Raw genomic sequence first — 52,001 nt, 5'->3', positions numbered from 1 at the left:
CCCCCGAACAGTTAAGAAGAGACCACAGCGATACAGCAGAAAGAAAAATGCCGCTCACCTTAAGTGAACGGCATTAGTCCACTAGGCGCTCTTTTTTTGTTCATAAAACTGTAACATGCACCACGGCGAGTCACTAAAATATTTCAAAGCTGAAACATTTACGCATTGTGACAAATCAACTTTCCCTGTACCAAAGTTCAGCAGAGTTAATCAATAAGTAAGTTTATTTTAAACGTCTAAGTTTCTGATTTTTAAAGTTTGTGACGTTTATATTATTATTTTTATTAAGTGCTTGCTGTATATACGTATGTATAAGAATTTATACCTTCCTTATACAAAAAAGCGGAAAGCAAAATGATTCATGAGGGTAACACACAAAAGTATAAGCTGAGGAAATCAGCTAAGGTAGTCAACGCGTTGTTGGCGGGCGCATTGTCGTTAGGCGTTGTTTCTATTAATGCCTCTGCAGATACAGTATGGCAAGAGGACTTCGAAGCAAATGAACTGCAAGGCAAGGGCGCAACTGGCTCAGACCCAGCGGGAGCAATTGTTGATCTTGAAGGTGTTGATCGTTGGTCAGTAGACGTGTCAGCGAGTGAGCTAAGTGCCACTTCAGACTGGTTCCGTGTTAAAAGCGGCGCAATGCAAGCACGTGATACTGACGGTGAAGTAGTCTGGTTGAGCGAGTCTATCGATATATCTGGTGCCGGTGATATCACCATAAATGCCGTGCTTTCTCAAAGTGGAAATTTTGAGTCGACAGACTACATCGATGTATTTTACTCATTAGATGGTGGCGCATTCGAGCTTATTACGCTTTCAGAAGGGGCAACGAATACGGTACAGGAAGACTTTGGTTCTGCAACACTGACCGAAACGATAGGTAGCGGAAGCACTTTAGAACTGAAAGTAGCCATGGCTAACAACTCGGGTACCGAATATCTCAATTTAGACAGTATTTCAGTAAGTGGAAATGGAACTACCGATGGTGGGGATACTGGCGGTAACCCTGACGACGGCGGTGAACCTTCAAATGAACTTCTTTTCTTAAGTGGTACTTGTTTTAACTGCCCTGATTTGGAAGCAGTTAACCTAGCCAGCGACTTTGTTGCATCTGACTATTACGCAGCTCTCGACACAGCTATTGCAAACGGTGAAAGTGCGCAAACGTTAAAAGACACGGCGCATAACATCATTGAAAATGGTCATCGTACGCTTTCTTACTCAGAAGTGTGGACAGCACTCACTTACACTGATGAAGATCCTGCTAACACCGATAACGTTATCTTGTTCTACAAAGGCATATCACAAGGCAAGTTTACCAACGGTAGCGGTAGTCAAAGCACCAACCCAGACAATTGGAATCGCGAACATGTTTGGGCTAAGAGCCATGGTTTTCCTAGCTCAAGCCTAACGGCATACAGCGATATTCTGCACCTGCGTCCCACCGATATTTCTGTAAATAGCTCGCGCGGCAACTTAGATTTTGATTTTAGTGATAGCGCGCTTTCTGAAGCTCCGTTAAACCGAGTTGATGGTGACTCTTTTGAGCCTCGTGACGCAGTAAAAGGTGATGTAGCACGCTCAATGCTATACATGGACGTGCGTTACGATGGCAATACAGCTGGTGATACCGAAGACGACTTAGTGTTAGTAAATCGCCTTACCTCTACTAGCGAAGCCGCGTTTGGTAAGCTTTGCGTATTGCTTCAATGGCATGAAAGTGATCCAGTGGATGATTTCGAACGTCGTCGTAACGAGCGCGTTTATGAATTCCAAGGAAACCGAAATCCGTTTATTGACAAACCTGAACTTGCTTCACTTATCTTCAACGAGAGTTGTGATGGTACAGGTGGTGATACTGGCGGTGACACGGGTGGCGATACTGGCGGTGACACGGGTGGTGATACCGGCGGCGACACAGGTGGTGATACCGGCGGCGACACAACACCTTCTACCAGCAGTATTTACATTTCAGAATACATCGAAGGTGGCGGTTTCAATAAAGGTATAGAGCTTTTCAATAGCTCGACACAACCGGTAAGTCTAGCGGGTTATGAGTTAGTTTTACTCTCCAATGGTGAGACCGCAGATGCTGACCGTAAAGTGTTAGCACTTGAAGGCACAATCCCAGCAGGTGGCGTAGCAACATTCGCTCACGGAAGTGCAGATGCACTGTTAACTGCCGGCTCAACGATTAGCAGCTTCGTGATTAATTTCAATGGCGATGACTACATTGAGCTCGTCGCTAACGGTCAGGTTGTTGATGCTCTAGGTACGTACGGCGTTAAAACTAACTGGGGTAAAGACGTTACTTTGGTACGCAAGAGTTCAGTAACAGCAGGCAATCCTAACCGCAACCCAGCGTTTACCCTTGAAGAATGGGATAGCCTACCAAAAGATACGCTTAACAATTTTGGTTCGCACAATGGATCTGTTAGCGAGCCTACGGATCCCACTGACCCGACCGACCCAACTGATCCTACAGACCCAGTTGGTGAAGTAGTCTTAATTAGCGCTATTCAAGGTAAAGGCGATACCTCGCCACTTACAGGCAATGACGTTGTTATTGAGGCAGTAGTGACTAAAGTTGTGCCGGAAATGAACGGATTCTTTATTCAAGAAGAAGCCGCCGACTCTGATGGCAATGCTGCGACGTCTGAAGGTGTATTTGCCTACTCGACAACCTTCACTGAATACCCATCTGTTGGTGATGCTGTGCGTGTTAGCGGTGCAGTGGCTGAATACAATGGCATTACAGAAATTGTACTAAGCGCCAATGCTGAAACGCTAGGTGCAGGTGGTGATATACTAACGACAAGCATTGAAATGCCATTTGACGAGAGCGTTAACCTAGAGTCACTTGAAGGTATGCAGGTTCAATTCCAGCAAACTTTGAACGTGACAGACGTTTACAATCTTGGTCGATATGGGCAATTCAACGTGTCATCAGGCCGCCTGATGATTCCTACAAACCAATATGCCGCGGGTTCAAGTGAAGCTATTGCCTTGGCTGAAGCGAATGCACGCAACACATTGTTGGTTGATGATGGCTCAAGCGCACAAAATGCTGACGATATTCCTTTCCCAGTTGGAGGTTTATCTCATGCGAATCCTCTGCGTTTAGGCGACAGTGTAGAAGGCCTGGAAGGTGTAATGCACTACGCATTTGGTGCTTATAACTTAATTCCAGTTGGCGCTCTTCAAACTGTACGCACAAACCCAAGAACAGATGTGCCCCAGTTAGACGTACAAGGCGATGTCAAAGTGGCTAGCTTTAACGTGCTTAACTACTTTAATGGTCCGAACTTCCCTACCTCTCGTGGTGCAGACTCAGAAGATGAATTTGCCCGCCAGCAAGCGAAGACAGTAGCAGCCATCGTTGCGATGGACGCAGATGTACTTGGCTTAGTAGAAATCGAAAACGATGGATACGGGAGTGATTCTGCCATTGCTTCTCTTGTAAATAGCGTAAATGCTGAACTTGGTAGTGACGTGTATAGCTATGTAGCACTTGAATCATTACTTGGTGGTGATGAAATTGCGGTAGGTATTATTTATAAGCCTGCAACGGTTACACCACAAGGCGCAGCGGTTACTTCCTCTGAAGCTCCTTTTGACTACGGTAACCGCCAGCCGCTGTTACAAACCTTTAGCGTAAATAGTAACAGCGAAGCGTTTACGCTCGCGGTAAATCATTTCAAATCAAAAGGAAGCTGTGGCAGTGCAACAGGTAATGATGCTGATTTGGGTGATGGACAAGGCTGCTGGAACGAGCTACGTACCCAAGCTGCGTTAGGGCTGACAGCGCTTGTGCAAAACAGTGAAGGTTTGTCTGACCGAGTTATCGTAATGGGTGACCTAAATGCTTATGCGAAAGAAGATCCAATTCTTGCTCTCGAAGACGCCGGTTACAGCAACTTGGTGAACCTCTTCCACGGCGAAAGTGCTTATTCTTATAGCTTCGGCGGCGAAATAGGTTACTTAGATCACGCGCTATCAAGCTCAACTTTGACTGAGTATGTGGCAGACGCAACGGTTTGGCATATCAATGCTGATGAGCCTCGTGTCTTCGACTACAACGTTGAATATAAGTCAGAAACACAGCTTTCTAGCTATTACGGGGCTGATGCTTATCGTTCATCAGATCACGATCCAGTAATTGTTGTGCTGGATTTCCCTGAAACGAGTGAGCCGGAGCCAGTAATTGGTGATTTTGATGGCGATAGTGACATAGACAACACCGATATTGTGGCGTTCTACACCTTGCTTCTGCAACGTCAAGCGACGGTTGAAGAGCACGACTTTAACAATGACGGCAGATTAAATATCTACGATTTATACGCGTTAATGTCTATGTGTACACGTACCGCATGTGCAGTTCAGTAGTTGGAAAGAAAATGAAAAAAATTATTTTAATGGTATTGGCAATTGCTACTTTTAATGCAAATGCCGCAATGATTGAAATCTCTACGGATAAATCAATTTATCAAGTAGGAGAAACTATCACGGCGACGGTAAGCTTTTCTAACGAAGATGCTTTCCTTGACAGAACGTTAATTGTTCAAACATTTGACGTCTACAATACGGTAATTGGTTTTGACGCAACAGTTATAAATTTTGTAGATGCCTCAACATTAAACCCTTTTGGTGCGATTAATACCTTAGGAGATCCCATTTCCGAGTTATTCCTTCCACTGACATATTTTGGGGGCGTGCTAGAAATAGGATCTTCAATCGTAGATCATTTTGGAGGAATCGACTTTATTTATCAGTCGACAACTCCTGTAATAGACTTGTTTAGCTTAAAGTTTGTTGCACAGGCTGCGGGAACTTCAGCGTTGAATGGCTTAGAAGGTAGCATCAATTTTGGAGGGGTCTTTTTAGGCGGTGATAATAAAGAAATTGAAATTAACAGCGCAAACTTCACCATTGCAGAAGTACCTGCACCAGGTACCTTCGCGCTATCGCTTCTGGCTTTAGGTGGTATGTTTTTCGCTCGCAAACGTGTGAAGTCATAAACCTTAATGGCTAAAAGTTTAAGCCCAGCCACGTGCTGGGCTTTTTTATTTCTATTGCTATTTACATACGGCTTTAAATAAACCACACTGAATAAAAATACAATAAGTGCGCACCATGTTAGAAACCATTTCTTTTTCTCAACGCCAACGACTGGCGTATATCGACTTCTGCCTTTTGTTTAAAGGGGCTATTCATCGCCAAGACTTAATAAATCGCTTTGAAGTGGGACTATCGGCTGGTTCTCGTGACTTTACACTATACAAAGAGCTCGCCCCTGATAACTTAGTCTACGATCCAAGGGAAAAACGTTACTTTCAAACAGAAAGCTTTATTCCGGTTTTTGAACACGATGCAAAGCGAACCCTTGTGAAGCTTGCCAACGACATATCAGATGGATTTGATGCGATCGGTGACATACATTTCCCTGTTGAAAGTGCATCTTCACTTAATGTTCCTGATATTTTTGTGGTGGCGAAAGTGGTACAAGCCATCGTGAACAAAAAGGCGATGAGTGTAATCTATACGTCGCTTTCAAGCGGCAGTGGTGCAAGAGAGTTAGTGCCTCATAGTATTGTTGATAATGGTCAACGCTGGCATGTTCGCGCATTCGACAGAAAATCACAAAGTTTCAGAGATTTTGTGCTAACTCGAATTAGTAAGGTAACGGTTAAAGCAGAACCTGAAACCCATGAATGCATAGATTGCGATGAGGAGTGGGGACGATTTATCTCACTTGAAATTGTGCCGCATCCTAAGAATATTAAATATGCTACCGCAATAGAGCTTGATTACGCCATGGAAGAAGGCGTGCTTACATTGGAAGTGCGGGCTGCCATGGCGGGATATCTGCTTAGACGTTGGAATGTTGATTGTACAAAACATGCAAGCTTACGTACCGGAGAGTATCAACTTTGGCTTAGGAATCAGCAGAGCCTTGCGAATACCGACAATTTAGCCATCGCGCCAGGGTACATTGCAGAGCAAGAACCCTATACCGTATAAAATGTGAAAGTGGCCTGCCAAACAGCACCTTGTTAAGTGTTAGTACATGCAGCTAACCGATATATTTCTTGATACAAACCAGCAGCGTGTCTTTGTCTAAAGGCTTGGCTAAAAAGTCAGTCATGCCGGCAGCCAAGCACTCTTCTTTGTCTTCTGCGAAGGCGTTTGCAGTGAGCGCAACAATTGGTGTATCAACCTCCAATGCCTTGCGTAATATTGTTGATGCCTCAATTCCTCCCATGACGGGCATATTGCAGTCCATCAAAATAAGGTCGAATTGATGTCGCTTGCCCACGTCTACCGCATCTTTTCCGTTCTTAACATGCAGGAACTTATAGCCTTCTGACTGCAATATAGTCTTCACGATTTCGGCATTGATTTCGTTGTCTTCAGCTAGCAGTATGCGTTTCTTCTTATTGCCTTCTTTAACATCATTATGAGATACGGGTTTTGTCTCAATTAACCTTCCTAAATCATGCTCAAGTTCTCGACGATTAATGGGCTTAGCATGCGTACGCCAGATAAGTTCAGAAACATCATTTTCATCTTCTAGTCGTTCCAGTTCAGCAGAGATAAGAATGATTTTAGGAAATTTATCTGGGTTCATCGCCTTCAACTGTTCTAGCAAATCGACCCCACTCATCTCTGGCATAGACAAATCAAGAATAATAACGTCGAAAGCCAGTGGGCTGTCTGATAGGTAGGCTTTTGCACTATCATAACTTTGGGGCACAATCGACATGGAGGTAACAACATGCTCAAAATATTCGCGGCTGGTTTGTAAGTCATCAACTATCGCACAGCGCAAATTAGCACTGGGTTCAACGTTAATGTCGGGCAGCTGAGATTCTTCCGCTGCCATGGTAAAACTGAAGGTGCTTCCTTGGCCTACAAATGAGGTTACATTGATGTCGCCGAGCATGAGTTTCGCCAACTGCTTCGCAATACTTAATCCTAGCCCTGTGCCCCCGTACTCGCGGGTGGTGGATTGGTCGGCTTGCTCAAATTTCTTAAAGATATTATCAAGCTTAGATGACTCGATACCAATGCCGGTATCAATAACATCGAAGCTTAAATAATTGCCGTTCGGGCGTTTGGTATAGGTGACCTTTAACGTGACAGAACCTTGTTCAGTAAACTTAATTGCATTACTTAACAAGTTGTGCAGAATTTGCGAAATACGAGTGATATCGCCTTTAATTACGTGAGGTAGGTCAGGGTCTTTTAAGTAATGAAATTCAAGACCTTTTCTGTGGCAGTAAACCCGCTGTAACGACACCACATCGTCCAAGACTTGTAATAGGTCGACTGGCGCCTGTTCAATTTTGATTTTGCCTGCTTCAATTTTTGATATATCGAGAATATCGTTGATTAACACAAGGAGTTGCCTACCAGCAGTTTCGGCTTTTCTAAGGTAGATGTTGCTTTTGTCAGGGTTGTCTATGGCCAACTCGATCATGCCAAACAGGCCGTTCATTGGTGTGCGAAGTTCGTGACTCATGCTTGAAAGAAACTCTGATTTTGCTTTGCTTGCTCTACGAGCCTCATCAGCCGAACTTTCCGCTTGCTCTTTCAAGCTCGTTAGTTTGGCAAATGACCGTTTAACGGTGCGCTCCATAGGAGAAAAGATGAATGCTGCCTCGATACATAATAGAGCGAGTGTGGCTAGCCATAAGTAAACTTCAATCGAAAGAACCAAGCAGTGGCGTCTTGCTCGAACCGCGCGACGACATAATCAAGCTGTTGTAATAGCGATGTCAGCGCTTGAATATCTAAAAGCGTAGTGGGCTGACACTGTGCTGCATCTAAAATTTGATCGGCGCTTTTTATATATTGGCTTACTTTGTTGTCGAGCTGGCCTTCGTTAAAGTAAGTATTAGAGATAGAGGAGGGAAGGTTATCGAGTGACACAAGCTGTTGATGATTTTGTTTGAAACGTGCTAACGATTGCGCCAAATACCTTTGATCTTCACTGTCTTCGCAAATGTTTGGTGTAGAGGTGAGCAACGCAATACGCTGTGAAAGCATGCGTTGCTGACCCGCGATATTGACAATTTCAGCATCTTTCTTCTGATCACTGATTAATTCGTACAGAACAATAAAAGAAAGAGTGACGAGTGTAGCGGTTAGCAATAACGCAACGATATAACGAACACGTATAGACATAAGGGTAGTAGTGGCACAGTGATAACTAAAAGATAATAGATACCAAGTGGTTACGCAATGTGCCGAGAAAATTACTTACGCTTATGTTGCTCTATTTAATATCGTTCGGGATGTTATTAGGCACCCAGCCTCGCAATACCGCCTCTTTAGTGTAAAAAGCCGCGTTTTTATCATTCAGAAAATGAGAGTTTATTGCTGGTGAGGAGACTGCTTTAGGTGCACCTTCTCCATGAGGTTGGTACTCGGAAAATCTTGCTTCTGTGTGGGGATTAAATGGTCTCTTTGTACCTGATGGCGTAGTTCCACCCATAGTAGTCCAGCGCTTTTGGATGATATGACCTGCCATATAGGTGTTGATAAACGTGGTTTTACCTACAGCGTAAGGGTTTGCATATCGGCCATCTGAAAAGGTGGTTGTAGGATGCCAAGGCCTTCCCAGTGCCACGCTTTCATCTGGAACGCCGTGTTCTCTTTCAAGCCTACAGTTATTGAACGTTAACCCATAAGGACGCTGTAAATGAGTGCTTGGGGCGGTGATGTAGCCTGTTAGTCCTTCGCTATCACCGCCAGAATAACGTGTACGGGAAACAATAGAAACGCTTTCAAAAAACGCGGTGCCCTCACCGAAAATAAAGTCAATATGTCCTGCTATTGTTCCGCCTTCAATCAGAGCGCGGTCACCTTTTAAATAGAGGGTATCTTGGTAACCCCAGAGTGCGACATTTTTAAGGTAAGTGCGATCTGAGTTCACATCGGTTTTAAGCGCTACTGCCTGCGTACCTGATAATCGAGTAGGGTCGTCTTTTGCTTTGACCTCGTTACCGGGATAATCAAAATCATTGGTGATAGTGATATTTTCCAGAGTGATATTATCACCTAAAATCTCCACAGTGGCAGTGCGACGAGTTCCCCATTTTTCTTGAGAATTCTCTGCGACTTGTTGACCTGCATATCGATTGAAAACGATAGTCGTTGTTTCTTGCGACTGGCCCACAAAGTGAACATTATCAACGTTTATGACGACACGCTCTCGATAAACGCCTTCGTTAATAAAGACGGTCCATACTTTATCTTTTTGTGGCTTGTGAGACGCGATATAAGTAACAGCTTGGGACACAGAGTTAAAATGAGGTAAAGCGTCCTTACTTACGTCACTGTCATGTGATTTAGCTACCACTACATCCGTCGTTGCTGGCATTGCCGCGCTTAATCCACTGAAAAGTATACCTGCCAGCAACACAAAGGCTAAACTAAGACTAACACGTGCTTTATTAAATTCCATAGTATTTATTCTTCTACAGCCCGTGCTTGTTAAATGGTTGGCTATTAATAAACACATTGTTTATTGAAAGATGCGCTACGTTTTCGATAACGGCATCTTTAAGCGCACGTTTTATCGTTATGTTATTCAACGTCAACCCAGAAATAGGCGTATGGTCATACCCGCGAAGCACAAAGGCCCGGTTAGCTGACGCAACGTTCAAGTTCTCTATAGTGATATCTTCCAGTAGTGGAGGGAAGTTACCGGCATCACCTTCTTCGTAGAAGAAATTCACGACAACAGCGTCTTTCACCGTCCCAATAACGATATTGCGATAGTTTAGATTTTTTAGGTGGCCACCCCGAATACTGTTGGTTTTAATTCTAATGCCGCGGTCTAAATCAGGGCTACTCATGGTGCAATGCTGAGCATAGAGATTCTCTACACCGCCGGATATTTCACTGCCGATTACAACACCGCCATGGCCAGCCTTCATCTCGCAATGTTCTATGACGATATTACTGCAGGGAACATTGACCCTTCTGCCGTCTGCATTGCGTCCAGATTTAATGGCAATGCAATCGTCCCCTGTATCAAATGTACAGTTAGAGATAAGAACGTTCGTGCAGCTTTCAGGGTCGCACCCGTCCGAATTTGGGCCGAAACTTTTACAGTACACGTCGTTAACGGTGACGTTCTTGCAAAGCACAGGGTTAACTAACCAAAATGGAGAGCGCAGGATGGTAACACCCTCGATAAGTACATTTTCACAGCGGTAAGGTTGTATAAACGGAGGGCGCAGGTAATTATTTTCAAAAACGCGGTCACTAACGGGTGTCCCGTTTTCTACCATTTCTTGCAGCGTGTCTCTGGTATATTTTTGGTTCTCAACCGGATCGTCACCCCATGTTGAAGCCTTCCACTTACCTTTCCATGGCCACCAGTTGTCTTTCGCAGCGCTACCGTCAAGCGTACCTTTGCCGGTGATTGCGATATTACTTTGCTCAAAAGCATAAATAAGAGGGGAGTAACCCATTAACTCCATACCTTCCCAGCGAGTAAAAACATATGGTTTGTAATCATCAGGATTGGTAGCAAATCGAATTGTTGCGCCTGCCTCAATATGCAAGTTTATATTCGACTGTAAGTGAATTGGGCCGCTGCATAGCCAGTCGCCTTTTGGCACAACCACTTTGCCACCACCTTGGCGTGCGACTTGGTCGATAGCTGCATGTAACGCTTGCTTAAAGTCACTGCCATTTTCATTTAAAAAGTCGGTAACATTAGCTTCGCGCTTTGCAAAGGTGGGGCGCTTTATCATCCCTTTAATAAGGTTTGCTTCGGCGTCCCACTGGCGTTGAGTCCTTCCCGTTTCGGTCACATTTGCACATCCGGATAGGAATGTAGGAACACCTACAGCCATCCCAGAAGCTGCAACAGTGGTGGCGAGACCAGACTTTAAGAAGTGACGTCTGGCATTCGGTGAGTTAGGTCGGACCATCATATACCCCTTTTATTTACAATTTAGCGCTTTTTACTTATTCAAATAATGTGCAGCCAGAATGAATGGGCCTACACCTTTCGCGTCGTTTGCTCTGATTGGCTCACTCATGTAGTAGTCGAATGAACCATCTCTATATGGATTTCCACCAAGACCAGCAACAGCGCAAACTTGCTCAAGGCTGATAACGTTAGTATCTGGATTAACCGAAATCATTTGATCAAGGAGTCCAGCAAACCCTTTTTCTGCGTGAGCTTTGTATTCATCAGGAAGAAACTTAAGGCTTGCACCTTTAGCCATAGCGTAGGTCAACATTGCTGTACCTGATGCTTCAAGGTAGTTTCCTTCACGGCTTCCCAAGTCAGTAACCTGATACCAGGTGCCTGAATTATGTTGATAGGTAAGCGTAGCGTCGATAAACGCTTTAAAGCGCGCTTTTAGCCACGGTGTTTTTGGATGTTCGGCAGGAACAACTTCTAGCACATCCACCATTGCCATAGCATACCAACCTAGCGAACGTGACCAGTGATGTTGAGAAAGACCTGTTTCTTTATCAGCCCACTTTTGCTTTTTAGATGCGTCCCAGCCATGTAAGGGGAGGCCTGTTTTTTCGTCGTAAAGGTGCTCTTCAATGAGTTCAAATTGCAAAAATACGTCGTCTAGCTCTTTCATATCGCCGTACTTAACAATGTATTCAGCGTAGAAGGGGGCCCCCATGTATAGGCCATCAAGCCACATTTGGTCTGGATAGCGTTTCTTATGCCAAAAGCCACCTTGCTCGGTACGTGGGTGAGTAGTAAGCTGCGTTCTAAGTAGGTCAGCGGCTTTTTTGTATTTAGGGTTGCCGGTTTCTTCATAGAGGAAAAACAGCACTTTACCAGGGTTAACCATATCAATATTAAACTTATTGATATCATAGGTTTTGATACTTCCGTCTTGTTGAACCAACATGTCGTAGTAACCTTTTACATAAGACAGGAGACGGGGATCTTTAATCTCTTGATAGACTTCTGTTATGGCAAGGAGGTTGAGACCGTGAACGTAATCCCATTGTGGCTTCTCATCCCAATCGATTTGCCAAGCTTCTGGGAAACGCACCATCTCAGACTCTATCATTCTCATAGACCATGATTGTGTGTTGTCGAGAGGCATTTGTACCCAATCATTTGCATTAGCAGCGGAAGAAACAAACGCCGTGCAAGCTACAACGGAAGCTGCGCGTAGAATACCTTTTAGCATAACAAACCCTTATTTTTATAACATTGTAAATACATTCTGTGCTACCGGTAGCATAATGGTTTTTATTTGCTCATATGTCAACGGAATTATTTACATTTTTTAACTTTTATTTTACGCATTTAAAAAGTGTTCAATGTGACATAAATAACTGTATTTAAATGTTTTAATTAAAGCGCTCACCCTGCTTTGGTAAGTTTCTATAGTCTCTTCTTTTTTCATCATTGCATATCAAATTTCTACTTATTGTAAATTTTTTCAACAAAATTGTTGCCACCGGTAGCATAACTGTTTAGGATGTAAATCAAATGTAAAGCTTGAGTGTTGTTTTCGAGGTTTACATTATTGCCGAAGAGAAGTTTTGCGTTAATTAGAAAACATAGCTGTACCCTGCAACTCTTCTCATTCAAGGTTTTGGTGGTTTACGAGACCACTATAGAGAATGAATTAGAATTGACGCGTTTTCGCTTCCTTAACAGCCAAGACGTGCTATCGGATAAATGTAAAGCATTGACGGTATTAATCACCAAAATGTTATCCGGTGGCATAAAGGGAAGTGAAATGGTTAAATACGATAAATGTTGAATTTGTGTAAATTTGAATAGTTCACACACGTTTCAAAAGCATCTTCACCTTTTGTCAGTATGCGCGTCTCTTATAAATATAAAAACCGGAGAAACAACAATGTTACCAAAGAAAAAGCAACTCGCTGTTCTTGTTACGCTAGCGTTGTCAGGCGCACATATTCATGCGCAAGAAGCCACAGACGAACAAGCCAGTGAAACCGAAGCGCAAAATATGGAAGTCATTGAAGTATCAGGCTTTCGTGGATCACTTAATAAATCACTGATGGAAAAGCGAACATCAGTTAACAGTAAAGAATCAATTGTTGCGCAAGACATTGGTAAATTCCCGGACTTAAATATTGCTGAGTCAATTCAACGTGTACCCGGCGTAGCCATTTCTCGTGAAGGTGGAGAAGGGCGCCAAATTACTTTGCGTGGTTTGAGCCCTTCATTTACCCGCACAACACTTAATGGCATGGAAGTGCCAGCAAGTACAGATGGCACTGACTCAGGTGGCGGTGTAAACGGTGGACGTGGCTTTGACTTTAACATTTTCGCTTCTGAATTGTTCAACCGCGTAGATATTCAAAAATCTCCTACCGCCTCTATGGAAGAAGGCGGCATTGCAGGTACGGTTGATCTGTACTCGGCAAAGCCGTTTGATTACGACGGTTTTAAATTCGTTTCATCTCTTCAAGGCGGCTATAACAGCATTACAGAAGAGACCGATCCTCGCGCCGCTTTCATGATCAGCAACCGTTTCGCTGACGACAAAGTCGGTGTGCTTTTCTCGGCAGCGTTCTCAGAGCGTACAGTAAGACAGGAAGGTTTTGGTACAGTTCGTTGGACTACTCCAGTTCGTGATGGTGGTGGCATCTTTGGCGATACATCAAACACGGTTGTTAACGGCACACCTGACGTAGATGATTGCCAGTATGAAGGTGAGTCGGTAGACCCGATTAATTGTTTATGGACTCCTCGTTTACCTAGACCTGACTACTTTGGTAATGATCAAGAGCGTGTAGGCTTCACCGGTTCAATTCAGTGGGCTGCAACAGATAATTTCACACTTACGTTAGACGGTTTAGTGTCCAAGCTTGATAACACCCGTACCATGTATAACTTCTTCCACATGTTCAGAAGTACATTCGAAGAAATTACACCTACCTCCATTACTGTCCATCCTAATGGTCAACAGATGCTGGCTGGTACGTACGACGGTATCAAATCGCGTATTGAAAGCCGTTTACAAGAATCAACCACTGACTTTAGCCAATTTGTAATTTCTGGCGAGTGGTTTATTGGTGAAAACCTTAAACTTGATATGATGGCCGGAACAGCAGAGTCTGACGCTCGTTCAGAGCAATATCGTTACAATATGACGTTGCTGGAAGAAACCAGCTACGGCTTTGACTTTAGCAATAACAGCAACGCGCCAGAAGTGACTTACGGTTACGATGTTAACGATGCAAGCAACTATAACCTAAGCGATGGCCGATTACGTGCTACTGATGTATTGCGTGAAAACGACACGGTCAAATTTGATGCGACATACTTAGGTGATGAAGTCACTATTAAGGCTGGCTTTGCCTACAATGACCGTGTTGTAACCTACAGTGAAGAGCAAATAAATGGCTTCCCAGATCAAGACTCGGCAGTAGGTTTTGCTGAAATTATGCCGGTAGACGATTTCGGAAGTGGTTTTGACGGCCCTCTTGACCCGTTCCTTGTAGCCGACTTTGACGCTATTAATAGCCAATTGTTAGATGTTGTTTGGACACCGCGTTCTGCACAAAGCTGGCAAGTAGGCGAAGAAACATCAGCTATGTACCTTGAGCTTGATACGAGCTATGAGATTGCCGACATGTTACTTCGCGCTAATTACGGTGTGCGTTATGTGAAAACAACCACAACCTCTGAAGGCTTTATTCAAGGCGAAACGGTACAAATCGAAAACGAGTACAATAACTTTTTACCAGCAGTTAACTTAGCACTTGAAGCAACTGATGACGTAGTTGTTCGCCTTGGCTTAACACAGTCTATGACTCGCCCAAGCCTGAACTCATTAAACCCTGGTAACCCAAGCTTTGATTATATTAACGGCTCGGTGAGCGTGGGGAACCCATTCCTTGATCCGTTTACGTCGAACAACGTTGACTTTGGTGTTGAATGGTACTTCGATGACGAAGCGCTACTAGCAGCAACAGTGTTCTACAAAGACATTGATAACTGGATTGTTCGCGCATCAGAAGAGCGTTTAGTCGACAGTGCTTACTACGACTTTATCGACAACGATGCACAGTTTGACCCTGTAATTGCGCTAGACCCACGCACTATTCCATACGAGCATAGCAGTCCAATTAACGCTGAAGACAGAAGTGTAAGCGGTTATGAGTTAATTTATCAGCAGCCGCTAAGTTTCTTACCAGGACTGTTCGAAAACATGGGTATCGTGTCGAACTATACGCACGTTAATGCTGACGACATCGAAGGTATGAGTGAAACATCGTACAACTTTACGGTGTATTACGAAACAGACCAATACGGTGCGCGTGTGTCAGTTAACAAACGCGACGATTACCTGACAGACTTTACTGGCAGCAATGGTAACGTTGCGCACGGTACGACAGGACCTACGCAGGTAGATTTCTCGTCATTTTACAACGTAAACGACGAGCTAACGTTGACCTTTGAAGTCATTAACCTTACCGATGAGTACGAGCGCTTGTTTACCACGGGTGATGGCTCTTTGAACTTGGTACGTGAGTACAACCACACGGGCCGTCAGTTCTTCCTTGGCGCTCGTTATACTATGTAAAAAAACAGGCCGGCCAATTATGTTGGCCGGCCTGAGATAATAATTAAATGTTGTGTTCCGTGAAGACGGGTGTGTTTGGCCATCGTAATGATGGCCTTTTTTATGTGCAAAAAGTGTAGGCCGGGAGGAGTTCAGCACGCCTCTACCTCACTTTTTGAGCAATTTGCATCGCAACAATAGAAATATTGAGAAGGAGAAAAGGTGTGAAAAATTCAAGTAAACCCACCACAGGGAAAATATTCACCGCGCTTCGCTTCAGTCTTGCAAGCGTTTTGGCTGTATCTAGTACTTCTGCAGTGGCAGACCAGCAAGGCACGAGTACACTTCACATTAGTTACGCGGCGCAATCTAGCGCTTATGCACTTACCAGTTCGGGTTCCCAAAGTGCTTCAATCCAAAGCGCTACTTATAAAGGCAGTGAAGAGGCTGTAAAAGCTCCACCCTACAAAAAGCCAGTTACCCTACATCTGGTCGGCGATTCAACCATGTCAGACAAGCCTATGTTGTCATATCCAGAACGTGGGTGGGGGCAATTGCTTCCTGAATTCATGCTGCCTAATCTTAATATTAAAAACCACGCGGCTAACGGCAGAAGCACAAAGCGATTTGTAGATGAGGGACGCTGGCAGCTTCTGTTATCCGATCTGTCTGAAGGTGATTTTGTGGCTATTCAGTTTGGTCATAACGATCAAAAACAGTCGGATCCTGCTCGCTATGCCGACCCGGAAAATGCTTATCCAGCTTACTTGAATCAGTTTGTTCAGGATGTTGAAGCAAAAGGGGCATCAGTGATTATCGCAAGTAGTATTTGCAGGCGACATTTCACTGAGGAAGGTGTATTAAAACGGACGTTGCTGGCGTATGCCGATGCAGCGAAGAAAGTGGCAGCACAAAATAACGTGCCATTTATTCCTATGAACGCTTTAACTTGCGATTTTCTTGCACAGGTAGGGGAGCCTAACAGCAACCATTACTTCATTAAGGTGCCCGCCGACCTTTATGCGCGCTACCCTGAAGGCAAAACGGACGACACTCACTTGAACGTTGTGGGCGCGGCGAAAATGTCGCAAATATTCGTGCGACAGCTAAAAGCGACAGCGCACCCACTGTCAAAATACGTATATCGAGACACGTTGTAAGCTCACATAAAAATGAAGTGGCGCGTTATTGCGGGCGTGCCGCGTTTTTTTATTGGGGGATCGCCTTTATTTTAATTAGCGTGCTTGCTTATGGTTACAATGGCAGGAAATAGAAGAGAAAAGAAAGAGGAATGTCACATACCGACTATAGCGACGGTATGTGATTAGTGAAGGCATCGCCTGATATAATGGCACCGGGGTAGGTAATCACTGTCGCTGCCACTTTTGCCCCATAGCTCGCGCTCTCAACAGGCTTTCTACCTGCAAGTCGAGCGGCCATATAACCGCCATTAAATGCATCGCCAGCAGCCGTTGTATCAACCACCTGTTCAACACGCTCAACAGGCACAATACACTGTTCTTGTTGACGGAGTATATGAACGCCAACCGCCCCGTTTTTCATCACGATTTCTTCAATCTGTTTGTCGGCTAAATAGCTAAATATTTCATCAGCATTAGTGTGGCCAAACAGCATTAAATGGTCGTCTGCACCTGGGAACGCCAAGTCTGCTTCAGCATATGCCTTACCCGTCCAGTATTTGGCATCTTCTTGAGATGACCAAAGGCGAGCTCGATAATTAGGATCAAAGGCAATCTTACTGCCTTTGGCCTTGAGGGACGAAATTAGTTCGAAAAGTGTAGCGCGCTGTTCGTCGTCTAAAATGGCAATAGAGATACCGCTCAAATAAAACCAATCACAAGCAAATTCAGCGCCGTTCATAATGTTGAGCGTCTGTGTTGCCGCAGACTGGTTACGCCAATATGCAAAGGTTCTTTCACCTTCGTTGTCGTTGCGGATCATATACAGGCCAAGGTTACGCGACGACGAGCGAAACACTAAATCAGTGTTAATTTCGTGCTCACCCATTTTAAACAGCAGCTCATCGCTTAAAAAGTCTGCGCCGATCGCCGTTAAGTAACTAATGGAAGATGAAGGCAAGCAGCGTTTTAAATAAACCGCAGTGTTGAACGTGTCGCCAGCAAAGCTTTTCGCCATCAGATTATTATCTGTGTTTTCATCGCGCGTACTAACTGATGACTCACGCTGAGTGCTTCGAAGCTCTACCATGCACTCGCCAAAAATAACCATTCTTTGGTTGGTATCAACTATGCTCATGCCGCAGCCTCATCAAACAATGTTAGGCTTTGTTGACATGCCAAAGTTATAGCTTGCCAATTTTTTGCTTCAATGGCTGCCTTCGGCATCATCCATGTACCGCCTACTGCTCTTACATTTCCAAGCGAGAGATACTCATTCGCGTTGTCGCCATTAATGCCGCCGGTAGGGCAGAAGGAAACATCGCTAAATACGCTTGAAATAGCTTTAAGAAAAGGTGTTCCGCCGCTAAGACTTGCAGGAAAGAACTTCATTTCGCGAATGCCTTTTTGGTGCGCCAAAAGAATATCGGCAGGCGTAGCGACACCTGGCAAAAAGGGTGCATTAGACGCAATCAGTGTATCGAGCAATGTCTCTGAGCTTGTGGGCGTTATCAAAAATTGCGCGCCTGCATCCAACGCTTCAAATACGTGGTTGCGATTTAACAATGTGCCCATACCCACAACGAGTTCAGGAAACTGTTTTCTAATCGCTGACAGGGCTTCAAATGCTGCGTCGCTGCGTTTCACTACTTCTATGTTGCACAGGCCGCTATTTGCAATTGCTTCTGCTAGGTGAAGCCCCTCGTCAACAGATTTAGGCTGAATAATAGGGAGTAATGGGGCGCCTTTAAGCATGGAAAAGGTACTTTTCATCACGCGGTTCCTTTTAGTGAATCTAGCGAACTTTCTGTTAACGTAGTGGGAGCAGAACCTTGCTGACCTTCGTTGCTGTTTTCGTGCGATAAAATGCTAAGCAGCTGATTAACTTTTTCGAGCACTTTTTCTTTGAACGTAGTGTTTACCGACAGTTCAGCGAACATGGTTTCAAGAGATAGCAATTTTTTAGCAAGTTCTATTGCCTGAAAGTCTACCGATTTTGCTGTAGCCCTTAACATACTATCTAGCGGGTCGGTGATAGTTTCGTTTAAGCGCGCCTTGTTGTTTACAAATAGGCACCATGCCGCAACGGCACTGCAGAGCAAATCAATATTTCGTTTTGCTTTTAGGTTATCGCGTACTGTGTCGAGAATTCGAAATGGGATTTTCTGTGACCCATCCCAAGCAATTTGCGACAACAGGTGGCGAATATGCTTGTTCTCGTAGCGCTTAACAATGTCTTGTGCGTAAGCGTTCAGATCGAAGTCTTGTGTTCCGCTATCGGCATTCTCGTTATCACTGGATAGAGACGGAACAATTTCTTCTTTCAACATGGTTTGAATCAGCTGCTTTATGGCTGGGGTACGCATTGCGTCGAATACGGTTTCCTTGCCAAGCAATAACCCTATGTAGGCCAGTGTTGAATGTGTGCCGTTTAGAATGCGAAGCTTAGCTTTTTCAAAGAAGCTCACATCATGAGTAAAAGTAACGCCAACTTTATCCCAAGCAGGTCGTGGGCCAGAAAAATTATCTTCAACCACCCATTGAGTAAATGCCTCTCGCTGAATAGGCCAGTTATCAGTTAAACCCAGCTCAGCGGCAACGTTGGCTTTAAAGCTGTCTTCAGTTGCTGGCGTAATACTGTCAACCATAGTGCAGGGGAAGGCGATGTTCTCGCTGATCCATTGACCGAGTGATTCGTCCGTTTTATTGGCGAACTCGGTCACCGCTTTTTGCAGCTTTTTACCGTTGTCTGACACGTTGTCACAGCTGATAATGGTAATATCTGCATAGCCTGCCTGCTTACGTTGTGCCAGCGCTTGCACAATTAGGCCAACTGCACTTACCGGTGTTTCTGGCGTGACTAAATCAGCTTTAATATCCGGATGATCAGTATCTAAGTGACCTTGCGCATTAAGGCAATAGCCCTTTTCTGTCACGGTAAGCGTCACAATTTTAGTTTGCTTGTTTACCAGTGCAGCAACAATGTCTTCACGATCATGTGCTAATGTAGAAAGGGTTTTAATTGCGCCGATAATGTGGGTTTCAGGCTCGTTATCAACAATACACAACGCATAGAGATTGTCTTGTGTACTCAACGCTTCTTTAAGAGATGCGCTGCGCATTGACACACCGTGAATGCGCCAGTCACCGCCATAAGCCAGCGCCTGTTCGGTATAATACGCTTGGTGCGCACGGTGAAAGGCACCTGGACCAATATGCACAATGCCACAACCGGTTGCTTCCAGATCGTAATTTGGTTTACTTACGCTGTCACTTAAAAGAGGTAGCGTTGAAATTGATAACGGCTTTGTCATGATTACCCCAGTTTGTACGCTTGTTTAGCAAAATCATAAGTGAGTTTTCTTGCAATGCTGGCCGCTTCTGTTTCACTGATGCGGTGCTCCACAACTAGCTGTGCAAGGAAGCGACAATCAATGCGTCTGGCAACATCGTGACGTGCAGGAATAGACAAGAACGCGCGCGTATCGTCATTAAAACCAACAGTATTGAAGAAACCTGCGGTTTCTGTCACTTGATGTCTAAAGCGCAACATGCCTTCAGGGCTATCGTGGAACCACCAAGAAGGACCAAGTTTCAGGCAAGGGTAGTGGCCTGCAAGTGGTGCTAATTCACGGCTGTACGTGGTTTCATCTAATGTAAATAGAATAATGTCGAGGTTAGGCTCGTTACCGTATTTACCGAGTAACGGGCGAAGCGCTTTAACAAAATCTGTTTGCATTGGAATGTCGTGGCCTTTATCGCGACCAAACTGTGTAAAGAGCTGACTGTTGTGGTTTCTAAACGAACCAGGGTGAATTTGCATCACCATGCCGTCTTCTACACTCATTCCCGCTAATTCGGTAAGCATTTGGGCTCTAAATAGCTCTTGCTCTTCAGCGTTACTGTTTCCGCTTCTTACTTTATCGAATAAAGCAATACACTCAGCTTCACTTAAATCAGCTGTGTTCGCCGTTGGGTGTCCGTGATCTGTTGCTGTCGCACCGTGCTCTCTAAAGACGGCACGTCGTGCACGAATTGCGTTCAGGTAGCCCTGCCAGGTTGCAGTGTCTTCACCGGTGAGTTCACCAAGTTTCTCAATGTTTGAAACAATATCTTCGCGTGAAGCATCGACTACATCATCAGGTCTAAAGGTGGTGATAACCCGCTTTGCCCACGGTGTATCTTTAATCGCTGCGTGATGGGGAAGGGCATCAAGCGCGCCTTCGGTGGTAGCAATCACTTCAATATTGAAGCGGTCCATCAGCGCACGGGGTTTAAAGTCATCCCCTTGAAGCTGCGCAGTGATGTGGTCGTAATAATGCGTTGCGTTGTCGCTACACAACATCTCGCGCAAACCAAATACATCGTGAAATACAGTGTCTAACCACAAACGCGATGGTGTGGCAGCAAATAGATGATAGTTATCTGCCAGAAGTTTCCAGATTTTACGTGGATCCTTTTCCGTTTCGCCGCCGTCCCAACGTGGCACACCAATATCGGTTAATTTAATACCTTGGCTATACAGCATTCTGAACACATAGTGATCAGGGGTGATAAACAACTCGGTTGCATTGGTGAAATTATTGTTTTGTGCAAACCAACGTGGGTCAGTATGGCCATGTGGACTTATGATAGGGAGATCTCGAATTTCCTTATACAGCGCCTTTGCAACACTTCGGGTTGCTTCATCGGCAGGAAAAAGTCTATCTTCATGTAATAATATCGATTCCATAACGCTCTCTTTTAGAGGGTGACGCCACGTTTCCAAATAGCAATCTCATGGCTGCCATTCTTCTCGTTGCAGGTTTGTTGACCAGATGCCACTGCCAAACAATGTTGGAGTAGCGCTTCGGCACACTTATCGATAGAGACGCCTTCCAGAACTTGTCCAGCGTTAAAATCTATCCAATGTGGCTTCTTATTAGCGATATCTGAATTTGACGATATCTTGACTGTGGGTACAGGAAAACCAAGGGGCGTGCCTCGGCCTGTGGTGAATAAAACGATATGTGCCCCCGATGCTGCCAACGCCGTTGAACTAACGGCATCGTTACCAGGTGCTTGTAATAAACTTAAGCCTTTGTCTTGCTTTGGCTCGCCATACTGCAAGATAGACTGAATAATAGAGGTTCCACCTTTTTGAACCGCGCCGAGTGACTTTTCTTCTAGCGTGGTTAATCCGCCAGCTTTATTGCCTGGAGACGGGTTTTCGTAAATAGGTTGGTTGTGGGCGATAAAGTAGTTCTTAAACTCATCAATCAGCGAGTTAAACGCCTCAAATACGTCTTTGTTTTTAGCGCGATTCATTAAGAGCTGTTCGGCACCAAACATTTCTGGCGTTTCGGTTAAAATGACCGAGCCACCTAGATTACACATTAAATCGGTAACACGCCCTACTGTTGGATTGGCAGTAATACCGCTAAAAGCGTCGCTACCACCACACTTCATGCCTAAGGTTAATTCGCTAGCGTCGATCGGCTCACGTTTGTCATTAGCCATTACTTTTAACAAGTCATAAACCGCATTGACGCCTTCTTCTAACTCATCTACCACTTCTTGTGCGTTGTAGAAGCGAACCCGATTTGCCGGTTTATCAACGTGAGGCAGTAAACTCTTAAGCTGATTGTTTTCGCAACCCAAGCCTACAATTAACACCGCACCAGCGTTCGGGTGAGATGCGAGAGAGGCTAAGATAGTGCGCGTGTCATCTAAATCATCGCCCAGCTGAGAACAGCCAAAAGGGTGGGTGAATGCGCGGAACCCGTCGCACTCGCTAGAGAAACGACGATTACATTCGTTGGCAATACGGTCTGCTGTTCGATTTACGCAGCCTACGGTATTGATGATCCATACTTCATTGCGAATACCCACTTTTCCATTTTCTCTTCTGTAGCCCATGAACTGTAACCCAGAAGTAAGATGGTTTTGTTTTGAAGCGGTATTTGACGGCGCGTAAACGTATTGTTCAGTGCCTTTTAACTTAGTCTTTGCGTTATGGCTGTGAACATGTTCACCAGCATTAATTTGGCTTGTTGCAGCACCAATGCTGAAACCATATTTTACGATGTCGCCACCGTCTGACAGGGTAACTAAGGCAACTTTATGGCCAGCAGGAATGTCTTGGCTAACTGTAATGTCATATTCAGCGATGTAAGTGCCAGCCACGATAGGGCAGGTTGCAACCGCAACGTTATCGTTATTATGCACTTTAACTAGTTGTGTTTTAACGTCCATTACAAGTCCTGCTTTATCTTTACGGCTTATTTAACCGCTAAGCGTTGTTAAATAAGCACTGTGTATTTAAAAAGAGCGATAGATTAGAAAACGTTGCTTTTTACGCTCTGTTTACAAATTGTTTATTTTTAACATTCTTTTTTATTGTAGTGCCACCGGTGGCATAATAGGTCGAAAAAGAAGTGTTAGCAACACTTCATTGTAAAAAATCACACTTTTTTAATTGAATCGCGAATAATTAGGTGAGGTTTGACCAGATACGTTTCGGTTTCACTAACTTCACTGCCTTCGATGTGCGCGATGATTTTACGCGCTGCGATAGCTGCCATATCGCCAACGGGACGTTGAACAGTAGTAAGGGCAGGGATTACACGGGCAGCAAGTAGGTTGTCATCGAACCCCGCGACGGATAGTTCGTCAGGTACGGTTATTCCCATTTCATGAGCCACTTTCAATACGCCTGCTGCCATTTCATCGTTGTTTGCAAAAATAGCTTTAACTCGTGGTGACTGAATAAGCAATTGACGCGCGCATTCTATACCGCTTTCAAAGCTGTTTTTACCCTCAATTACCCTGTTTTTAGGTACATCGACACCCAGGCCGTTAAGCGTTTCAACAAAGCCTTCCAAACGCTCTTTTGAGGAATAATACTGTTGCGGACCGCTGATGATGCCAATGTCTTTATGACCTAGTGAAACCATATAGCGCGCTAAATCACTTAAAGCAGCTCTGTCGTCACTCACTACGATATTTTGATGGTCATCTAAATCTACTGACGCCATTCGCACATAGTTAATGCTCTTTTGTTGCAGCGCGTCGGCTAATAACTTCGATTCGGATACCGGTGGCAATATGATGACACCGTCTATGTTTGAACGACGTACAAAGTTAATACAGTCTTCTACAAAACCTTCGGCATTATAACTACAAGGGTGTACAACTAACTCATAACCCTTTTGAGAACATATGCTTAACACGCCTCTTTGCACTTGGTCGATATACAAGGCATCGGGGTTGTCGTAAATTAGGCCTATCAAGTATGAGCGGCTAGTACTTAAACCACGCGCTTGCTTGTCAGGGGCAAACCCCGTTTCTTGAATGACCGCTTCAATGCGCTCACGTGTTGCTTTTCCCACATTGGTCGCACCGTTAATGACGCGTGACACGGTACGCTTTGAAACACCTGCTAGGGCTGCAACATCATTGATAGTCGGGCGCTTGTTCATAATTCTCTGTTTTTCCGCGCTATTATGTCGTTACTTCCGATATTACCACACAAATACGGGCAATATGTTTTTGTTACTCAAAAGTGAAAGTTCGTGTGATCAAACTCCGCCTGACCACACCTTTCAGTTTTGATGATTCTACCTTACTAAAATCCTAGTGCACGTGGTAGCGCTTCGCTGAACCATGCGACATACGTAACTAGCATAAGAACGACAAACATAGCCACATATAAAGGTATTAGCGGTCGAATGATGTTCTCAAGTTTGGTTTTGGCAATGGCACAGGTAATGAAAAGTACGGCGCCGACGGGCGGTGAGCACAATCCGATAGACAGGTTGAGCACGAGCATGATGCCGAATTGCAGTTCGCTCATTCCAAGTTCTAAGGCCACCGGCAAAAATATGGGCGTAAAAATAAGTACGGCAGGTGTCATATCCAAGAATGCACCAACTACGATAAGCAATAGGTTGATTAAGAGAAGAATAAGTAATGGGTTATCGCTTATCGACAACAATGCGTTACTTAAAGTTTGCGGAATGTTCTCGAACGACAATAGCCAAGACATCGCTGTTGAGGCCGCGATAAGCAGCATTACAATTGCCGTCGTTTCTGCCGCCTTCAAGAAAATATCAGGTAGGGCTTTCGCATCCACTTCTTTATAAAACACCACAGCTAACAGCAATGAGTAAACCACCGCAATGGCACCTGCTTCAGTAGCGGTAAAAACGCCGCCCACAATGCCGCCAATCACTAAGAATATGAGGAATAGGGAAGGGAGTGCTGCGATAGTTTTTTCGACAACTACTTTAATAGGAAGTCGCGGCGATAGCGGGTATCCCTTCATTTTTGCGTAGATAAAGCACACCAGCATGAGCGCTAGACCCACCATAATGCCTGGAATATAGCCAGCCATAAAGAGGGCGGCGATGGATACACCACCGCTAGCGATTGCGTATACAATTAAGATATTACTTGGCGGAATTAACATTCCCGTAGTTGATGCAGCGGCAGTGACCGCTGCGCTAAAATTCGGCTCGTAGCCAGCTTTCTTCATTTCGGGCAACATGAAGCTGCCAATAGCAGACGTAGTCGCTACTGCAGACCCTGAAATTGCACCAAACAGCATGCAGGAAACAACATTTACTAAGGCTAAACCACCGGGAAGGGCACCAATAAGCGCCATTGCACATTCAATTAATCGCTTGGCTATCCCGCCGCGTCCCATGATAAGGCCAGATAAAACAAAAAATGGGATTGCCAAGAGCGCAAAGCTATTAAGACCACCTGCCATACGCTGGGCAATAGTAATGGTTGCCGGAGCAATGTCCATGCTCATTACCATAGCAAGCAGCGTGGCTACACCAATGCTGATTGAAATAGGAACATTTAAAAGAAGGAGTACAAAAAAGGCGACGACTAAGATAATACCGGTCAGTTCCATTACGCTGACTCCTTATTGTTGTTTCGCCAAAGTGCAGTAATGTTAACCAGTGCATAGGCAATGATAAGGCCTCCAGATAAGGGAAGCACGCTATAGATAAAGCCCATTTTTACACCTAGCGCCGCTGAGATTTGCTCTAGCTCTAATGTAAGAGACACTAGTTCAGCGCCGCCGTAAACCATCACCAAAACACAGAAGATAATGACAATGACTTCAACGCAGGTAAGTAGAAGGCGTTTCACTTTACGAGACTGACGCTCAACAATTAAGTTGAACCCCAAATGCGCGTTTTGGCGATAGGCGTAGGCCGCACCTAAGATGCCAATCCAAATAAGTATGAACCTAGACAGCTCTTCGGTGACCGAAGCAGGGTCTTTAAGTACGTAACGTGAGACCACTTGCCAAATTACGGTAAGTAAAATACTTACCATGGCAATAATAAGGGTGCCGGCTAAGGCTTTATCGATGAGGCGTATTATTGTCATTGTTACATCGCTTTTATTTGCGTAATTAAGTCGCCAATTGGCGTGTTTTCAAAGCTCTTATGAAAAGGCTTTACCGCTTCAACGAAAGGCGCTTTATCAGGCGTAATAACTGTGACGCCTTCGGCTTTTACCTTTTCTAAAGAGGCTTGCGTAGATGTTTTCCAAAGTTCGCGTTGGTATTCAACAGAGTCTTCCATTGCTTTGGTTAGCCACGTTCGCTGCTGTTCATTCAAACTTTCCCATACCGGCAGCGATGCCAGCATGACGTCTGGAACACTGGTATGCTCGTCAAGGCTGTAGTAACGGGCAATTTCATAATGACGTGAAAGGTAGTAGCTGGGCGGGTTATTCTCTGCGCCGTCTACAACGCCTTGCTGAAGCGCAGTGTACAGTTCTCCCCAGGCAACGGGGGTTGCAGCTCCTCCAAGTGCGCGAACTGTTGCTACTGCAGTGGGGCTGTTCAACACGCGAATTTTGAGTCCGTTCAGATCGCTTGGTGTTTCTATTGGTTTGTCGTTGGTGTAAAAACTGCGGCTTCCCGCATCGTAATAGCCGAGACCTTTAAGTCGAAAGTCTTCAACACCAGATAGCAACTCATCGCCTAAATCGCTGTTTAATACACGCCAGAAGTGTTCGTTATCGCGGAAAATGTAGGGAATGCTAAAAATCTTCATTTCGGGAGCAAACCCTTCCAAAGGACTTGCCGACACCTTAGTCATGGCGAGTGAGCCAATCTGCAGCAGTTCTACCATCTCCCTCTCGGTTCCCAGCTGGCTGCTCGGGTAAATAACCACACTCATTGTACCGTCAGAATAGTAATCTAGGCGCTCTCCAAGATATTCCATTGCTTTATGTACTGAGTGTTGAGTGTCCAGCGTATGCCCCAAGCGCAATACGGTGACCTCGCCTTGCAGTTCATTTTGCGAACACGCCGAGGCTAGCAACAGGGCCGTGGCTGACAGTGTGAGTTTTATATACCGCAACATAATCATTACACCTATTTAGAGCAGGGCTGCTTAACGCAACTGTGAAGGCGGAAACTTATCCATATCATCGTAATCCAGGTTTTCACCTGCCATTCCCCAGATAAATGCATAGCTTCCAGTACCTACACCACAATGAATGGACCAAGGTGGCGATACCACGGCTTCTTCATTCGCTACAAAAATATGGCGAGTTTCGTGAGGTTCGCCCATGAAGTGACATACGCGGCTTTCGCTATCCATATCAAAGTAAAAGTACACTTCATTGCGTCGGTCATGTTGATGAGCTGGCATGGTGTTCCAGACAGAGCCTGTATGCAGACGCGTTAGGCCCATTTGAAGCTGACAAGTATCGACAACAGTATTGATAAGTAACTGTTTGATATCACGCTTGTTGGAGGTTTCCTGGCTGCCTAAGTGAAGGATGTTTGCATCTGTGCTGCCTATTTTCTTGCAGGGATAGGCGTGGTGAGCCGACGCCGAGTTTAAGTAATATTTGGCAGGATTGGACGCATTGTCCGACTCAAAAATGACTTCTTCATTGCCTTGTCCGATGTACAAGGCCTCTTCATTATCTAGGTGATAAGTGGTGCCTGAAACAGTAATGGTTCCGGGCCCGCCGATATTAATTACACCGACTTCGCGACGGGCGGTAAAGAACGGCATCTTTAACTGATCTTCAATGGTTTCTAGCGTTAGCGCTGACGTTGTCGGTACGGCACTTCCAAGCATAAAGCGTTCGTAGTGGGTGTATATCCATACGACTTCACCTTGTGTCATTAGGGTGTCGACTAAAAACGCGTCACGCAATTCTTGCGTGTTGTAAGCATTGGCCTCTTTACGACCGATAGCATATCGGGTGTCTATTTTCTTGCTCATGTCTTTTCTATCGCTCATGGCTGTATCCCCCATTCGTGAATTAACGTGCTAGAAAGCCGCCGTCGACAGCAAGGATATGGCCGTTTACGTAATTGCTTGCTGCGCTCGCAAGAAATACCGCCGCACCTGCTAAATCATCACTTTCCCCCCAGCGATTAGCTGGAATGCGGGCACAAATTTCAGCACTGCGCGTTTCATCATCTTGCAGTGCTTGGGTGTTATCGGTTTTGATGTAACCTGGCGCAATTGCGTTCACCTGCACATTGTATTGGCCCCATTCGTTTGCTAGCGCTTTCGTAAGGCCCGCAATGGCGTGCTTACTCGCGGTGTAGGCAGGAACGGTGATGCCACCTGTATAACTTAACATTGATGCAATATTGATGATTTTGCCTTGTCCCCGTTCTACCATCGTCTTGCCAATAGTTTGGCTAAGTAGGAAAGCTGAATCGATGTTGACAGCAAGCACGTTTTTCCACTCGTCAAAAGGAAAGTCGGTTGCTGGTGCTCTGAAAATAGTGCCGCCGTTATTCAGCAGGATGTCGATGTGTCCTTTAATGCTTAAGGCATCTTCAGCAAGTTTAACTACCGCGTCGGCATCAGCGAGGTCGGCATCTAATGCCATGGCTTGACCACCTTCACTTTGAATTTTACGTAGTGTCTCGTCACATCCACCTGGTCGAGAGCTGGCGCAGATGACGAAGGCGCCAGAAGTGGCGAGTGCTAAAGCAAGCGCTTGGCCTATACCTCGACTTGCTCCGGTCACTAATGCGGTTTTACCTTCTAGGCTAAAGTTGACCATGTAATTTACCTTTCACTAAATGGTTCATGGGTATGACGAATTTTATCGACATACTAAATTGAAAAATCTCGTTAACAAAATTTAAAATAATTGCCACCGGTGGCATTTGTCAATATATTGTTTATAAATATCGTTAATTAGTTAAATGCGTTAACAACCGATGGAGAGCATAAAAGTGATGAAATTTAGTAAGATAGGTCTAATTTTGGTGCCATTATTGGCAAGTTGCTCACAAGGGGATATAAATTCGGCTTTGTCTGTTAAGGTGAAAAATTCGGCAGACGGTGGTAGCGGCGATCAAATTTTTGAAGTATCTCTGCCCCCGCAATATTCGGGGTGGAAGTTAAAGCAATATCCGTCAGAATGGATTGAGAATAGCGAAGGGCAAGCGGTGTTACTAGGTGCAGCATCCATTGCGCCAGGAAGTAGTGCGTCATTGGAACTTATGCCACCTGAGCAAGCTACGAATGTTAACCTTAAAGACCGGGCGCACGCTGAACTTTCCGTAAGAACAGGAGGAGAGTGGCAAGACGCAGTATATAGCGCTGAGGGTTTTTCTTTTGAAGAAGTTACCTCATTCACATCGCCTCCGCAATTGACCGATCATTCTTACTTTTTGCGTTACGAAGGACCAGGCTGGGAGTCTGATCAAATGGGCTATCGCCTTTATCTTGATTGGCGTAACGCTATTGATGTCTTTGTTAAAGCGAACGACAGTGTAGTATTACCTGAGGTGGGGCAAGACGGCTACGATAGCTATCATAATTTATCTTCGTGGGGTGGAGACGCGCTTAAAGTTGGTAAATCGTTGGGCGTGGGTGCGCTAGGTCGATTAACAGAACAAGAAACCCAAGACTCCTCAACGCAGACAGTTATGCACTTTCAGCATGTAGAGAATACGCAATACCAATTAGTCTCGAACTCTCAGTTGCGGGCTGAGTTCGAGGTTGGCTACGAAGGGTGGTCATCGTCTGATGCGAAAGCGGACAGCATCGACGTTACCACGCACTATCGAATTGATGCGTTTGACCCCACCACCCACATCAGCGTTTCTGTATCAGAGCCATCGGATAATATTGTCGCAGGTCTAGTGGCGCATGATGGAATGCAGGTGATTAAAGCCGAGCGTGGAGAGTGGGGCGTTGTAGCGACTTGGGGAACGCAAAGTATCTTGGCAGATAATGACAACTTAGGGTTGGCCGTTGTTTATCGGTTAGATCAGGTCGAAAACGTATTCGAGGGTGAACATGACCACCTTGTATTGTTCAAACCTTTAACCGCTTTAGATTATAAAATTCTCGCGGTTTGGCCTAAGCGCAGCAGTGATGTACAAACTGCAAAGCAGTTTGAAGATTATCTGGTTAATAAATTAAAGATGTATAATCATCCTCTTACCGTCTTAAACTAAGTATTACTTAGCGACCAGGCTAGCGGGCTGTAGCGAAATGCGTAGCCCGTTAGCTTATATTATGTCTTTCTCTAATTGCCTTCTTCAACTACCCACTTTTTCCATTTTAGCCCATCCAACTTTCAAGCAGTTATGTGCTGTTGTGTTCACGGGCACAAAGCTCTGACCAGTATTGTGAAACAAATAATTCATAAACTGACTGAGTGGTTTAGGTTTTCTTGATTGATCATTCAATAATCCCAATGATTACAGCGCCTTCGTAAATCTTCGCATTTGTTTTATTCGTTTTTTCATACCCTTGTGTCAATAAAGCTTCATTTTGGTGTCAATTCACTGTCACCGGAATGTCACAAATGTCCTCCAGACTTTCGCCCGCTAAGACCGTTTACTGAGGTGAGTCTTCTGCTTACCTCCACTCAACATCGAAAACAAGTATAAGCAAGGAACTATAATGAAAAGCGAAACTCTTCGTGGAATTAAGTATTCAGCGATAGCACTGGCTGTAACACTAGGGATGACTGCCTGTTCACTGGAAGGTGACGATGGCGAAGACGGTGTACAAGGCCCTGTAGGTGAGCAAGGCCCAGTAGGAGATCAAGGCCCGGTGGGCGATCAAGGTCCTCAAGGTGATAGTGCAGGTACGCTAACACGTATCGCTACGGTTCCACTTGGTGCAGAAGTGACCGGTATATTCTTAACAGACGAAGGCGATTTATTTTTTAACGTTCAGCACCCGTCTGGCACTAATGCGGCGACAACCAGTGTAAATGCAATGCCTATCAACACCGGTACAGTGGGCGTGCTTGCAGGTGCTAACTTCAACAATCTGCCAGTAACATTACCAAATTCACCTGTACCAAGCTCAGATGAAGAAAAAGAGCTGGTGGTTTCTGCCATTGGTCAATATCAAGTACTCGGACAAACGGGCGACACTTTCGGTACTGACCTACCAGAAGGCTTAGGTCACATCTACACGTTGGATGGCGAAGAGTTGGTTCTTGAAAATGACATGCCTGATTTTAACGGCTTCATATCAACCGCCGAAGGCGAAGGTTACCTTTTCTCGAACTGGGAAGAGCTTCCTGGCGGTATGAGCCGCATGAAAGTTGAAAAAGACGAGTTTGGTATGTGGGAAGTAACTGAAGCCATGATGCTGGATTTCTCGCCAGTGTGGGGAACGGCGGCAAACTGCTTTGGTTCAATGTCACCTTGGGGTACACCGCTTACTTCAGAAGAGTGGGTGGTTGATTCGGCGGTGGATACGACAACATCACCAAGCTGGAATAACCCAGAGGCCGTTTCTACAGATGCGCGCTTAGGTCGTATGTGGCAAATGACGGCGCCAGATGCGCCAAACCCTTACAACTATGGCTACATTGCGGAAGTAACAGAGCCGTTGGCTGATGAGCCGGTTATTGTTAAGCATTTTGCCATGGGCCGGTACGAGCATGAGAACTCAACGGTCATGCCTGACGGTAAAACGGTTTACCTTTCTCAAGATGATACGGGTGGCGTACTGTTTAAGTTTGTCGCAGACACAGCTGAAGACTTATCGGCAGGTACACTTTACGGCGCTAAGCTCACTCAGGATGCAGGTCAGAATGATCCTGCGACAACTGGTTTTGCGGTTGAATGGGTGGAATTAGCTAGCGGTGATAACCTGACTATTCGCGCGTGGATTGATGAATACAATGGTATTGGTACCGACGATTACGTGGATGGACAAAGCTCTTACATTACTATGGCCGACGTTCAAGCATGGGCTGATGGCGATGCGACCTATCCAACGGTAGAGGAAGGTGGCTCTAGCGTAACAGCAGGACAGCCAATGGATAACCGCGTAGCGTTCTTAGAGAGTCGTGCAGCGGCCCGTCTTAAAGGGGCTACCGCAGAGTGGAGAAAACTGGAAGGTATCTCAATCAACCAGAAACGCGCAAAAGAAGCGGTTGAAGGTGTAGATACTATCGAAGGTGAAGTGGTACAGAATGCATACCTTTACATCGGCATCGCTGATATCGACAACACAATGATTGACGGTGAAGGCGATATGCAGCTTTCTGCCCGCGTTAAAGACTGTGGTGGCGTTTATCGTGCCAAGCTTGAAGAAGGCTATAACATCTCTCGTATTGAACCTGTAGTGATGGGCGGTACGTACCGTTCAAGCCTAACTGGCGCCGAGCGTTGTGACGTTGAACAGCTTTCTCAACCAGATAACGTAGTGGTGATGAACGACGGCCGTATTCTTATCGGTGAAGACGGTTTCCAAGAAAACAATACGCTGTGGATGTATGAGCCAGCAGATAAGTAAGTTTTCTTTTTAATTTAAAAATACTCCGGGCACTTATGTGCCCGGATTTTTCCGTTGTGACGATTATGAAAATGTTAAAAATAACTTCAGGTGTAAGCATTCTGCTTTCACTACTTATCAGTGTAGGATGCATTGATAACACGGGTACTGACGTGAACAATCAGTCAAACTATGAGCAAAACTCAACAAGCTTTACAGTTGACACACAACTGCCTACTTCTACTCACGAAAAGACCGACAGCACCCACGCTTATCCTTATCGAGAAGGCGATGCTATTCCCGCTCTGGCATATATTGAACACGATGAAGTGTATAACCCTGAATCGGTTATTCCTCCCCAGTGTTACACCAAAACAGAAGGTGTTAACAACCCATGTTATGCATGCCACCAAAGTTACGATTCAATGGAAAAGCGTCCTAATCAAATGGGCGATGGTACGTTACAGGGCAACTACGAATTTTCTAACGTAGGGTTAACAAACAGCTGGAAAAACCTGTTTATTGACCGTACATCACTAATTGCGGGCATTGATGATGCCACGATTAAAAAATATATAGCGCAAGACAACTACACCGTTTCGCTTAACAATGACGCCATGCCAGAGTACATGCGTATTGAAAACTTGAGCGCCGCTGATAAAGCCTTTGATAGCGACGGTTTTGCTAAAGATGGCAGCGGGTGGGTATCATACAACTACAAACCTTTCCCGAGCACTTTCTGGCCGACCAACGGGTCGACGGGCGATGCCATGATCCGACTTCCGGAAAACTTTCAAACGCTAAGTGGCGACTACAACAAAGCTATTTACACATTGAACCTAAGCCTAGTTGAAATGGCACTTAAAGAGCTAGACACATTAACTGTAGCGCCGGTTAATGAGGTGGAACTGAATATTGACATTAATCAAGACGGCAAGCTGTCAGAATCCGTAACTGAAGTTGCTCGTTCGTCGCATTACGTTGGCGACGCAAGCGATGTTCCGCTAGCGCACATGCTTTACCCCGAAGGTACAGAATTCTTACATACCGTGCGCTACATTGGCGTGGATGAAAACGGGAATATTTATAACGCGCCGCGTATGAAGGAAGTGCGCTACATGAAAAAGCATATGTTCAGAAGCAGAGAAAGCTTAGCATCTGCCTATTATGCGGAAGCAAAAGATAAGCATTTTGAAAAGCTGCCCCAAACCCGCTACCTAGGTGAAAAAGGGATAGACAACGGCTTTGGCTGGACAATTAATGGCTTCATTGAAAATGAGCAGGGCGAACTTCGTGCACAGCACGATCAAGAGCTTGCGTTTTGTAACGGCTGTCACAAAACAGTAGGGTCAACCTTCGACCAAACATTTTCATTTGCACGGAAAGTTCCCGGACAAGCAGGGTGGGGCTATATAGACCTGCGTGAAATTGAAGATGTGCCAAATATTAACGAGGAAAAAGGCGAGTTCCTTACTTATATGGAGCGCGTGGGCGGTGGCGATGAGTTCCGTCAGAACGGAGAAATGCTGGCCAAATGGTTTGATGAAAAAGGCATGGTCAAGGTGGAAGCAGTGCAACGTGCCAAGTCAGTGTACGACATCATTACTCCTTCACCAGAGCGCGCGTATGCGTTAAACAAAGCGTATTTGACCATAGTGAAAGAGCAAAGCTATTTGTTCGGTCGCGACGCAACGCTGACTAAGGCGACTAACGTGTTAAGCACTATTGATGCCGAACAGCCACCGCTTAAGCCTGAACATCGTTTCAAGTGGGATATGCGACTTAACTGGCAACAAGAAAAGCCAAGCGCCATTGCAGAAGCTCGGTAGCGCTTGTTTATTTAGAAGATAACGCTCGCGGCTAGATGTTAGCCGCGGGTAAAATTTCAAACTGAATCGGTTTGTAACGGAAGTTATTTGACTCGCCCGCTGAACACGCGGTTAACCCTACGATTAGATCCATCTTTGCTTCAAATATTGTGTAATCACCGGCATTAGACTTAGGAGGAAGAACAGATATTTTACCCTTGGCGTCTACCTCCACATTCATAAAGGTATTGAATGTGGTACAAACGTGATGCTCTGGGATGTCAAACTCTGAAAAAGCCGCGACTAAATTGCCGTGGCACCCAGGTACTGGCTCTTCATTGGGATAAAAATGCTTAAACGTGTCAACACTGCAAGGAGTCAAAAGAAAGTCATGGTCTTCTACAGTGTCTTCAATAATTTCGAACATCACGTTACTTTGATTAGAGTATAGCAAGCTGCCTTTTTTGAATTGGATGCTTTCATTGTAATCTAAACTTCGTCCTGAAGAGATAAACTCATTTTTATCGTGTTCATTGAACGCATAGAGGTCGGCCACTTGTTCACCTTCTGGGTCAATAACCTTAAGTCTTTCCCCTTTTTTCATAGTAAATGCAGTGCCGCTTCTTGGCTGTATAGTTTGTAACATTATGTGACTTGTCCCTTTTATTTAGGTTTAGTGCTTAATCCGCTTGAACGGGCATTCCCAGTTTTCGGAATGTTTTACACCACTATATTGATATACCTCTGAGCTATCACCATGGTTTGCGAGTAGCTCATTTTTACTTCCGCAGTACGCGGTATCTCGTTTACGAATGTGGTCTTTGAATGCTTCAAAACGCTTCTGCTTTCTCAACATGTCAAATTGCTCGTGTAAATTAAACACGATGGCAGGGTAGGGAAATCGACGGCTTTTTCTTGATGCATTTGGATGCAGTCCAACTACAAAGAAACCCTTTCCGCCTAAACTCAAGCTAAACTGAGCGTTATGAGGGTCACTTGATACTTTACTATCCCAAGGTTTTAAACAAGCGTCAATCTCGTGTAAACGCTGCAATTTTTCCCATAAAACCCGATCAAATTCAGTTTCGCTTATCGTATCTGGAAGCTCAAAAGTTGCGACCAAAGAGGAGTACATGTCCCGTTCAAGATCAAACGACTCTACAAATTGGTGAATTGACGCCAACATATCTGTCTCATTGAGAGGACAGCGAATATCGTCGTATTGATTTACATGAATTTGGCTTTTATTGAGGGCTGTTTTGGCTCCGACGCAGGGGAAATCGGCTTCCCCTACAAACGACAAAAAGCGCTCGGTTAGATTCGGTTTCATTAAAGACATTCCATATCTCCCTGAAAGCGTTTTATGCGGTCGTGCTTAAAAGGTCAGAGCCTTTCTCCGGCGAATGAAAAGACGTAAATTCAACATTGTTTTGGGCGTTGGTTCCCGTTAATTGCTCAACCGGCGCGTCCGCCTTGTCTTCCTCTACCTGCTGGGGGAGGTGCTTGATCTTAATGCCGTTTTGCTTGAAGTCAGCATTAATAAAACCTTGGTCTGCATACGCGTTCAATACATTGACACATGGGTAAAATCCCCATTTCGAGTGAAAACGCTGAGCATTATGAACAAAGTCTAAAAGGTGATTTATCGGGCATTGATAATTAGGGCGGTGTGGTGCAAATGTTCGCGTGGGCAATTGCTCTAACGAAAACCCTAATGCTCTACAGTTAGTGAAGAAATCTTCGTCGTTTAGTCCGAAACCCGCGTAGCCTTCATCGAAGCCGCCGGTTTTCTGAAAGTCTGCCTTACGAATAAAAAACACTGTAGAACAAATACTATCGTCACTAAACTTTCCATGATTAATTTCCTGATCTCTTGAAGGTATTTCGTTATTGTCGTCTTCGGGTAACGTGTCGTCATTACTTGCTAAATAACCGATTTCTTTTTCATCTTTTGAAATTTGTCGGTAGGGCTTACAACAGCGCTCGTTGGGTAAAAACACCACTGATGTGAACACTACGGTGTTGTCACGAAGCGCAAGCAAGCCATCTCTAAAAAGCGATGGGGCAATAACTGCGTCTACGTTTAGGTAAACTAAATTCGCGTGCTTGGCCGCTGACATACCCTTGTTGCGCGCTTTCGCTATCGGAAGAGCATCTTGAGTCACAAACTTGTGAACAATGTCGAATTTGTCACTGCGTACGAGTGACAAATCAGAAGGAGGTGCCATCCAAACAATGACTAGCTCATCTGGCGTTGGAGAGCATTGCTCTAACTGAGTAATCAAATTGGCCAGCTTCTCAGTTCTGCTCTTAACAATAGTCACTGCACTTATTGGTGAACGCATACTCTTCCTCCCTTTCTAATTTGTTGAACCTGTAACAACGACGACATGAAACGTTGAACGTTATACTTTCGTAGAAGCAAAGAGTGTTCCTGTTTTGTAAGTTATTGATTATCTTTTAAAAGGTTTATTTTGAAGTTCTGGTTTCGAGTATTTGCAGCAATGGTTGAGCGCCAAGGCAAGCAAGAGGTGCAAAGTGAGAGAAAAATTTACAAACGAATGTATGGAGGCCAACAGCAGTTTTTTATGTTAATTTTTGGTGGTCTGTTCTAATTTGCAGATTAACATGACGCTTCTTTTCACAAGTCTTGTTTTACTGTGCATCTAGCGCGTAATTGCTTTGCCGTTCCCACATATTTTGATATGCTTGGTTAGTAGGTTAAACATTACAATTCAATAGTTTAAATATTCCTACAAATATTGCTTAACACGTTTTCTTTCGAGTAGAACTAATCTCATATTATTGGTTTTTACTCACTCGGAGTGTAGGTAAATCTTCAGCCTTACTTGTAACGTATTAATTTCTGAATTTCGTATTTTTTCTGGTGGACAAAGGCTGTGGAATCACAATCGTCTGTATTTATTCGACACTATGACAAACAATCATTAAAGGTGGTTGATGTTATATCTGGTATCTCACCAAATGCTATGCGCAGAGTATTTGGCGGCTGGATATTTTTCGCAGCTGTTGTCGGCGTTATTGTAAGCGTAGCACCAGATTTGAGCGCTCAATTTATCGGTTTAACACTTTTCGTTCTTGTTGCTTTTACACTCGTAATGTTTGGACAGAGCAGAATAACGGAAGGCTGGCCAGCTATAATTTGCGACAACAACTACATCGGCGTGGTGAGAGACCCTGTTAAGAGAGAGTATATTTGTGTGAACTCTGCTCTGGTCAAAGAAGCTAACCCCACATTAATAAAACCCAACAAAAAAGCGGTTGAGATTGTGTTAGATAGCGAACAACTATCGGCAGAAGATCAAGAGGTGCTAAACCAAGCGGTTTGGCCTCGGGATAACAAGCTAATAGGGCTAGCCCATTTTAAAAAGCGTGAAGAGGCGTGTGATAGCCTCATGTGGTGTGTCAAACACCGTAGCTCTCATTAGATTTACAGTCTTGAGTATTACTCTTTGTCCGTGATTAGCGCTAGTTCGGTATAAAGCGGGTAGTGGTCTGAGCCTATGCTTTCAAGCTTCTCTATATTGACCAATGCAAAATGTTCCGAGTGAAATACGTGGTCTAACGGCCATTTCACTAAAGGATATTTCGCGTGAAATGTATTGAAAAAACCGCGCCCCTCTCGTGGGTCTAAAAGTCCGCTTATTTTCTTGAACTTTCTGGTAGTAGGTGACCAAGCCACATCGTTAAGATCGCCAGCGACGACAACAGGGCCCTCTGTTTCAGCTATTTCTTCCCCCACAACAGTAAGTTCTACGTCTCTGGGCTTTGCATACGTGTTTTCTGTTGGGCTTGGTGGTTTTGGATGAAGAAAATATAGCGTGACATCTTGTCCGTGGTGATTGATTTTAACTTTCATAGACGGCACATCTTCTTCTATTAGAAATCGCAATGAGATCTCTTCAAAGGGAAGCTTACTATAAAGATGCATACCGTAGAGGTTTTCGAGTGGGCAAAATTTACGATACGGGTATTCAGATTCAATTTCACTGATGCCTTTCTGCCACTTCTCATTAGATTCCAACGTTACGAGAAAATCAGGTTGCTTATTACGTACATGTTCAATGAGCTTGCGAAAATCGTCATTAGGCATATACACATTGCTTGATAAAACACTTAGCTTTTGGCTCGCACTCTCAACCTCGACGTGCCTAACTTCTCTTTTATACAGAGGGGTATAAGGAATGATCCAGATAACCTGATAACTAAGGCTAACTGTTAATCCAGCGACAATAATTACTGCTAGGCTATCTATCTGTGCGTAATAGGTTGATTCAAAAATATGCCCAGCAATTAACAAAGAAATGATAGCTGCTATTTGTAGTCGCGGAAATTCCCACACTCTTACTAACCAATGAGAAGAAGGAAGCAAAGGGGCCCAGCTTACGGCTATAAATAAGACTGAAACAGCAGTAAGTGCAGTATCCATGTCTAGTTGGTCCTTGAGTTTAATTAACGAAAAACACTCCACCTGTTGCTTCTGTCTGCAAAACTAAATTGATGACTATAGCTAGGGCCTGTTGACCTTTGGTGTACAAATTTTGGTCTAAATGGAAGCCTTTTAATCGCGAAACAGTCCTGCAAGCCTAGCGGGCTAAGTTAAAGGACTGTGACAAAGAGTAAAAGGCTTCCATAGCGACCCCTTCGGGCAGCGCCTTTGTGCCATCTATACTGCGTTGAATGTTCTCGATTTAGAACCACTAAACCGTCAAACATTCGCCTTGTCTAGATGGCACACAGACCGCTGCAAAAATGTACAACAAAGGTCAACAGGCCCCAGTGAAGCGACACAAATCGTTATAACTACGGCAGCTTTGTGAAATAAGTTTAACCTAAGTATCACTGCAACTTAGCGGCGGCCAACGACAAAAAGTTATCCCTTAGTACAATTGATAGGTGCTTTTCTTAAGTGAAGTTGACGAGTTTTGGGCATTAACAAAATTAAGTAAAAAGTTCTCAAACAAAGGCAAAGTTTGCAAAACAAAACTTACTTAACTAGCCCTGGATATTAATATTTGTCATATAAAACAATGCCTTATTTTGTTGGCAAGGAATTGGCATGACTATCTACGAGTTTCGACAAAGGAGAAATGTTATGAAACGTTCACTTATTTCTATGATTGTTGCTACAACTTTGACTACAGCTGCATATGCAGGTGACATGGACACAGACAACAAATGGGAGAAAGGTGCCAAAGACGCATGGATTGATGGCAAAGCAGAAGCAACGCTGTTGTTCAATGGTAACCTTGATTCATTCGACATTAACACTGACGTTAAAAATGGTAATGTCGTTCTTACTGGTAAGGTTGAGAACTCTGTTGATAAAAAGCTAGCGGAAGAGCTAGTAGCGAATATTGACGGTGTAACGTCTGTAGACAACAAGCTAACGGTTGTCTCTGACAAAGATATGGAAGGCGACATGTCAGATGACATGGAAGATACTGTTGACGAAGGCACAAGCGAGTTAACTGACGCCAAAATCGCCACAGTAATCAAAACTCGTCTTCTTATGGATACCGATATTTCAGGTTTCGACATCGATGTTGACGTAGAAAACGGTGTAGTAACACTGACTGGCGACGTTGATTCTGATGCTGAGCGTGACCTAGCTGTGGAAATTGCCAAGAATGCGTCTGACGTAAAAGATGTTGAAAGCAACCTTCGTGTAGTTACTGAAACTGCGATGAACTAATATCATTGTTGCTTTACACAAAAAAGGGGCCTCGGCCCCTTTTTTTCTGGTCACGTTTTACAGAGCTTTTCAAATCGCAATAAACAAAGGAAGCACAGCTGCTAATATTTGTCAGGAGGACTCATTCACCATTCTCCACCTTTTTTCCATTTAGTATCATCTTACGTGCTCTAGCATCCGAGTGGCGTATCATATCGTTAATAAGCGACGTCTCAGGCATATTCTTCCAGTATTTTTTTGGCATTGAACTTAACATTGCCTTTGTTTTTACGCGGGCAGGATTAAATATATTTGCATAATACGTAAGCCAGTATTTTTCAATTCTGTCATCATTTGGAATAATACTTGGGTCAGGATTATCTTCCAAAACAAGTGTTTTAGTATTCCAATGCGCAGCTCGATAAGGGGTAAGTATTGACCAACACATATTTTTAAAACGAGTCCGAAAAAAATCGAGCTTCAATTCCAAGCTGAAGTGTTCTGGTTCATACCACGCAATAAAATGCTCTTGTCCGTCAAGTACAACTTCTCGAAATCTCAAAAAAGCACTTATCTTATATGCATCGCGTTTTACTGCTTTAGCCAGCACGTTGAGACGCAACACATCTTCGTCAGTTTTTAAGTGAATAAGGTTTCTGTTTTCGAAAACTACTCGCCATAAAACGCGGTAACATAAAGCGAAACGATCGGGGGCTTGGTGGCATAACGCATACTTCAACAGCGTTAAAACTGATCTGGGAATTCTGAAATTCGTTTGGCTTTCACCAATAGCGTTGGCCGAATCGGTCACGGCAAACAAGTCGTCTTGGTTAGATTGCGAAGTTTGCCATGTAACGTTCTCCGGAGGTATGTGTTGGGCTAGACATTCTCTCGATGCTTTTCGCCATTCGTCGTATCCGGGCACTGATGAAATTGTTACTTTTTTCATTGCGGTACCAATTAGATTAGGCGCTGAACAATTCAAACTGTTTTGGTTGTTTAAATTGCTGTTCAAAGTTACTGCTATCGAGCAAATGGATAGCGGGGGAATAATCACTAACAGTAATGAAGGGTTTTAATTTTTGTAAGGGTAAACGCATTTTTGTGAGATCGAACCAGCTAAGCTTTGTGTAACGTCGAATAGCCAGAATTTTTTGTACCGTGCGTGCTCCCAGTCCAGGAACTCGCAATAAAAGTAGCTTGTCAGCTTTGTTTAAATCGATGGGAAATATGTGGCGATTGCGTAGCGCCCACGCAAGCTTGGGGTCGTGCTCCATATCTAGCATGTCGTTGTGTACAATTTCATCTAAACCAAACCCATAAAAGCGCAAGAGCCAATCGGCCTGATAAAGTCGGTGTTCACGGATAAGTGGCGCCGGTTTAAGAGGCAAGACTTCAGACGCATCTGGGATGGGCGAAAATGCAGAATAGTAAACGCGCCGCAATTTTTGTTGACCATACAGTTTGACACTCGTGCCAAGGATAACTTTATCATTTGAGTCATCGGCGCCTATGATCATCTGAGTGGACTGTCCGCCAGGAGCAAAGCGAGGTGGGCGTTTACCCGAGTAGGTTTTATCTACTTTGTGTTCATTTATTTTGTCTTTCAATGTATTCATTGAACCGTGAATTTCTCCAAGGTCTTTTTCCGGGGCGTATTTGTTTAACGAATTTTGTGTCGGCATTTCGATGTTTATACTTAGCCTATCGGCATACAAGCCAGCTTCAGCCTGTAGTTCAGGAGATGCATTCGGAATGGTCTTAAGATGAATGTATCCTTTAAATCCGTGATCAAGACGAAGAGACTTCGCGATGCGTACCATGCTCTCCATAGTCAGGTCAGGAGAACCGACAATACCGGAACTTAGAAATAATCCCTCAATGTAGTTACGTTTATAAAAATTAAGCGTTAAATCAACCGTTTCTTTAACGGTAAAACGCGCACGTTGAACGTTGCTAGACACCCTATTGATGCAGTAATGGCAATCGTATATGCAATAGTTGGTCATTAGGATCTTAAGTAATGATACGCATCGACCATCAGGGGTAAAGCTGTGACATATCCCTGACCCTCCTGTGAGCGAACCTATTCCTGTTTCGTCAGTTTTACCTGCTTTTCGTTTACCGGCGGAGCCACTTGCGCAAGAAGCGTCATACTTAGCGGCATCTGAAAGAATTTCGAGTTTTTGAATGAGTTTGTCATGCATCGCAAATGGTCACTTTCTCTAGGCAAATGTACGTGGTAGACGGTCGGAAAAAACAAGATTCCATACCAGTCCAGTACATTGGTTGTTGTGGTACATCTTTATACTGTATAAGTGTACAGCATTGAGGGGAGGGAGTTTATTAAATTTGAAAGGAAAATTTTATCTTGCTGTGTGTAGAAAGTACCTTGTACAACTTTAGTATACGTTTTGATTTTGTCTAAGCTGTTGAAAAATATAAAATATTAATATGGTACGGAAGGTGCATTTAGTTAAGGAGACACGAGTGAATTACTTGATGTATTGAATAGACGAAAGTTTGTATTGTCAGGCAAAACTCATCTGCTGCAACGTGAAAGCTAGAAACTTAAAAAGTCGAATGACTCAATACATTAGTGATAAAAAGTTTAATTAAGTGGATTGTAGCGAGCTTATCGATACAAGTGCAAAATCGTTCAAGGAGTGGGGTATGAACTTTTTAAAGTGGGTTTATTCAGGCTTAGTGGTATCAGCAATCATTGTTATAGTCGGTGTAATTGGGCAAGGAAAGCTATCCGTAAGCCAAGCATCAGCTGATGACGAACAGCGCCCCGTTCACATGGATATTCAAAAAGTACAGCGAAACTTCTCATTGGTAGAATTTGATTTGTCGAAAAAGGCACATCTATTGAGAAAAACGCGTCTAGAGCACTACATTGCACAGGCTAAGCAAGCCGATTTAAGAGGTTGGAAATTTAAGCGTGATGAGTTTGTTGAGCGCGCCGAAAATATTCTAAATCACCATCTTACTCAATACGCGAATGATGTTAGTCAAGATGCGGAAACTTATACCGCTCAAGCAATCTAATACAAAGGCTATACATGAAAACGCGCCTTACATTTTTACAATGTAGGGCGTGTTTTTCGTTTGAGTGTTTTCCAATTTTATTCCGACAGCGCAGAAATATAAGCTTTTACCACTTTTTCAACAAAGGCCTGACAATCTTTGGCCGTGGTTGGGTCATATTCACCATGGTTGGTAATGTTGTTCGACAATACGCGAATACCTAAAAAGGGAACGTGGCCACCGGATGTTCCCTGATTGATGATAAGGCGAGGGTGGTATCTCTCTATGCCAATAGCGGTGGCGGCCGCTGTATTTTCTAAACCCTTACCGGTTTTAGCTACCACAATGGGATACCCGTGTAGCGTCCCTTTATAGAATACGGCATTACCTGAATACTCTGTTGTAGTGTTATCCAAAAGCGCAGCAAAGTATTCGGCAAAAAAAAGCGAAGCATTTGCTTCGCTTTAATAGTGTATTCGTCGCTATTCGACTTCTACGATTTTAAGGGTATTGGTCGCGCCCACTTTTTCCATTTCATCGCCGTAAGTCAGGATGATACTGTCGCCGCTTTTCACTAACCCTTTCTCTTTAAGTGATGCAATGACATCGTACTTCAATTTGCCAGGTTCACTGTTTGAAGAGTCAAAGAAAACCGGCTTAACGCCGCGGCAAAGCGCCATCGTGTTAAGCGTTGATTCGTGACGAGACATCGCAATAATTGGCAGAGATGTAGTAATGCGAGACATTAACGTTGGTGTAGTTCCACTTTCAGTTAAACCTACAATCGCTTTAACACTTGGCAAGTGGTTCGCAGCGTAAACCGCTGACAGAGCAATTGACTCGCTAGTAGAAGAAAACTGCTGATCCATGCGGTGCTTGGAAATTTTAACGCTTGGATGTGTTTCCGCGCCTTCACAAACACGAGCCATAGCTGCAACTGTTTCAATAGGGAAATTACCCGCCGCTGTTTCAGCTGAAAGCATTACCGCGTCAGTGCCGTCTAGTACAGCGTTCGCAACGTCCATTACTTCTGCACGTGTAGGCATAGGGCTGTCAATCATCGACTCCATCATTTGCGTCGCGGTGATCACAACCTTGTTGAGCTGGCGAGAACGGGCAATCAGTTTCTTTTGAACACCAACAAGTTCCGCATCGCCAATTTCTACACCCAAGTCACCACGAGCAACCATTACCGCATCTGAAGCGCTGATGATATCCGTCATGGCTTCGTCAGACGCCACCGTTTCAGCACGCTCGACCTTTGCACAAATTTTTGCGTAGCAGCCAGCTGCTTCGGCAAGTTCTCGCGCGTAGTTCAAGTCTGCGCCGCTGCGAGGAAATGACACTGCAAGGTAATCAACACCAATTTTCGCGGCGGTTTTAATGTCTTCTTTGTCTTTTTCGGTAAGTGCATCTGCAGAAAGACCACCGCCTTGACGGTTAATGCCTTTATTGTTTGAAAGCTTGCCGCCTACTGTTACTTCAGTAATCACTTTGCGGCCTTCAACGCCAGTTACTCGAAGCTGAATACGACCGTCATCAAGAAGCAGAATATCGCCTGCTGATACATCATCAGGAAGCGCTTTGTAATCAATACCTACTTGATTAATATCACCTTCGTCGCGGCCTAATTCAGCGTCTAGAATGAATTTTGCGCCAACCTCTAGACGAACTGCCCCTTCGGCAAAACGAGCAACACGGATTTTAGGGCCCTGAAGATCACCTAAAATCGCTACGTATTTACCTAGGTTCTTTGCTGCCTGACGAACGCGCTTTGCACGTTCAATGTGGTCTTCGGCTTGTCCGTGTGAAAAGTTCATGCGCACAGTGTTTGCGCCTGCGGCAATAAGTGCCTGAATCTTTTCAAGTGAGTCGGTTGCAGGGCCTAAGGTGGCAAGAATTTTCGTTCTTCTGGTCATGTGATTCCGTCGCTGTTTCTAAGTTAGAAAAGACAAAGAGTGATAGGCTACGCGTTTATACTGTATGCCTGTAATCGCTTTACGTAATTTTATTACAGAATAATAGTTGAATTTGACAAAAATGTGAATGAAATAAACAAAAACGCCTAACTGGCTCGACCAGTTAGGCGTTTTCGCTGATTTATTGAACCACTATTGTTACGGTAAGTGGTTCTTATATGATCACGTGGGAAGAAAATTACTCACCACGCTTTTCATAACGTGAACCACGCAGCGTATCTTTTACTCGCTTCAGATTCTCTCTGAACTTGTTGCCGCGGCGCAATGTAAAACCGGTTGCCAGGACATCAATTAGCGTGAGCTGCGCGATGCGAGAGGCCATTGGCATATACATATCAGTATCTTCCGGCACCTCCAGCGATAACACGTAACTGCACTCTTGTGCCAGCGGGCTATCTGCTGAGGTAATTCCTACCACAGTAGCGTCATTCATGCGGGCAATTTGCGCTATTTCTACTAAGCTTTTAGTTCGGCCCGTATGGCTAATCAATACAACAACATCGCCATCTGAACAGTTCATGCAGCTCATGCGCTGCATCAAAATATCTTCAAAGTAGACCACTGGAACATTGAAGCGGAAAAACTTATTGAGTGCATCGTGTGCCACTGAAGCTGAAGCGCCTAAGCCGAAAAATGAAATTTTCTGTGCCTGTGTAAGTAAATCAACAACGCGATTTACCACGTTCACATCCACAGATTGGCGCGCCACTTCCAGAGACGCCATGGTCGATTCGAATATCTTATTGGTATATTCGTCTGGGCTGTCGTTTTCATCAACATGGCGGTTTACATAAGGCGTGCCGTTAGCCAGGCTCTGCGCTAAATGCAGTTTAAAGTCTGGGAAGCCTTTAGTATCAAGTCTTCGGCAGAAACGGTTTACGGTAGGCTCACTAACATCCGACATCTTAGCGAGGGTTGCTATACTCGAATGAATGGCCGTTTGTGGGTTAGCTAGAATGACTTCAGCTACCTTTTTCTCAGATTTACTGAATGCCGCTTGGTTTTGTGTGATTTTTTCTAAAATGTTCATACAGATATAGCAATTAGTTAGCACAATTTATTGTAAGGTACACCCGTAATAGTACCCAATGTGACGTCTGTGACAAGAAAAATGTAATTTTTTGACAATTTTTGTTATTTCAATCGGGTTAAATGAGGGTAAACTGAGGGAAACAGTAAAGATTCAGATCCTATAGTTAGTATAAGTTGTAATTTTACTACATTTGGTGTTAACTATACGGTAAAAATAGTCGTTAGTGTTGTAAATAACTGTACAATACGCCGCGGACACATACATTTAAAAGGTCGACGAATATGGTATTGGATAATTCCTACGAACCCTGTGATTTTGTACTTTTCGGTACACTGGGAGATCTTTCACGACGCAAGTTATTGCCTTCTTTATATCAGCTTGAGAAAGCAAACTTGATGCACCCAGACACCACTATTGTGGGTGTTGCGCGTCAAGAAATGGAGCTGGATGCCTATATTGAAGAAGTTCATGCCAACCTAATCAAGTTTGGCGAAAAGAACTTGTGTGAAGCCACTTGGGAAAAAATGAAAGCGCGTTTGCACTATGCGTGCGTGGACATGAAGGACGTTGAAAGCTATTGCGTATTAGACGACCACGTTGACTCAAGCCGCACCATGGTTTGTTATCTAGCGACACCACCGGCGATATATGGTGATATCTGTCGTGGCCTGCATAGCTGTAAAATTATCGACTCAAGCGTTCGCGTTGTGCTAGAAAAGCCAATTGGTCACGATTTGGCATCGTCTAAAGTTATCAATGAGCAAGTTGCAGAATACTTCGACGAAAAGCAAATTTACCGCATTGATCATTACCTTGGTAAAGAGACAGTACTAAACCTCGTATCACTGCGTTTTGCCAATTCTATTTTTGCTACTAACTGGGACCACAACTGCATTGACCATGTTCAAATCTCAGTTGCAGAGTCAGTGGGTATTGAAGGACGTTGGGGTTACTTTGACGACGCAGGTCAAATGCGAGACATGGTGCAAAACCACTTGCTACAAATTCTGAGCTTGGTGGCGATGGAGCCTCCAACAACGCTTGATGCCGACAGCATTCGAGATGAAAAACTCAAAGTACTTAAGGCGCTTCGTCCTATCAACTCGTTTAATATTAACGAAAGCACAGTTCGCGGTCAGTACACGTCTGGCTTTGTAAAGGGCGAGGAAGTGCCTGGATACCTTGAAGAAGAAGGTGCCAATACGCAAAGTAAAACTGAAACCTTTGTTGCGATTAAAGCGGAAATTGATAACTGGCGTTGGGCTGGTGTGCCGTTCTACCTACGCACAGGTAAGCGCATGCCAACTAAGGTGAGTGAAGTTGTTATCTACTTCAAGCGTCAGCCGCACAACTTATTCGGTGACAGCTTCAAGAATCTCCCACCCAATAAGCTCGTTATTCGTCTACAGCCAGACGAAGGTGTAGAAATCACTGTAATGAACAAAGTGCCTGGCTTAACTAGCTCTGGTTCTATGGATCTACAAAAATCGAAGCTTAACTTAAGCTTCTCTGAAGCGTTTGCCGACGAGCGTATTCCTGATGCATACGAAAAGCTACTTCTTGAAGTTATGTTGGGTAATCAGGCGCTATTCGTTCGTCGTGACGAAATTGAACAAGCCTGGACATGGGTAGACTCAATTCTTGAAGCGTGGAAGCAATCGAGTGAGCCACCAGAACCGTATCAAGCAGGTACATGGGGGCCGGTAGACTCTATAGGTCTTCTTGCTCGCGAAAATCGCAGCTGGTACGAAAGCAAAACAGGGAAGAAAAAGTAATATGGCGTTAACAACTCTATCATTCGAAACACCTGATGCATTGACTGACGCATTTGCGCAAGACTTAGTCAGTATCTTAAAAACAGGTATTAAAACTCGTGGTCGCGCATCGCTTGTAGTGAGTGGTGGTCGCACGCCTCTGGCGCTTTTCAAACAACTAAGTGAAACCGAACTTGAGTGGGATAAGGTTGATATCACCCTTGCTGACGAGCGCTGGGTTGAAGAGGGCCACGAGGCCAGCAACACCAGCCTAGTCAAAAATAATCTAATTCAAAATAAAGCCGCAGCAGCTCGTTTTATCGAATTGAAAAGCGATGCTGATGATGCAAACGAAGGCGTAAATGCTGCAGAGTCAAATTTGGCTAGCATGTCGCAACCTTTTGATGCATTGATTCTTGGCATGGGGGAAGACGGTCACACTGCATCGCTTTTCCCTTGCTCTGAGCAAGTACTTGACGGCTTAGATATGAGCAGCGGCAGAACCTGTATCGCTGTTCAACCTACAACAGCACCTCATCAACGTATTTCATTAACGCTACCTGCGTTACTCAATAGCCGTAATATCTTTTTGCATTTAACAGGCGAGAAGAAAAAACAAGTCTTACTTGACGCTATTGAAAATGCCACCGAAGCGCAAAAGCCCATCACCGCCGTAGTTAACCGTGCGCCGGTTACTTTGATGTGGGCGCCATAGGAGACAAACATGAATCCAAAAATTGCTGAAGTTACGCAACGAATTATCGAGCGTAGTAAAGAAACGCGTAAGGCGTATCTAGAAAAAATTGAGAGTGCACGACGTCAAGGACCACACCGTGGTGTGTTGTCATGCGGTAACCTTGCTCACGGCTTTGCAGCATGTGGAACAAGCGAAAAATCTGACCTTCGTTCAATGACTAAAGCCAACGTGGCTATTGTGTCTGCGTATAACGATATGCTTTCAGCGCACCAGCCTTACGAGACTTATCCTGCGTTAATTAAAGAAGCAGTGAAAGAAGTAGGCAGTGTAGCCCAGTTCGCAGGTGGCGTACCTGCTATGTGTGATGGTGTTACACAAGGCCAGTCTGGCATGGACTTAAGCCTAATGAGCCGTGATAACATTGCTCAGGGGGCTGCCATTGCGCTTTCTCACAATATGTTCGATAGCGCATTGATGCTAGGTATCTGCGACAAAATCGTTCCCGGGCTACTAATGGGCGCACTAACGTTCGGTCATTTGCCAACCGTTTTTGTGCCAGCCGGTCCAATGCCATCGGGTCTTCCAAACAAAGAAAAGGCCCGCGTTCGTCAAGAATTTGCCGAAGGTAAAGTAGGGCGTGACGCGTTGCTTGAAGCTGAATCTCAATCTTACCACTCTGCTGGTACCTGTACGTTCTATGGAACGGCAAACTCGAATCAGCTAGTGGTTGAAATGATGGGCTTGCACCTTCCGGGTTCGTCGTTTGTTAATCCAGGCACACCTTTGCGCGACGCGTTAACTAAAGCGGCTGCGGTCCAAGCGACACGCCTAACTGACCTTGGCGACAACTATACGCCAATTGGTCACATTGTAGATGCAAAAGCCATTGTGAACGGCCTTGTAGGTCTTCTTGCTACGGGTGGTTCTACTAACCACACCATGCACCTTATTGCGGTAGCTCGCGCTGCAGGTTACATCGTAAATTGGGACGACTTCTCAGATATCTCTAATGCTGTGCCTCTTCTTACTCGCATTTACCCGAATGGCTCAGCTGACATTAACCACTTTGTTGCAGCAGGTGGTATGTCATTGCTAATTAGACAGCTGCTTGATGCGGGTCTACTACATAACGACGTTAAGACTATTTGTGGTGAAGGCTTAGACTTCTACACTAAAGAGCCTGTGCTTAAAGACGGCGAATTAGAATGGCGAGATGGCCCAACTGAATCCCTTGATAAAGAAGTGCTAGCAACTGTTGACGCTCCGTTTAAGCCAGATGGTGGTTTGAGTGTACTTGACGGCAATCTTGGTCGTGGCGTTATCAAAACCTCAGCGCTTCGCACGCCTCACTGTAATATCAAAGCGCCAGCGGTTGTGTTTGAAGACCAGTTTGAACTGGATGACGCGTTTAAGTCTGGCAAGCTAGACAAAGACTGCATTGTAGTTGTTCGCTTCCAAGGTCCTTCTGCGATTGGTATGCCAGAACTTCACCGCTTAACGCCACCTCTTGGTGTGCTTCAAGATCGCGGCTTTAAAGTGGCGCTAGTTACTGACGGTCGTATGTCTGGTGCATCAGGTAAAGTTCCTGCAGCTATCCACGTGACTCCAGAAGCTTATAAAGGCGGTCTACTTGCTAAAGTGCAAGAGGGCGACATTATCGAGCTAAACACACAAACTGGTGCACTAACACTGCATGTGGATGATGAAACACTGGCTGCACGTGAAGCAGCGCCAGCGAACTTAGCTAAGCATCACGTTGGAATGGGACGTGAAATGTTTGCGGGTATGCGCGCTATTCTGACAGGTGCAGAAGAGGGTGCATGTTCACTGTTTTACACGCAGGAGCAAGCATAATGAGCCAGAAGTTTGTGGCTGATGTTGGCGGTACGAATATTCGCGTTGCAAGGGTAACCGAATCAGGTGTGGCCGACATCAAGAAATACATGTGTAATGATTTTGCCAGCATTGACCTTGCTATTGCACAATACTTTAGCGACATGCCGGAATACAGCTTTTCGCAGGGCTGTATTGCTATTGCATGTCCAGTATTGGGCGATCAAGTCGAGATGACGAATCACAGCTGGGCATTTTCGCAAAATGCGCTTCGCTCGCAGCTTAAACTAGATGCGTTGTTCGTTATTAACGACTTCACTGCCGTAGCGCACTCATTGCCTGTATTAGGCGAAGAGCAAGTGGTGCAAATTGGTGAAGGCACAGCGAAAGAAAATGGCAACATCGCTGTTTTTGGGCCAGGTACGGGATTAGGTGTTGAACATATCACGATGACCTCAACCGGTTGGCAGACGCTAGACGGAGAAGGTGGTCACGTAGACTTTGCACCGGTAGATGAAACCGATGTTGTTGTATGGCGTCACCTTCAATCTACCTTAGGGCGTGCTTCTGCAGAAGAAGTGATGTCTGGTCGTGGTCTACACAATATCTATACTGCGCTAGCCAATCAGGCTTCAACGCCAGTCGTATTTACCGAGCCCGCTCAAATAACTGACGCTGCGCTAAACGGTACCTGCAAAATTGCTGAAGCAACGCTTACCCAATTCTGTCGAATTATGGGAAGTTTTGCGGGTAATTTAGCACTTAACATGGCAACCACGGGCGGCATCTTCATTGGTGGTGGCATTGCTAACCGTTTCCCTGAATTTATTCAAAACAGCGATTTTAGAGCGCGTTTTGAAGCGAAAGGGCAAATGAAGCACTACGTGAAAGACATTCCCACCTATTTAATTGCAGAACCTGATCATGGTCTATTGGGTGCGGCTGCATATCTGAATCAAAATACAGCGAGCTAAATTATGACAACGAAATGGAAATACTCTCCAGAGGAAATTTTTGCGGCCGGTCCAGTTGTACCTGTTTTGGTAATCAATGACGTAGAAAAAGCGGTTCCTCTGGCAAAAGCGCTGATGGAAGGTGGTATTAAAGTACTAGAAGTAACGCTACGTACCCCAGCGGCTATTGACGTGATTAAGCGAATTGCACAAGAAGTGCCTGATTCTTTAATTGGTGCTGGAACAGTGACTAACGCTCAGCAGCTTAAAGCCGTCGTTGAAGCGGGCGCTAAGTTCGCAATTAGCCCAGGTATGACGGCTGATTTGCTAAAAGCGGGTATGGATTCAGAAATTCCACTTATCCCTGGTATCTCTTCAACTTCTGATTTGATGAAGGGTAAAGATGCGGGTTATACCCACATGAAATTCTTCCCAGCAGAGGCTTCAGGCGGCGTTAAAGCCATTAAGTCTATAAGTGGTCCTTTCCCAGATGTGACGTTCTGCCCAACGGGTGGCATTGGTCCAAACAACTACAATGACTATTTAGCGCTTAACAACGTTAAATGTGTAGGTGGTTCATGGCTTGCCCCAGACGACGCAATCGAATCAGGTGACTGGGCGCGTATTACGCAGCTAGCAAAAGAAGCTGTTGCGGGTGCTAAGCAGTAATTTGCTGAACCTTTAATTAAAAAAACCTGCTCATTGGCAGTAATGCCGATCAGTTAAGAATTTAATGATCGGTTGACCGATCTTTTTAAGGCTTCAAAATCCGGTATCAGGTAACTG

General features: G+C 44.6%; 39 protein-coding genes and 1 pseudogene. 16 read left to right on the top strand and 24 right to left on the bottom strand.

Going from position 1 to position 52,001, the window contains the following annotated elements:
• The first annotated feature begins 354 nt into the window (after window positions 1-354).
• The 3 genes from QME20_RS15105 to QME20_RS15095 all read left to right on the top strand — a co-directional run bounded on the left by QME20_RS15105 (window position 355) and on the right by QME20_RS15095 (window position 6,024).
• Window positions 355-4,389 (top strand): ExeM/NucH family extracellular endonuclease, encoded by a 4,035-nt coding sequence (locus QME20_RS15105; RefSeq protein WP_281716190.1) that lies wholly within the window; start codon window positions 355-357, stop codon window positions 4,387-4,389.
• 11 nt (window positions 4,390-4,400) lie between these two features.
• Window positions 4,401-5,021, top strand: a complete 621-nt coding sequence (locus tag QME20_RS15100; RefSeq protein ID WP_168463444.1) for a PEP-CTERM sorting domain-containing protein — start codon at window positions 4,401-4,403, stop codon at window positions 5,019-5,021.
• A gap of 115 nt (window positions 5,022-5,136) precedes the next feature.
• The gene (locus QME20_RS15095) at window positions 5,137-6,024 is read left to right on the top strand and encodes a WYL domain-containing protein (RefSeq protein ID WP_049586912.1); all 888 of its coding nucleotides are present in this window, start codon (window positions 5,137-5,139) and stop codon (window positions 6,022-6,024) included.
• Between the two features lie 52 nt (window positions 6,025-6,076).
• Here the strand turns inward: QME20_RS15095 and QME20_RS15090 are convergent.
• The 4 genes and pseudogenes from QME20_RS15090 to QME20_RS15075 all read right to left on the bottom strand — a co-directional run bounded on the left by QME20_RS15090 (window position 6,077) and on the right by QME20_RS15075 (window position 12,191).
• Window positions 6,077-8,190 (bottom strand): annotated as a pseudogene (locus tag QME20_RS15090) (response regulator).
• A gap of 91 nt (window positions 8,191-8,281) precedes the next feature.
• Entirely contained in the window at window positions 8,282-9,472 is a 1,191-nt protein-coding gene (locus QME20_RS15085; RefSeq protein WP_049586918.1) for a pectinesterase family protein, read from the bottom strand.
• A gap of 13 nt (window positions 9,473-9,485) precedes the next feature.
• Entirely contained in the window at window positions 9,486-10,952 is a 1,467-nt protein-coding gene (locus tag QME20_RS15080; RefSeq protein ID WP_281716193.1) for a glycoside hydrolase family 28 protein, read from the bottom strand.
• Window positions 10,953-10,985: 33 nt separating this feature from the next.
• The gene (locus QME20_RS15075) at window positions 10,986-12,191 is read right to left on the bottom strand and encodes a glycoside hydrolase family 88 protein (RefSeq protein ID WP_069944525.1); all 1,206 of its coding nucleotides are present in this window, start codon (window positions 12,189-12,191) and stop codon (window positions 10,986-10,988) included.
• A gap of 681 nt (window positions 12,192-12,872) precedes the next feature.
• On the opposite strand from QME20_RS15075, the gene QME20_RS15070 reads away from it, so the two are divergent.
• Window positions 12,873-15,572: a TonB-dependent receptor gene (locus tag QME20_RS15070; RefSeq protein WP_187446282.1), complete on the top strand. Its 2,700-nt coding sequence runs from the start codon at window positions 12,873-12,875 to the stop codon at window positions 15,570-15,572.
• Between the two features lie 203 nt (window positions 15,573-15,775).
• Window positions 15,776-16,711: a rhamnogalacturonan acetylesterase gene (locus QME20_RS15065; protein ID WP_281716189.1), complete on the top strand. Its 936-nt coding sequence runs from the start codon at window positions 15,776-15,778 to the stop codon at window positions 16,709-16,711.
• A gap of 145 nt (window positions 16,712-16,856) precedes the next feature.
• Here the strand turns inward: QME20_RS15065 and QME20_RS15060 are convergent, their stop codons facing one another.
• The 11 genes from QME20_RS15060 to kduD all read right to left on the bottom strand — a co-directional run bounded on the left by QME20_RS15060 (window position 16,857) and on the right by kduD (window position 28,738).
• Window positions 16,857-17,828 (bottom strand): sugar kinase, encoded by a 972-nt coding sequence (locus tag QME20_RS15060; protein WP_281716188.1) that lies wholly within the window; start codon window positions 17,826-17,828, stop codon window positions 16,857-16,859.
• Window positions 17,825-18,463: a bifunctional 4-hydroxy-2-oxoglutarate aldolase/2-dehydro-3-deoxy-phosphogluconate aldolase gene (gene eda / locus QME20_RS15055; protein ID WP_014979614.1), complete on the bottom strand. Its 639-nt coding sequence runs from the start codon at window positions 18,461-18,463 to the stop codon at window positions 17,825-17,827. Before eda ends, QME20_RS15060 begins: the two co-directional genes overlap by 4 nt.
• Window positions 18,463-20,004 (bottom strand): mannitol dehydrogenase family protein, encoded by a 1,542-nt coding sequence (locus QME20_RS15050; protein ID WP_281716187.1) that lies wholly within the window; start codon window positions 20,002-20,004, stop codon window positions 18,463-18,465. Before QME20_RS15050 ends, eda begins: the two co-directional genes overlap by 1 nt.
• 2 nt (window positions 20,005-20,006) lie before the next feature.
• Window positions 20,007-21,422, bottom strand: a complete 1,416-nt coding sequence (gene uxaC, locus QME20_RS15045) for a glucuronate isomerase (RefSeq protein ID WP_039225321.1) — start codon at window positions 21,420-21,422, stop codon at window positions 20,007-20,009.
• 11 nt (window positions 21,423-21,433) lie between these two features.
• Window positions 21,434-22,924 (bottom strand): altronate dehydratase family protein, encoded by a 1,491-nt coding sequence (locus QME20_RS15040; protein WP_281716186.1) that lies wholly within the window; start codon window positions 22,922-22,924, stop codon window positions 21,434-21,436.
• A 209-nt stretch (window positions 22,925-23,133) separates the two neighbouring features.
• Window positions 23,134-24,150, bottom strand: coding sequence for a LacI family DNA-binding transcriptional regulator (locus QME20_RS15035; RefSeq protein WP_014949874.1), 1,017 nt, complete (start codon window positions 24,148-24,150; stop codon window positions 23,134-23,136).
• Window positions 24,151-24,296: 146 nt separating this feature from the next.
• Entirely contained in the window at window positions 24,297-25,592 is a 1,296-nt protein-coding gene (locus QME20_RS15030; protein WP_014949873.1) for a TRAP transporter large permease, read from the bottom strand.
• On the bottom strand, window positions 25,592-26,077 hold the full coding sequence (locus QME20_RS15025) for a TRAP transporter small permease (RefSeq protein ID WP_014949872.1): 486 nt from the start codon (window positions 26,075-26,077) through the stop codon (window positions 25,592-25,594). The genes QME20_RS15030 and QME20_RS15025 overlap by 1 nt, the downstream gene beginning before the upstream one ends.
• Window positions 26,078-26,079: 2 nt before the next feature.
• A complete protein-coding gene (locus tag QME20_RS15020; protein ID WP_239240761.1) occupies window positions 26,080-27,063 on the bottom strand; it encodes a TRAP transporter substrate-binding protein in 984 nt (327 codons plus the stop codon).
• A gap of 30 nt (window positions 27,064-27,093) precedes the next feature.
• The gene (gene kduI / locus QME20_RS15015; RefSeq protein WP_281716192.1) at window positions 27,094-27,939 is read right to left on the bottom strand and encodes a 5-dehydro-4-deoxy-D-glucuronate isomerase; all 846 of its coding nucleotides are present in this window, start codon (window positions 27,937-27,939) and stop codon (window positions 27,094-27,096) included.
• Window positions 27,940-27,979: 40 nt separating this feature from the next.
• A complete protein-coding gene (gene kduD, locus QME20_RS15010) occupies window positions 27,980-28,738 on the bottom strand; it encodes a 2-dehydro-3-deoxy-D-gluconate 5-dehydrogenase KduD (RefSeq protein ID WP_014976831.1) in 759 nt (252 codons plus the stop codon).
• 178 nt (window positions 28,739-28,916) lie between these two features.
• On the opposite strand from kduD, the gene QME20_RS15005 reads away from it, so the two are divergent.
• The 3 genes from QME20_RS15005 (at window position 28,917) to QME20_RS14995 (ending at window position 34,262) form a co-directional block, all read left to right on the top strand.
• A complete protein-coding gene (locus tag QME20_RS15005) occupies window positions 28,917-30,146 on the top strand; it encodes a DUF4861 family protein (protein ID WP_281716191.1) in 1,230 nt (409 codons plus the stop codon).
• Window positions 30,147-30,597: 451 nt separating this feature from the next.
• Entirely contained in the window at window positions 30,598-32,454 is a 1,857-nt protein-coding gene (locus QME20_RS15000; RefSeq protein ID WP_014949867.1) for an alkaline phosphatase PhoX, read from the top strand.
• Between the two features lie 65 nt (window positions 32,455-32,519).
• Window positions 32,520-34,262, top strand: a complete 1,743-nt coding sequence (locus QME20_RS14995; RefSeq protein ID WP_281716185.1) for a hypothetical protein — start codon at window positions 32,520-32,522, stop codon at window positions 34,260-34,262.
• Window positions 34,263-34,293: 31 nt separating this feature from the next.
• Here the strand turns inward: QME20_RS14995 and QME20_RS14990 are convergent, their stop codons facing one another.
• The 3 genes from QME20_RS14990 to QME20_RS14980 are packed head-to-tail and all read right to left on the bottom strand — an operon-like array spanning window position 34,294 to window position 36,586.
• Entirely contained in the window at window positions 34,294-34,887 is a 594-nt protein-coding gene (locus tag QME20_RS14990) for an urea carboxylase-associated family protein (RefSeq protein WP_014976827.1), read from the bottom strand.
• 27 nt (window positions 34,888-34,914) lie between these two features.
• Window positions 34,915-35,580 carry a guanitoxin biosynthesis heme-dependent pre-guanitoxin N-hydroxylase GntA gene (gene gntA / locus QME20_RS14985; RefSeq protein WP_061095321.1) on the bottom strand — a complete coding sequence of 222 codons (666 nt, stop codon included), beginning with the start codon at window positions 35,578-35,580 and terminating at the stop codon, window positions 34,915-34,917.
• Window positions 35,581-35,602: 22 nt separating this feature from the next.
• Window positions 35,603-36,586, bottom strand: a complete 984-nt coding sequence (locus QME20_RS14980) for a galactosyltransferase-related protein (RefSeq protein ID WP_239219511.1) — start codon at window positions 36,584-36,586, stop codon at window positions 35,603-35,605.
• Window positions 36,587-37,141: 555 nt separating this feature from the next.
• Here QME20_RS14980 and QME20_RS14975 point away from each other — a divergent pair.
• A complete protein-coding gene (locus QME20_RS14975; protein ID WP_014949862.1) occupies window positions 37,142-37,690 on the top strand; it encodes a hypothetical protein in 549 nt (182 codons plus the stop codon).
• A 17-nt stretch (window positions 37,691-37,707) separates the two neighbouring features.
• On the opposite strand, the gene QME20_RS14970 is transcribed toward QME20_RS14975, so the two are convergent.
• Window positions 37,708-38,691: an endonuclease/exonuclease/phosphatase family protein gene (locus tag QME20_RS14970; protein WP_281716184.1), complete on the bottom strand. Its 984-nt coding sequence runs from the start codon at window positions 38,689-38,691 to the stop codon at window positions 37,708-37,710.
• A 666-nt stretch (window positions 38,692-39,357) separates the two neighbouring features.
• Here QME20_RS14970 and QME20_RS14965 point away from each other — a divergent pair.
• Window positions 39,358-39,957, top strand: coding sequence for a BON domain-containing protein (locus QME20_RS14965; protein ID WP_014949860.1), 600 nt, complete (start codon window positions 39,358-39,360; stop codon window positions 39,955-39,957).
• A 121-nt stretch (window positions 39,958-40,078) separates the two neighbouring features.
• Here the strand turns inward: QME20_RS14965 and QME20_RS14960 are convergent, their stop codons facing one another.
• Both QME20_RS14960 and QME20_RS14955 read right to left on the bottom strand, forming a co-directional pair.
• On the bottom strand, window positions 40,079-40,885 hold the full coding sequence (locus QME20_RS14960) for a TIGR03915 family putative DNA repair protein (RefSeq protein ID WP_014949859.1): 807 nt from the start codon (window positions 40,883-40,885) through the stop codon (window positions 40,079-40,081).
• A 16-nt stretch (window positions 40,886-40,901) separates the two neighbouring features.
• The gene (locus tag QME20_RS14955) at window positions 40,902-42,143 is read right to left on the bottom strand and encodes a putative DNA modification/repair radical SAM protein (RefSeq protein ID WP_049587586.1); all 1,242 of its coding nucleotides are present in this window, start codon (window positions 42,141-42,143) and stop codon (window positions 40,902-40,904) included.
• A gap of 466 nt (window positions 42,144-42,609) precedes the next feature.
• On the opposite strand from QME20_RS14955, the gene QME20_RS14950 reads away from it, so the two are divergent.
• Window positions 42,610-42,987, top strand: a complete 378-nt coding sequence (locus QME20_RS14950; protein ID WP_014949857.1) for a hypothetical protein — start codon at window positions 42,610-42,612, stop codon at window positions 42,985-42,987.
• 77 nt (window positions 42,988-43,064) lie between these two features.
• Here the strand turns inward: QME20_RS14950 and QME20_RS14945 are convergent, their stop codons facing one another.
• From QME20_RS14945 to QME20_RS14935, 3 genes are all read right to left on the bottom strand, one after another.
• On the bottom strand, window positions 43,065-43,382 hold the full coding sequence (locus QME20_RS14945; RefSeq protein WP_281716183.1) for a hypothetical protein: 318 nt from the start codon (window positions 43,380-43,382) through the stop codon (window positions 43,065-43,067).
• 66 nt (window positions 43,383-43,448) lie between these two features.
• A complete protein-coding gene (gene pyk, locus QME20_RS14940) occupies window positions 43,449-44,885 on the bottom strand; it encodes a pyruvate kinase (RefSeq protein WP_014949855.1) in 1,437 nt (478 codons plus the stop codon).
• A 238-nt stretch (window positions 44,886-45,123) separates the two neighbouring features.
• The gene (locus tag QME20_RS14935; protein WP_014949854.1) at window positions 45,124-45,975 is read right to left on the bottom strand and encodes a MurR/RpiR family transcriptional regulator; all 852 of its coding nucleotides are present in this window, start codon (window positions 45,973-45,975) and stop codon (window positions 45,124-45,126) included.
• Window positions 45,976-46,259: 284 nt separating this feature from the next.
• On the opposite strand from QME20_RS14935, the gene zwf reads away from it, so the two are divergent.
• The 5 genes from zwf to QME20_RS14910 are packed head-to-tail and all read left to right on the top strand — an operon-like array spanning window position 46,260 to window position 51,884.
• Window positions 46,260-47,753: a glucose-6-phosphate dehydrogenase gene (gene zwf / locus QME20_RS14930; RefSeq protein ID WP_049587589.1), complete on the top strand. Its 1,494-nt coding sequence runs from the start codon at window positions 46,260-46,262 to the stop codon at window positions 47,751-47,753.
• A 1-nt stretch (window position 47,754) separates the two neighbouring features.
• Entirely contained in the window at window positions 47,755-48,447 is a 693-nt protein-coding gene (gene pgl, locus QME20_RS14925) for a 6-phosphogluconolactonase (protein ID WP_014979596.1), read from the top strand.
• 9 nt (window positions 48,448-48,456) lie between these two features.
• The gene (gene edd, locus QME20_RS14920; protein WP_014998717.1) at window positions 48,457-50,283 is read left to right on the top strand and encodes a phosphogluconate dehydratase; all 1,827 of its coding nucleotides are present in this window, start codon (window positions 48,457-48,459) and stop codon (window positions 50,281-50,283) included.
• Window positions 50,283-51,236: a glucokinase gene (locus tag QME20_RS14915; protein WP_049587592.1), complete on the top strand. Its 954-nt coding sequence runs from the start codon at window positions 50,283-50,285 to the stop codon at window positions 51,234-51,236. Before edd ends, QME20_RS14915 begins: the two co-directional genes overlap by 1 nt.
• Before the next feature lie 3 nt (window positions 51,237-51,239).
• Window positions 51,240-51,884: a bifunctional 4-hydroxy-2-oxoglutarate aldolase/2-dehydro-3-deoxy-phosphogluconate aldolase gene (locus tag QME20_RS14910; RefSeq protein ID WP_014949849.1), complete on the top strand. Its 645-nt coding sequence runs from the start codon at window positions 51,240-51,242 to the stop codon at window positions 51,882-51,884.
• Window positions 51,885-52,001 lie beyond the last annotated feature (117 nt).

The organism is Alteromonas sp. CyTr2 (genome assembly GCF_947311905.1).
Classification (GTDB): Bacteria; Pseudomonadota; Gammaproteobacteria; order Enterobacterales; family Alteromonadaceae; genus Alteromonas; species Alteromonas macleodii.
This window is presented reverse-complemented; position numbering and strand designations above follow the sequence as displayed.

Bases quoted from the DNA above. Each gene is read 5' to 3' on its own strand.
- zwf (WP_049587589.1), top strand. From the start codon at position 46,260: ATGGTATTGGATAATTCCTACGAACCCTGTGATTTTGTACTTTTCGGT.
- QME20_RS15060 (WP_281716188.1), bottom strand. From the start codon at position 17,828: ATGAGCATAGTTGATACCAACCAAAGAATGGTTATTTTTGGCGAGTGC.
- QME20_RS15070 (WP_187446282.1), top strand. From the start codon at position 12,873: ATGTTACCAAAGAAAAAGCAACTCGCTGTTCTTGTTACGCTAGCGTTG.
- QME20_RS15005 (WP_281716191.1), top strand. From the start codon at position 28,917: ATGAAATTTAGTAAGATAGGTCTAATTTTGGTGCCATTATTGGCAAGT.
- QME20_RS14935 (WP_014949854.1), bottom strand. From the start codon at position 45,975: ATGAACATTTTAGAAAAAATCACACAAAACCAAGCGGCATTCAGTAAA.
- QME20_RS14960 (WP_014949859.1), bottom strand. From the start codon at position 40,885: ATGAAAAAAGTAACAATTTCATCAGTGCCCGGATACGACGAATGGCGA.
- QME20_RS14955 (WP_049587586.1), bottom strand. From the start codon at position 42,143: ATGCATGACAAACTCATTCAAAAACTCGAAATTCTTTCAGATGCCGCT.
- QME20_RS14910 (WP_014949849.1), top strand. From the start codon at position 51,240: ATGACAACGAAATGGAAATACTCTCCAGAGGAAATTTTTGCGGCCGGT.
- QME20_RS15050 (WP_281716187.1), bottom strand. From the start codon at position 20,004: ATGACAAAGCCGTTATCAATTTCAACGCTACCTCTTTTAAGTGACAGC.
- QME20_RS15000 (WP_014949867.1), top strand. From the start codon at position 30,598: ATGAAAAGCGAAACTCTTCGTGGAATTAAGTATTCAGCGATAGCACTG.
- QME20_RS15080 (WP_281716193.1), bottom strand. From the start codon at position 10,952: ATGGTCCGACCTAACTCACCGAATGCCAGACGTCACTTCTTAAAGTCT.
- QME20_RS14970 (WP_281716184.1), bottom strand. From the start codon at position 38,691: ATGGATACTGCACTTACTGCTGTTTCAGTCTTATTTATAGCCGTAAGC.
- QME20_RS15105 (WP_281716190.1), top strand. From the start codon at position 355: ATGATTCATGAGGGTAACACACAAAAGTATAAGCTGAGGAAATCAGCT.
- QME20_RS14950 (WP_014949857.1), top strand. From the start codon at position 42,610: ATGAACTTTTTAAAGTGGGTTTATTCAGGCTTAGTGGTATCAGCAATC.
- QME20_RS15025 (WP_014949872.1), bottom strand. From the start codon at position 26,077: ATGACAATAATACGCCTCATCGATAAAGCCTTAGCCGGCACCCTTATT.
- kduD (WP_014976831.1), bottom strand. From the start codon at position 28,738: ATGGTCAACTTTAGCCTAGAAGGTAAAACCGCATTAGTGACCGGAGCA.
- QME20_RS15040 (WP_281716186.1), bottom strand. From the start codon at position 22,924: ATGGACGTTAAAACACAACTAGTTAAAGTGCATAATAACGATAACGTT.
- QME20_RS15020 (WP_239240761.1), bottom strand. From the start codon at position 27,063: ATGTTGCGGTATATAAAACTCACACTGTCAGCCACGGCCCTGTTGCTA.
- eda (WP_014979614.1), bottom strand. From the start codon at position 18,463: ATGAAAAGTACCTTTTCCATGCTTAAAGGCGCCCCATTACTCCCTATT.
- QME20_RS15035 (WP_014949874.1), bottom strand. From the start codon at position 24,150: ATGAACAAGCGCCCGACTATCAATGATGTTGCAGCCCTAGCAGGTGTT.
- QME20_RS15095 (WP_049586912.1), top strand. From the start codon at position 5,137: ATGTTAGAAACCATTTCTTTTTCTCAACGCCAACGACTGGCGTATATC.
- edd (WP_014998717.1), top strand. From the start codon at position 48,457: ATGAATCCAAAAATTGCTGAAGTTACGCAACGAATTATCGAGCGTAGT.
- QME20_RS15030 (WP_014949873.1), bottom strand. From the start codon at position 25,592: ATGGAACTGACCGGTATTATCTTAGTCGTCGCCTTTTTTGTACTCCTT.
- QME20_RS14980 (WP_239219511.1), bottom strand. From the start codon at position 36,586: ATGCGTTCACCAATAAGTGCAGTGACTATTGTTAAGAGCAGAACTGAG.
- QME20_RS14965 (WP_014949860.1), top strand. From the start codon at position 39,358: ATGAAACGTTCACTTATTTCTATGATTGTTGCTACAACTTTGACTACA.
- kduI (WP_281716192.1), bottom strand. From the start codon at position 27,939: ATGAGCAAGAAAATAGACACCCGATATGCTATCGGTCGTAAAGAGGCC.
- QME20_RS14990 (WP_014976827.1), bottom strand. From the start codon at position 34,887: ATGTTACAAACTATACAGCCAAGAAGCGGCACTGCATTTACTATGAAA.
- uxaC (WP_039225321.1), bottom strand. From the start codon at position 21,422: ATGGAATCGATATTATTACATGAAGATAGACTTTTTCCTGCCGATGAA.
- QME20_RS14995 (WP_281716185.1), top strand. From the start codon at position 32,520: ATGAAAATGTTAAAAATAACTTCAGGTGTAAGCATTCTGCTTTCACTA.
- QME20_RS14915 (WP_049587592.1), top strand. From the start codon at position 50,283: ATGAGCCAGAAGTTTGTGGCTGATGTTGGCGGTACGAATATTCGCGTT.
- QME20_RS15085 (WP_049586918.1), bottom strand. From the start codon at position 9,472: ATGGAATTTAATAAAGCACGTGTTAGTCTTAGTTTAGCCTTTGTGTTG.
- gntA (WP_061095321.1), bottom strand. From the start codon at position 35,580: ATGTCTTTAATGAAACCGAATCTAACCGAGCGCTTTTTGTCGTTTGTA.
- pyk (WP_014949855.1), bottom strand. From the start codon at position 44,885: ATGACCAGAAGAACGAAAATTCTTGCCACCTTAGGCCCTGCAACCGAC.
- pgl (WP_014979596.1), top strand. From the start codon at position 47,755: ATGGCGTTAACAACTCTATCATTCGAAACACCTGATGCATTGACTGAC.
- QME20_RS15075 (WP_069944525.1), bottom strand. From the start codon at position 12,191: ATGCTAAAAGGTATTCTACGCGCAGCTTCCGTTGTAGCTTGCACGGCG.
- QME20_RS15100 (WP_168463444.1), top strand. From the start codon at position 4,401: ATGAAAAAAATTATTTTAATGGTATTGGCAATTGCTACTTTTAATGCA.